This window comes from Aeromicrobium sp. 9AM (genome assembly GCF_902506105.1).
In the GTDB taxonomy this organism is placed as follows: domain Bacteria; phylum Actinomycetota; class Actinomycetes; order Propionibacteriales; family Nocardioidaceae; genus Aeromicrobium.
On sequence record NZ_LR733304.1, the window covers coordinates 2,763,859 to 2,819,019 of the forward strand.

Here is a 55,161-nt window from a genome sequence, read left to right on the forward strand (position 1 = left end):
GCCATCGCGATAACGGGCACGGTCAGGACGATCGAGACGAGCAGGCGATCCCGCAAGGGGCGCGACGGATCGTCGTCGACCTCGGCAGGCTGCTCCGTGCTGGGTGGCTGGGGAAGCTCTGCGGTGTAGCCGGCCTTCTCGACCTCGGCGATCAGCAGCTCGGGATCGATCGGACCGGAGGCGTCGACCCGCGCCTTCTCGGTCGCGTAGTTGACCGAGGCGGTCACCCCGTCGAGCTTGTTGAGCCGCTTCTCGATGCGCATGGCGCACGACGCGCAGGTCATGCCGCCGATCGTCAGGTCGATGCGGTCGGTCGTGTTCTCCTGGTCGATGAGTGCCATGTCAGTGCTCGTGCTCGGAGTCGTCGTGGTTGTCGTCGCTGCCCGTGCCGCTCGCCGCGCCGGCGGCCTCGACGGTGAACTCGGCCGTACGCACGACACCGTCGTGCTTGAAGTCGAGGTAGAGCCGGTAGCTGCCCTCGGACGGGAACGCGGTGTGGAACGTGATGCCGGGCCCGGGCTCGGTCCTGCCGTCGCCGGGCTCGCCGTCGGGGTGGACGTGCAGGTAGGCGAGGTCGCCCTCGCGCAGGGCCACCAAGTGGCCGTACGCGGCGAGGTAGGGCTGCAGGTCGGTCACCGGCCTGCCGTCCTTGGCGACCGTCAGCGTCAGCTTGGCGTCGGCGCCGGTCACGGCATCGCCGGCGAGCGTCACGGTGTAGTCGCCGACCGTCGCCGTGCGCGAGGGCTTCGGCAGCGGCTCGGGGGTGAACTCACCGGCAACGGTCAGGTCGGCGCCGAGCGTGAGCTGCGGATCCTTGCCAGCCGGGTCGAAGTCGGCAAACGTACGCCACTGGCCGGGCTCGAGTGCGAGCTTCGCAGTCCAGGTGCCGTGCTCGTCGATCGTCGGATGGACGTGCTGAAAGCCCGTCAGGTCACGCTTGGCGACGATGAAGTGCAGCTGCTTGTCGTGCAGCGTCGCGTAGTCGGTGAGCGGGTCGCCGTCCGGACCGAGCACCCGGAAGGTCACCGCGGCATCCTTCGCCGGTTGTTGCCGGGGATCGTCGAGCACCAGGCGATAGCCACCCTGGGCGACCTGCAGACCGCCGGGAATCGTGGCGGCCGACTTGGACATGCCGGGCATGTCCGTCATCTCGTCGTCGCCGTGCTCCATCGCCGCCGGCTCGCTGTCGACCGGGCCGACGGCGTTGCCGATCGCGATGGCGGCGCCGAACACCACGCACAGCCCCGCCGCGAAGATCCCGACCTTGCCTGCACTGTTCATGCGAGCTGGTAGCCGGCTTCGGCGACGGCCTCGCGTACGGCCTCGTCGGCCACGGGCTCGGCCACGGTCGTGACGGACAGGGCGCCGGAGGCCAGGTCGACGCTGAGGTCGCTGACGCCGGGGATCGCGCCGACCTCCTCGCTGACCGAGCGGACGCAGTGCTCGCAGGTCATGCCGACGACGGTGTAGGTGCTGGTGCTCATGGGGATTCCTCTCGTGTGACGTCTGCTCAGCTGCGGACGAGGCGGGCGATGGCGTCGGAGGCCTCGCGGATCTTGGCCTCGGACTCGGCGCCACCGGCGCGTGCGGCATCGACGACGCAGTGGTTGAGGTGGTCGTCGAGCAGGCCGAGGGACACCGACTGCAGCGCCTTGGTCATCGCGGACACCTGGGTCAGGATGTCGATGCAGTACTGGTCCTCCTCGACCATCCGCTGCAGGCCTCGCGCCTGGCCCTCGATGCGGCGCAGGCGCTTGAGGTAGTCGTCCTTCTTGGCGTCGTATCCGCGCGCCTCGTGATCGTGTGCCATGCTGACTCCTCGTCCGTACCCCTAGGGGGTATGTGTTGATGATCCCGACCATATACCCCTGGGGGGTAGGACGCAAGAGGGTCCACGAGGGTGAATGACTTTCGCCTCGTCGGGTAGGCACAGGGTGTCGGCGTCGTTGAGCACACAGCGACCCGACAGCGATGCCCCACCCGCATCACCGGGGGTGGGGCATACGCACGCTTGGGCCGGCGGGGTCAGGCTTCGGTGGTGGCGCTGACCGGACCGGCGTCGACGCGTTGAGCCAGGCCGTCGAGCCACGTGTTGAGGTGACGCCGGTACCAGCCTCGGCCGGCCCACTTCTCCGGATCGGCGAACCCCGGGATGCTGTGGTCCGTCAGGTCGGTGCGGTCGGCGATCGACGCGAGCCGCGCGGCCTCCATCGACGACGTGAGCACGAGCGTACGGACGAACTCGATGGCCGCGGTGGCGTCGACGACGTCGAAGCCCTCGCGCTGCAGGGACTCGACGTGGGGCGTCATCATCGCAAGGAAGCCCGGCGACACGTTGCGCGCCCGCAGCGCGGTGACGTCATAACCGGGATAGGTGGAACAGATCGTCCAGAACGCCTCACCGAGCTGCTCCAGGTGCTCCCGCCACGGCAGGTCCGGCGACGGCCACGTCGCTGACCGAGCGACCCGGTCGAGGACCTGCACGACCAGGTCCTCCCGATCGGTGAAGTAGCGGTAGAGCCCCGAGTGGGCCACCCCGAGCCGGGCCGCGATCGAAGGCATGCTGAACGTGTCGAGTCCGTCAGCCACCACCGCATCGATGATCTGGTCGACCGTCAGGGTGCGTGGTCTTCCCGGCTTTGCGTTCATCTCTGCAGGCTACGCGCGTCCGCAGGTCACCGCCGAGTGATATTCGAAGTGGGGCCGAAGGTCCCGGTCAGGATTGGCCACGCAGCTCCGTGAGCAGGGCCAGCTCGTCCTCGCGGCTCAGTCCGGCCCTGCGCTCGCGGCCGAGCCCTCGCCCGCGCTCGTCGTCGAGCGTCGCGGCGATGGTGTCGCTCAACGGGCGACGCTCCAGGCCGTACTGCAGCGACAGCGCGTCGGACATCAGTCCCATGCCGTGATGGCTGTGCGGCAGCCACAGAGGCAACGATCGCGGGCCCATCCACTCCTCGACGTCATGGTCATGCAGCCACGACTCGTCGGCCAGCACCTGTTCGCCCGAGAAGCCCGCGACCTCAGCCGACGACGCGACGAGCTCACCCACGGTCGTACGCTCGCCGGCGCCGTGCACGACGCCGGTGAGTCCGGCCTCGGCGGAGGCGACGATCCACTCCGCCAGGTCGCGGACGTCGATGACCTGCATCGGCTGGTCCGCGACCGCCGGCACCAGCACCGGCTCGTCGCCCGCGAGCGCGAACCGGGCGACGTAGTGACCGAGCCGGTCCGAGCGGTCACCCGGACCGCCGATCAGGCCGGCTCGCACGATCAGGTGCCGGGGCAGGTGGCGTACGGCGTCCTCGCACGCGACCTTGCCCTCGCCGTACTGCTCCGGCTCGGCGGTCTCCCCGTCGAGCGGCTCGAGCACCGGCGACTCCTCGGTCAACGGTCCGCTCTGGTCGGCGTACACCGATCCGGTCGAGACGAATGTCCAATGGGCCGCGCCGTTGCCGAGTGCCGCGATCGCCGACCGCACCTGACCCGGCTGACGGGCCAGGTCGATCACCAGGTTCCACGACCGGCCACTGACCTGGTCGTACGCGCGGGGATCCGAGCGATCGGCCTGCACGAAAGCAGCCCCTGCCGGCGCATCGCCGGACTCGCCGCGGGCCAGGCACGTGACGTCGTGCCCGCGACGGAGGGCTTCGTGTGCGATCTGCCCGCCGACCCACGAGGTGCCACCAAGGACGAGTACAGAGCTCATCTCCTCAACCAACCACGCGACGACGCCTGGCGGACAGGCCTGTTCACTCCCGGCAGAACGTACGCTCGTCGCATGCCGCTGACCCTGAGCCACCCGGCGGCGGTGCTGCCGCTGCGGCGGCTCGGCCTGCCCATGGCGGCCCTGGTCATCGGCAGCATGGTGCCCGACATCCCGCTCTACCTGGGGTCGCGGCGTGGCTACACCCTCGCCCACAGCCCGGTCGGCGTCCCGACCGTCGACGTCGTCGGCGCGCTGCTGGTCGTGGCGGTCTGGTTCGCGCTGCTGCGTGACCCGCTGGTCGACCTTTCGCCGGCGGCGATCCGAAACCGCCTCGCTCCACGCGCCCGGCTGACCCGCCGCCAGTGGTTGCTCGCACCCGTCGGCGCGCTGATCGGCGCCATCACTCACGCGGGGTGGGACTCCTTCACCCACTACGACCGCTGGGGTTCCGACCACGTCGGATGGCTGCGCGCGGACCACCTCGGGATGGCCGGGCTGAAGTGGGCGCAGTACGCCTCGGGCGTGCTGGGGCTGCTCGTCGTCGCGTGGTTCGCGATCGCTCATCTGCGCTCGTTGCCCACGCTCGACGTACCTCGCCCGGACCGGGTCCTGTCGCCCGCGGCTCTGGCGGCGGTGTTCGTCGCGTCCGGGCTCACGGGTCTCGCGTCCGCCGCGGCGACGGCTTCCACCGGCCTGCAGTCCATGGCGTTCCACGGAGTCGTCAGCTCGATCATCGTCTTCGCCGTCGGCGGCGTGCTCGTGTGCGTCGCGTGGCAGGTGCGCCGCTTTCGCCGAGAGGAGTCTGTGCGCGAGGCATAGCATTCAGGACATGGCCTCCGAACACGTTCTCACCATCACCGGCACCGTCTTCTTCCGTGAACGCATCGCCGTGCCCCCGGGCGCCGTCGCCACGATCAAGCTCGTCGACACCGAAGGAGAGGTCCTGGCCGCGACCGCGATCGACGCGCCGGGCGTACCCGCCGAGTTCACCCTCAGCGTCGACCCGACTCTGGTCGCCGATCCCGCCAAGCTGCTGATCTGGGCGATGCTGCGCACCGACGTCGGCGTCTGGGGCACGACGGAGCTCGTACCGGTGGAGGGTGGCGCCACGGACGTCATGCTGACGAAGATCGACGAATGACGATGGGGGGCGGCAGGCCGGGGCCCGCCATCAGCCACATCCCCGACGATGAGCTCGGCGGCGGCCGGCCGATCCTCAAGCGCATCGCCAGGATGCTCCGGCCCTATCGGACCAAGATGGCGTACGTCGCGGTGGCCGTCGTCACGTCCGCCGCCCTGGCGTCCGTCGCACCGTTCTTCACCAAGGCGGTGTTCGACAAGGCGCTGTTCCCGACGGACGGCAGCGGGGTCGACATCGGCCTGCTGGGCTGGCTCGTCGGTGCCCTGTGCGCGATCCCCGTCGTGACGGCATTGATCGGCATCGTGCAGAACTGGCTGACGTCCACGATCGGCAACTCGGCGATGGCCGACCTCCGCAGCGACCTGTTCGCGCACCTGCAGAAGATGGAGCTCGCGTTCTTCACCGCGACCAAGACCGGAGCGATCCAGTCGCGCCTGGCCAACGACGTCGCCGGCGTACGCACGGTGCTGACCGACACCGCGACCTCGATCCTGCAGAACAGTGTGACCGTCGCGGCGGCGTTCATCTCGATGGTGATCCTGTCGTGGCAGCTGACCTTGCTGACGTTGATCGTCATGCCGCTGTTCGTCTGGATCCAGCTGCAGGTCGGCAAGCGGCGCCAGCGGCTCGCCCGCAAGACGCAGGAGTCGCTCTCGGAGATGACCGCCATCACCGAGGAGGCGCTCAGCGTCTCGGGCATCCTGCTGTCCAAGGTGTTCAACCGGGCCGACTCCGAGGTCGAGCGCTATCGCGAGGCCAACCGCAACCAGACCCGCCTCCAGGTCGAGCAGGCCATGACCGGCCGGGCGTTCTTCGCGACGGTGCAGACGTTCTTCGCGATCACACCTGCCCTGATCTATCTCGTCTCGGGCTACATGCTCAACGGCGGCACCGCGTTGACCGCCGGCACGCTCGTCGCGTTCACGACGCTGCAGGCCCGGCTGCAGATGCCGCTGCTGCAGCTCATGCGCGTGTCGCTCGACGTGCAGACGTCGCTCGCGCTGTTCCGCCGGCTGTTCGAGTACCTCGACCTTGAGCCGGCCATCACCGAGCGGCCGGGCGCCGTCGCGCTCAACCCCAAGGACCTGCGCGGCGAGATCGAGTTCCGCGACGTGCACTTCCGCTACCCCGAGCCGCGTTCACTGTCGGGCGGGTCGTCGGGCGACCGGTTCGGTGAGAGCGGCGTACGCATCGACCGTGCCGAGCCCGCACCCGAGCAGGGCTGGGCGCTCGACGGCGTCTCGCTGCGGGTCCAGCCGGGTCAGCTCGCCGCGATCGTCGGGCCGTCGGGGTCGGGCAAGACGACCATGACGTACCTCATCCCGCGGTTCTACGACGTCAGCTCCGGAGCCGTCCTGATCGACGGGACCGACGTCCGCGACCTGACGATGGGCTCGGTCGCCGATGCCGTCGGCATGGTCACGCAGGAGCCCTACCTCTTCCACGGCACGATCCGCGACAACATCGCGTACGCCAAGCCCAATGCCACCGCCGACGAGATCGAGCAGGCGGCGCGCGACGCCAACATCCACGACCGCATCGTGTCGTTCGCCGACGGCTACGAGACGATCACCGGCGAACGCGGCTATCGGCTCAGCGGCGGTGAGAAGCAGCGACTCGCGATCGCCCGCGTCCTGCTGATGGACCCTCGCATCCTGATCCTCGACGAGGCGACCTCGGCACTCGACACCGAGACCGAGCGCCTCGTGCAGGACGCGCTGGAGCGGGCGACCCACAACCGCACGACGATCGCCATCGCGCACCGGCTCTCCACGATCCACAACGCCGACGTGATCTTCGGCCTCGAGGAGGGACGCCTCGTCGAGCAGGGCACACACGACGAGCTGCTAGCGCTCGGCGGCCTCTACTCACGCCTGTACGTCGAGCAGTTCGGCTCGGGGCAGATCGAGGCGCGGTTCACCGACGGCGTCCGGTTCACGGACGGTCAGACGTACTGCGACAAGCCCGGCGCCGACGAGCGCCGAGCCGACGTCTCGTTCTAGTCGGCGGCGGTTTACCAGGAGAACCTGGTAAACCGACAGTTCACCGGGCAAATTCGCCTGAAGAAGTGGCCCGTTGCGCGGAGAAGCAGCAATAACAAGGTGGACGTCAACGTGGCAGCGCCTTGACGCCTTTCGCGTGCACCGTCGCGAGTGTCTTCTCGGCACGTGCGCGGCCGGCCCGGGAGTCTGCGTCCGAGGCGACCACCATGACATCGGCGAAGACCCCGTCGGAGCAGGTCGTCGCGCGTGCGTAGTGGTAGTCGTACTTGTCGTCGCTGCCGGACCAGGACGACACGCCGTGGACGAGCTTGGCGTTGATCGTCACCTGCATCGCGATCCACAGGTCGCAGGCCGCGTCGCCGTCCAGCAGGCCGAGCTCGTCCTCGGACATGTCGGCTGCCGCCAACACTGCAGCGAGCAACTTCCGGGGCTTCTCCTTCGCCGGTGTCGTGTCGATGACGTACGGGAGCTTCTCCGCCCACACCTGAGCACGCATGGCCCCGTACAGCACGGAGCTCGTCGCCGTCTGAGCAGGCGCATCCCCGAACTCGCACATCCACTCGGGGAAGTAGAAGTCCGCCCTGCCGGGATAGTCGACCGCGGCGTCGGCCGCGGCGTCACGTTGCTTCTGCGTCAGCAGGTCGCAAGCGACGAAGCGCTCCGGCGTACGCGGAGCCGACTTCGTGATCCTGGCCTTGGCATCGCCGTCGCCAGCACCGCACGCCGTGAGGGTTCCCAGCAGAACGAGAGCGATGCCCCCGAGAATCAATCGCATCGGACAACCCTTCCGTCAACGGGGCAGACGCTCGGCGGCGTTCGCATAGATCGTCGACAGGGCGGTCTCCGCGCGCTTGCGACCCGCCGCCGAGTCGGCGTCAGAACCGATCGCCAGTACGTCGGCGTAGATGCCTTGGGAACAGGTCGACGCCCGCGCGACCTGTGCATCGATCTCGTCAACGGTCTGCGTTGCCGAAGTCGTGTCGCCGTCCACGGTCGCGCCCGTGGCGTCCTGCAGCACATTCCAGAGATCGCACGCGGCGTCGTCGTCGATCAAGGCGAGATCGCTCTCGGTCAGCCCGGCGCGCTTCAGGACGTCGGCGAGGAACTTCTTCGCCTGGGGGCTCGCTGGCTCCCTTGCCACGAGCTCCGGGACCTTCTGCGCCCAGACCCGGGCTCGCATACCGCGGTAGGTCACCTGGTTCGGCGCCGATGGCTCCGGAGTGTCACCGAAGGTGCAGGCCCACGACGGGAAGTCGTTCTCGGGCCTGCCCTGAACGTCGACCTTGGCCCCGACGACCACGTCACGTTGCTTCTGCGTCAGCAGGTCGCAGGCGATGAAGCGGTCCGGCGTACGCGGTGCCGACTTCGTGGTCTTGGCCCCGCCGCCATCGTCACCACCACCGCACGCCGTGAGGGTTCCCAGCAGAACGAGAGCGATGCCCCCGAGAATCAATCGCATCGGGCAACCCTAAGCGTCAGCGTGTCGCGACCGCTCGCTTTTGGACAGCTGCCAGCGCTTTGGTCACGGCCGAATCGACGGCCTTCGTCTTCCTGAGGTCCGGCACCGAGAAGATGAGCGACGTCATCTCGCCCGAGGTGCACATCTGTGCCGAGACGCCGGACTCGGACTCCGTGATCGGCACCTGCGAGATCGTGGTCGTCGCGCCCTTCTTGGCCCCGTTGATCTCGGCCAGCGTGGTGAAGGCGGCGCAGGCCTGCTTGCCGGTGAAGGATGATGCGCCCGACAGCAGCTTCTTGGCCCGCGCGAGCTCCTTCTTGTCGGCCGCCGTCTTGACCCCACCGGAGGACTCCAGCTGCTTCACGACCTGGGGCAGGGTCTTGGCCCAGGCCTGCGCCGGCAGGGTCGTGACCTGGATCAACCCGGTGCTGCCCTGCCATCGGCACTGGCTGCTCTGGTCGGTGCCGTTGGTCGCCACCACCGTGTCGATCGCCGAACCGGCGAGCTCCTTGCGCTCACCCGCCGTCAGGAACGAGCAGGCCGGCTCCTTGGGATCGACGGTCGCCTGCGACGCCGACGGGTTGGGTGCCGGGTCCGCATTCTTGCCGTCGCTGCCACCACTGCACGCCGCCAGGAGGAGTCCGGCTGCCACCGTCAGCGCCAGCCTGCGCAGCATCACAGGGCGAGGCCGACGTACTTGGTCTCGAGGTACTCCTCGATGCCCTCGGCGCCACCTTCGCGACCGAAGCCGGACGCCTTCACCCCGCCGAACGGGGCCGCAGGGTTGGACACGATGCCCTGGTTGATCCCGACCATGCCGGTCTCGAGCCCCTCGTAGACCCGCACGGCGCGGGAGAGGTCCGACGTGAAGGCGTACGCGACCAGGCCGAACTCGGTGTCGTTCGCCATCCGCAGGGCGTCGGCCTCGTCGGTGAACGTGAAGATCGGCGCAACCGGGCCGAAGATCTCCTCCTTCGCGAGCCGTGCACCCAGAGGTACGTCCGACAGCACGGTCGGCGAGTAGTAGTAGCCCTCGCCGTCGGGCGCGGAGCCGCCCGTCAGGACCGTCGCACCCTTGCCGACCGCATCGTCGACGAGCTCGGCGACCTTGTCGCGCTGCTTGGCCTCGACGAGGGGGCCGACGTCGATGCCGTCCTCGGTGCCACGGCCGACCGACAGGGCCTGCATCTTCTCGGTGAGCTTCGTGCCGAACTCCTCGGCGACGGACTCGTGCACGATGAACCGGTTGGCGGCCGTGCAGGCCTCACCGATGTTGCGCATCTTGGCGAGCATCGCGCCCTCGACCGCCTTGTCGATGTCGGCGTCGTCGAACACCAGGAACGGCGCGTTGCCGCCCAGCTCCATCGACACCCGGAGCAGTCCCTCGGCGCTCTGCTCGACCAGTGAACGGCCGACCTCGGTCGACCCGGTGAACGTGAGCTTGCGCAGCCGCGGGTCGCGGATGATCGGCTCCATGACCTCGCCGGTGCTCTTGGTCGTGACGATGTTGAGGATGCCGTCGGGCAGCCCGGCCTCGGTGAGGATGTCGCCGAGGCGCAGCATCGACAGCGGCGTGAGCGCGGCCGGCTTGACCACCATGGTGCAGCCGGCAGCGATCGCCGGACCGATCTTGCGGGTGCCCATCGCCAGCGGGAAGTTCCACGGCGTGATCATGAGGCACGGGCCGACCGGCTGCTTGAGCGTCAGGAGCCGCGTCGCCCCGTTGGGCGCGACGCTGTAGCGGCCGGCGATGCGTACGGCCTCCTCGGAGAACCAGCGGAAGAACTCCGAGCCGTACGCGATCTCGGCCTTGGCCTCCTTGATCGGCTTGCCCATCTCGAGCGTCATCAGCAGGGCGAGCTCGTCGGCGCGCTCGGTGATGATCTCGAATGCCTTGCGCAGGATCTCTCCGCGGTCGCGGGGCGGCGTCGCAGCCCAGTCGGCCTGCGCGGCGACGGCTGCGTCGAGGGCGGCCTTGCCGTCGGCGACGCTCGCGTCAGCGACTTCGACGAGGGTCTGCCCGTTGGACGGATCCTCGACGGCGAACGTCTTGCCACCCTCGGCGGCGCGCCACTGCCCACCGATGAACAGCTGCGGGTGAACGGCAGCGACGACTTCCTTCTCGCGTGACTCAGTCATGAAGCCAGCGTAGGACGGTGGTCCAGCCCGCGCCGCTCAGGCGACGCGGCGGCTGCGGAGCTTGTAGACGACGAACCATGCCAGGCCGACGACGACCGCGACCACGAGCGCGTACTTGAGGTAGTTCCCGTACTTCTCGACGCTCTCCCAGTTGTTGCCGAGCTGGTAGCCGGCGACGATCCAGATCGTGTTCCAGATCAGGCTGCCGGCGGTCGTGTAGAGGAGGAACCGCGGGACCGACATCTGCTCGACGCCCGCGGGGATCGACACCAGGCTGCGGATCGCCGGCACCATGCGGCCGAAGAACACCGCCGCGGCGTCGTTGCGGGCGAACCAGGCCACGCCCTTGTCGATGTCGCGCGCGGTGACGAGCGGGATCTTGGCCAGCACGTGGCGCGTACGTTCGAGGCCGAAGACGCGGGAGATCCAGTAGAGGATCAACGCCCCGCCGACCGAGCCGATCGTCGCGGCGATGATGACCGCGACCAGCCCGAAGTCGCCGCGTTCGGCGCTGAATCCGGCCAGGGGCAGTGCGACCTCACTCGGCAGGAACGGCAGGATCGTCTCGATCGCCAGCACCAGGCCGACGCCCAGGAGACCGACCGAGCCCATGATGTCGGCGACCAGACCCGCAAGTCCGGAGTCGGGGACACTCGACGACTCGGTCATCAGGGTGGTCAGTAGGGTCACGGGCATGAGCGTATCGGCAAGGCTCAACCCACTCATGGTGATCGGCTGTGCAGTGGCTGTGGCTCTCGTGGCGGGCGTCGTCGCGTATGCGGACGACGACGCGCTGCAGCCTGGTACGTCTGCAGCAGGCACACGGATCCACACCCCGACCAGGTCTCTCGACATCGTGCGCTCGGCAACCCCGGCCGCCTCCGCGCTCGGCGTCTCGCGGCGCTTGTACGACGCCTCGCCGATTGCCGTGGTCACCGCGGCACATGACCCGAAGGCGCAGCGGACCGCGATTGCGTCGGCGACGCGCCTGGGCGTGCCGGTGCTGATCGACGGGCCGGCCGTCCCCGCCGAGCTCAAGCGGCTCGGCGCCCGACGCGTGCTGACATTCGGCAAGACCCGCAAGGTCCCGGGCGGCCAGCCGGTGCCCGTCGACGCAGCGTCAGCGGGCAAGGCCGTCGCCAAGCTCGGTGGTGTGGCCACCAGAAGCGCGCGACACCTCGACGCGATCGTGGTGACCCGGTCGCGTACGGCGAACGCCGCTGCCGTCGCCACGGCTCGCAATGCCGGTGCCGACGTGTTCCAGCTCCGGACGGCCGACCCTCGTCGTACGCGAACGGTGGCCAAGGCGCTCGCAGCGCGACCGGACACCCCGGTCATCGCCCTCGGCACTCCGTTCACGCACGGTTTCGCGTACTCACTCGCCGTCGTGCGCCGGCACATCGTCCAGCCGACCGGCGGCTATCTCGCGCTGCCCGGCAAGCACTACACCGCGATGTACGGCCACCCGGGCGCGCCGTCCCTGGGTGTCCTGGGCGAGCAGGGCGTCAAGGCGTCGGTCAAACGGGTCGAGCGGCTCGCCCGGAAGTACCGCCGGGTCAGCAAGGCCGAGTTCGTCCCGACGTTCGAGATCATCGCGACGGTCGCGTCGGGATCAGCGGGCAAGGACAAGAACTACTCGCAGGAGGTGTCGATCAAGACCCTGACGCCGCTGGTCAACGCGGCGCGGAAGGCCGGCGTCTACGTGATCCTCGACCTGCAGCCCGGACGTACGGACTTCCTCACGCAGGCCAAGCGCTATCGCTCACTGCTGGAGCGGCCCAATGTCGGGCTCGCGCTCGATCCCGAGTGGCGGCTCAAGAAGAAGCAGAAGCACCTGCGCCAGATCGGCTCGGTCAAGGTCGCCGAGATCAACCGGGTCAGCCACTGGCTGGCCCGCCTGACCCGGGAGAAGGCGCTGCCGCAGAAGCTCTTCGTCCTGCACCAGTTCTCGCTCTCGATGATCAAGCACCGCGGTCGGCTGGAGACGCGACACCCTGAGCTCGCGACGGTGATCCACGTCGACGGCTCCGGCCCGCAAGGTGCCAAGCGCGGAACGTGGAAGGCGCTGCGCCGCAACGCCCCGGACGGCGTCTACTGGGGCTGGAAGAACTTCGTCGACGAGGACCCGCACATGCTGACGGCCGAGGACACCTGGACCCGCGTCAGGCCCCACCCCTCGCTGATCTCGTACCAGTGAGGTCTTCCGCCGCTTGATGCAGTTGGACTTCCGGAGCTATCATCGTCCTGCGCGTCACCGTAGTGATGCGAAGTGAGCTCGGTAGCCTTCCGGACGGTCGGCGTGCCGGGCTTCGCGCGTTATGGAACAACTTTGATCGATGTGCACAAGGGATCAATCCGGTCTCGCCACTCCCCGCCGCGCCCGTAGCTCCACGCGATCGCATCCGATATCCAAAGAAGAGGCTCATCCCGCGAGCGCTCGTGCGAGTACTGGATAGCCGAGGGTCCCAGTCCTTGAGCAGCGATTTCGCGGAAAAGGATCCGACGATCAAACTTGACGATCGAGTCATCGCGCTCGAGCACGATGTGAGTCACACCCAGCCGGGAGACATCGCCAATCAGGGCGGACAGGCACTCGTCTCGCGCCACTTCATCGTGCTTCGCCGATGAGACGTACACGTGCGAACGGACGCCGGTGCGAATCAGCTCAGAAAGGATCACGCGGCGTCGGCGGTCGCTTTCCTTGGTGAAGTGGATGCGACTCTGGCCCTTCATACGAAGGCTCATCACATCTCGCCGGACGGATGTCACGTCCGCGTCCGCAACCTCGGTTGCAACCACGATGTATCCACGAGCCTTGTGCTCATCCAGATAGAGACGGCTCATCTCGCCGGCCCTTCCACTCGCTCAACCAAAGAAGTCGCCGGCGGCTGCTCCGGGGGGTTCAGCGTCGCGGGCCATCGGGGTGAAACGCGAGTAGTGGCCCTGGAAGCTGACGGCGACCTTGTTGACCGGGCCGGAACGGTTCTTGGCGATGATGATGTCGGCCTCGCCGGGTCGCTCGGACTCGCCGGCGCCGTGCGCGTCGGGACGGTTGAGCAGGAGCACGATGTCGGCGTCCTGCTCGATCGATCCGGACTCACGGAGGTCGGACAGCTGCGGGGTCTTGTCGGTGCGCTGCTCCGACCCACGGTTGAGCTGGCTGATCGCGACCACCGGGAGCTCGAGCTCCTTGGCCAGCAGCTTGATCTGACGGGAGAACTCCGAGACCTCGACCTGGCGGTTCTCGACTCGCTTGCCCGACGTCATGAGCTGCAGGTAGTCGATGACGATCATGCCGAGGCCGTACTGCTTCTTGATGCGGCGCGCCTTGGAGCGGATCTCGGGCATCGTCATGTTGGGGCTGTCGTCGATGACGATCGGCGCACTCTGCACCCTGGGCATCGCCTTGCTGATGGCATCCCAGTCGCGCTGGTGCATGCCGCCACCACGCATGTGGGAGATGCTGACGCGGGCCTCTGCCGAGAGCATGCGCATGGCGATCTCGGCGCCCGTCATCTCGAGCGAGAAGATCGCGCTCGGGATGCCGTGGCGGATCGAGGCCGACCGGCAGAAGTCGAGGCCGAGCGTCGACTTGCCGACACCGGGCCGGGCCGCGACGACGATCATCTGGCCGGACCGGAATCCGGTGGTGAGCTTGTCGAGGTCGGGGAAGCCGGACGGCACGCCGGTCATCTGGCCGTCGCGACCCTGGATCTCCTCGATCTCGTCGATCGTGAGGCTCATGAGCGCGGCGACGGACTGGTAGTCCTCGGCCTGACTCGTGCCGTCGACATCCAGCACCTCGGCCTGCGCGCGATCGACGATCTCGGCGACATCGCCCTGACCAGCCTGGCCGAGCTGGGCGATGCGCTGACCGACCTCGACGAGCCGCCGCAGCACGGCCTTCTCGCGGACGATGTCGGCGTAGAAGTCGACGTTGGAGGCGATCGGGACGCCCGCGACCAGGGTGTGGAGGTAGGGGGCTCCGCCGATGCGGCCGACCTCGCCGCGACGGTGCAGCTCGGCGGCGACCGTGATGGCGTCGGCCGGCTCACCGCGGTTGGCCAGGTCGACGATCGTGTCGAAGATCAGCTCGTGGGCGGGCCGGTAGAAGTCGCGGCCCTGCAGGATGTCGGACGCCGGGTCGATGGCCTGCTTGCTGATGAGCATCGCGCCGAGCACGCTCTGCTCGGCGGCCAGGTCCTGTGGCGGAACACGTCCGGAGCCGGGGTCCTCGCTGGGCCCTGGCGCAGCCTCGTAGAGGTCCGTCACGCTCACAGAAATGTTCCCCTTTCGCCCTACTTCACGTTAACGGTCAGCACTGCCAATTCCTGGGAGCACGTGGTGCCGACCCGTCACAGTAGGCCTGTCCGGGGCGCAAGCACAGACAGCGCCACACAGGGGGTGTGCGCAACCTCGCCGAACGTGTGGAAAACGCCGACAACCATGTGCACAGCCCGTGGACGAAGGTGTGGACAAACGTCCGGCTCGTACGTCGTGCAGGCTTCTGACCTGCGTAAACACGTGTGCACCCGTGTGGAGACAAAATAGTTCGGGCCGGTTCGTCATCCACGGGTGCCTGTTCATACACTTGTCGACAAAACCCGTCACTTTGCCCCCACGACACCGTCCCGTCACGTTGAGAGGGGCTTGCGATGCGCCTCCTGCATGACGTCGACCGGCAGATCTTCCGCGTCGCGGTGCCGGCATTCTTCGCGCTGATCACCGAGCCGCTCATGCTGCTCGCGGACACCTCGATCATCGGTCATCTCGGCACGCCCGAGCTGGGCGGCCTCGCCGCCGCATCGGTCGTCCTGGGCACCGCCGTCGGGCTGTGCATCTTCCTCGCGTACGGCAGCACCGCGACCGTCTCACGGCACCACGGCGCGGGCGACGAGCGCACGGCGATGGGTCTCGCGGTCAGCAGCCTGTGGCTCGCCGCCGGCCTCGGCTTGGTCCTGGCGGCGGTCACCGCCATCACCAGCGGTGCGCTCACCGACGTGCTGTCGAGCTCGTCTGCCGTCGCCGGGTTCGCGCACGACTACCTCCTCGTCTCCGCGCTCGCGCTGCCGGCGATGCTGCTGATCCTGGCCGCGACCGGCGCGATGCGGGGAGTCCTCGACCTGCGCACGCCACTGATCGCGACGATCGTGGCGAATGTCCTCAACGTCGTGCTCAACCTGACCTTCGTCTACGGGTTCGACTGGGGCGTGCGCGGGGCCGCAGCAGGCACCGTGATCGCCCAGTGGTTCGCCGCTGCGTGGCTCGTGACGGTCGTCGTGCGCCGGGCCAGGCGCGTACGCGCGTCGACCCGTCCGCGTACGGCCGAGATCGTCGGCGCGGCCCGCCTCGGCGTTCCACTGCTGGTGCGCACGATCACGCTGCGCGCCTCGCTCGTGCTGGCGACCCTCGTCGCTGCGCAGCTCGGCGACGTCCCGCTCGCCGCCAATCAGGTGGCGGCCGCCGTGGTGACGTTCCTGGCGTTCGGGCTCGATGCCATCGCGATCGCCGGGCAGACCCTGACCGGCCGCACCCTGGGCGCCGGTGACGCCGACGGCACCCGTGCGTTGACCAACCGGATGGTCGCCTGGGGCGTCGCGACGGGCATCGTGGCTGCCGTGGTGCTGGCGGCGGCAGCCCCCTGGTTGCCGCGGCTCTTCAGCTCCGATCCGGCCGTGCAGGACGCGCTCGTGCCGGCGCTCCTCGTGGTCGCCGCGATCCAGCCGCTCTCCGGGATCGTCTTCGTGCTCGACGGCGTGCTGATCGGTGCGGGCGACGGCGCCTACCTGGCCAAGGCGGGCGTGCTGGTCCTCGCGGCGTACGCGCCGTTGGTCCTGGCCGTCGGGTGGACCGACAGCGGCTTCACGTGGCTGTGGGTCGCGTACGGCGGGTTCATCGCGGCCCGCCTCGTGACGCTGTGGCGTCGGCAGAGGGGGACCGCGTGGATGGTGCTCGGCGCGACCCGTTCGGCAGACTGAGGTCATGATCACCGAGGAGTACGCACCCGGCCGGCTCGCCGACGTCCATGGTGACGGGACGGATCTGGTCGTCCTGCTGTGGCACGGGCGTGGCGCCGACTCCCGCACGGTCGTCGCCGACCTGGCTCACGAGATCGCACGGCACGGCGCCCGGGTCGTCGTCCCCGACTGGAGGTCGGATGCGCCCGACGGCGGCCGGTCGGACCTGCTCGCGTCGCTCGACCACGCCCGCGGGGTCGCTCGGAGCCTCGACCTCGATCCCGACGGCTTGACCGTCGTCGGCTGGTCGCTCGGCGGCACGGCGGCCGTCGGCCTGGCCATGCAGGCGCCGGCCCTCGGCGTCGCCCTCGCTGCGGCGGTGCTGCTCTCTCCCGGCGACGGCCCGCGAGCGCTCGACCCTTTCACGGGCGAACCCCTGCCTGCTCCGATGCCGGAAGCCCCGCACGCGTGCCCGGTCCACGTCGTCTGCGCAACCCGGGACGAGATCGCCACGCCCCAGCTCGTACGCGGCTTGGCTGACCGTCTCGCAGCGGCGGGCTGGCCGATCACCTGGACGGAGGTCGATGCCGACCACGGGTCCATCGCGATGACCCGTTATGACGCCGAGCTGGACCGTTTCGTGCCGGCCGATGACGAGAGCACCCGTTTGGCCGGTCGCCGGGTCGCAGAGCTCGTCGTCACTTCTTCTTCGTGAAGCCGACCATCGTCCAGTCGGGCTGCTCGAACTGGGCAGCGCCGTAGTTGACCAGGCCCTTGCGGACCACCACCGCGATGGGGGTCACGGCGAGAGGGACGACCGTCGGGCTGTCGAGGACCCACTCGTCGAGCTTGGCCACCCGCTTGTCGCGGAGCTTGTCGTCGAGCGTGCCCATCGTGACGTCCCAGCCCTTGCCGAACCGGTCCTCGGTGACGCCCGTGTAGTTCTGCGCCGAGTCCACCGGGTAGAAGAGCGACTCCGCCGCGCCGATCGGGAACGGCGAGCCGCGGCGAACGAACGTCACGATGTCGAAGTCGAGCGGGATGACGAACAGGCTGAAGAATCGCTCGGCCGGAACGCTGCGGAGCCTCACCTGGACGCCGATCTTGCTGAGGTCCTGGACGATCCGCGACGCCCGATGCCGGTTGGTCGGGGTGTTGGACGGTATCGGCATCGACAGGGTGAGCTGTTTGCCGTCACGCGTACGTTTGCCGTCCGTGCCGACAACCCAGCCGGCCTTGGTCAGCAGCTGCTTGGCGGTGTCCAGGTCGAAGTCGAGCTTGGCCGAGGAGTCGACATAGCCCTGCTGGCCGGGCAACCGCATGACGCTGCCGAGTGGGCTGGGCGGTGCGCCCAGCGCGGACGACGCCTGGACCGCGATGGCCTTGCGGTCGATCGCATGGGCGATGGCCCGGCGCACGTCCGGATCCTTGAGCGGTCCGCGGGCGCCGTTGAGCGTGACCTGTGACCACTCGATGCCGGCCGCGCGCTGGATCGCCGCGCCCTTGACGTTCTTGGCGATCTTGTAGGTGTTGGCCTCGATGTCGACCGCGTCGAGCTCACCGGCGGCGAGGGCCTTGGCCAGGACTTCCGGCGTGGCGACCTGGAACGTGATCCGGGACAGCTTGGGCTTCTCACCCCACCAGCGGGGGTTGGGCAGCTCGACGACGGTGCCCCTGCGGGTGTCGATCGACTTGACGATGAAGGGGCCGTTGGACGAGATCGCCCGGGTCCGGAAGCCGCGGTTGAACAGCTTGGGCGACTTCGAGACGTTGGCGGCGAGGTGCGGATAGACGTAGAGCGGCCACTCGGCGTTGGGGGTCTTGAACGTGACGGTGTAGTCGAACTTCGTGTCGCCCTGCTCGACCGACTCGATGTCGTCGTAGCCGTCGGTCGAGGCGACCTCGTAGTCGTCGTCGGACCCGTTCTGGGCCTTCCAGTAGGCGACCATGTCGGCGGCCGTGATCGACGTGCCGCCCTGCCAGACCGCTCGAGGGTTGAGCTTGACCTCGATCTTCAACGGGTCGGTGTCGGCGACCTCGACGGACTCGGCGTAGTCGTGATCGACCCGCCAACCGCCGGTCGAGGTGATCCGGATCGCGCCACCACCGGTCGGGGCGAGGATGCGTGCGGCATCACTGTTGACCGCGTCGGGATGCGCCGGATTGAAGTTGTTGGGGATCGCGGTGGCGCCGAGGCGCAGGGTGCGACCCTGGGCGACATCGGCACGATCGGCCTTGGTCCACGACGTGTTCTTGAGGTTGGTCGCGGCCTTGCTGGTGCTGGTCGACGACGGCTTGTCATCGCCGGACACCAGCGAACAACCGGAGAGCACCAGGCTTCCGGCGAGGAGGAGTGCAGCGGGGGCTGCGAACGTACGCATGGTCGAGTAGCCGACCACCCGTGGCGGGCCAGGGAACCCCCGGCCTGACCCGCCAGAGGTGGACTACTTGGAGGCGACCACGTTGAGCTTGACCTGCGCGCTCACGTCGGGGTGGACGCGAACGGAGACCGTGTGGGCTCCGAGCGACTTGATCGGGTTGCCGACCTCGATGCGACGCTTGTCGACCTTGGCACCAGCGACGCCGAGGGCGTCGGCGATGTCGGAGACCGTGACGGCGCCGAACAGGCGGCCGCCGGCACCGGCGCGAACCGGCACGTTGATCGGGTTGGCCTCGAGGTTGCCCTTGATGCTCTGGGCCTCCTCGAGGTCGTGCACGGCGTGCGCCTCACGGGCGGCACGGATCGACTCGACCTGCTTGGCAGCGCCCTTCGACCAACGGATGGCGAAGTTGCGCGGCAGCAGGAAGTTGCGGCCGTAGCCGTCCTTGACCTCGACGATGTCGCCGGGGGTTCCGAGGTTGGTGACCTCGTGGGTGAGGATGAGCTTCATCAGAGACCTCCTTTAGCGGCTGGTCGAGGTGTAGGGCAGCAGTGCCATCTCGCGGGCGTTCTTGATGGCCTTGGCGATGAGACGCTGCTCCTGGACGGTGACACCCGTGACCCGGCGCGCGCGGATCTTGCCGCGGTCCGAGATGAACTTGCGCAGAAGCGCGGTGTCCTTGTAGTTGATTTCGGTGACCTTGGCCGCGGTGAGCGGGTTGCTCTTCTTCTTCGGCTTCCGGACTACTGGCTTTGCCATGTTGCTCCTGAACTTGATGCTGACGTGTGTTTAGAAGGGGGGCTCGTCGGTCGTGCCGGCGTTGCCGCCCCAGGCGTCAGACCCACCCTGTGCCGCGGGCTGCGTCGACCACGGGTTGCTCTGCGCAGCTCCGCCGCCACCAGCGTTGCCGGCGTTGCCGCCGCCACCCTGGCCGCCACCGAAGTCGCCGCCGCCGGAGCGGTTGGCCTTGGTGACCTTGGCCGTGGCGTAGCGCAGCGAAGGACCGATCTCGTCGACGTTGATCTCGACGCTCGTGCCCTTCGATCCGTCCTGGCGTTCGAAGTTGCGGATGCGCAGGGCGCCCGTCACGATGACGCGCTGACCCTTCTGCAGTGACTCCGCGACGTTCTCAGCCAGCTGACGCCATGCGGCGCAGCGGATGAACAGCGCATCGCCGTCCTTCCACTCGTTGGTCTGGCGGTCGAACGTACGAGGCGTCGACGCAACGGTGAAGTTGGCAACTGCGGCGCCCGAAGGAGTGAACTTGAGCTCCGGGTCGTCGGTGAGGTTGCCGATGACGGTGATGACGGTTTCGCCTGCCATGGCTCAGCCTTTCGGGTTTGGGGTGTCTGACTCCAGTGAACCGCAGTGGTGCGACACCTCGCGAGGGTCACGTGCGGTCCTTGTGGACATCTCTGTCCGAGGGTCGGGCTACTTCACGTCGGGACGTGTGACCTTCGTACGCACAACGGACTCGTTGAGCGTGAGCTGACGATCGAGCTCCTTGACCGTGGCCGGCTCCGCCTGGAGCTGGACGACGGCGTAGATGCCCTCGTTCTTCTTGTTGATCTCGTAGGCGAGGCGACGCTTGCCCCACACGTCGACGTTGTCGACTGAGCCGCCGTCCTGGCGCACGACGTTGAGGTACGTGTCCAGGCTGGGGGCGACGGTACGTTCTTCGAGATCAGGATCGAGGATGATCATGACTTCGTACGGGCGCAATGACATTCAGTCTCCTTCGGACTAAACGGCTACGGGGCCTCCGTAGCAGGAGTGGGCTGCCAATTGGCAACCGCAGAAGTCTACGGGAACACCCGTGCGCGAGGCGAATCGTCCTGCGATCTCAGATGTTGCGCCGCCACACGACCTCTTCGCGCAGGGCACGGCTGCGCCAGCCGTCGGGCGTACGGGTCATGGCGTGCCGGTAGAGGCCGCCGATCTCGACGATCTTCTCGCCGCCCTGCCCGTCGTCCATCGTCATGGGGTTGTGGAAGTACGCCGTCACGTCGGCCTCGTCGCCCCGGAGCTCCACCTCCACCTGGCCGAGCGTGTGCATCATCGTCCGGAAGAACGCGGGCAGGACCTCGGCGAGCCAGGGCTTGACCTCCGCGTACGCCCCGGCGATGCCGCCGGACTCGGTGTAGTCGATCCGGGCATCGGGCGTGAAGACCGTGTCGAGCCGGTCCCACTCGTGCGAGTCGATGGCTCGCGTGTAGCGGGTGAGCACGTCGCCGATCTCGATGCGGTCGCTGATCTGCTGAAGGTCCATCCCCGCACTCTGGCAGAAAACTGAAACACGTTCTATATTTCGACAAGCTCAATAACCAAAATCCAGCCATGACCGGAAGGTCACCCATGCGATTCACGTATGCCGAGGCCATGACCCAGGCGACGTTCTATGCCCCGTTGGCCCAAGCCGCCGAGGCGGCCGGCTACACCTCGATGACGGTGGCCGACTCCCTGATCTATCCCAAGGAGTCGGACTCGAAGTATCCCTACACCGACACCGGGGACCGCGAGTTCCTCGAGGGCAAGGAGTTCGTCGAGGCGATGATCCTCTGCGCGCACCTGTTCGCCCTGACCACGACGCTGCGCCTGACCCCGTTCGTGCTCAAGCTGCCCGTACGCCCGCCGGTGCTGGTCGCCAAGCAGGCGTCTTCGCTGGCCTTCCTGTCCGGCAACCGTCTCGGGCTCGGCGTCGGCATCTCGCCGTGGCCGGAGGACTTCGCCAACCTGCAGGTCGACTGGGCCCGCCGCGGCAAGCGGATGGACGAGTGCATGGACATCCTCCGTGGGCTGACGACCGGGGAGTTCTTCGGCTATCACGGCGAGTTCTACGACATCGACGAGATCAAGCAGAGCCCCGCGCCCACTGAGACGATCCCCCTGCTCGTGGGTGGCCATGTCGACAAGGCGCTGCGCCGGGCCGTCGTCAAGGGCGACGGCTGGATGCACGCCGGCGGCGACGGCGAGGAGCTCGACCGGCTGCTCGTACGCCTGGCGGAGATCCGCAAGGAGGAGGGCGACACCCGCGACGACTTCGAGGTGCACGTCATCTCCTACGACGCATACGACCTCGACGGCATCAAACGCCTGGAGGACAAGGGCGTCACCGACTGCATCGTCGGCTTCCGCATCCCCTACATCAAGGGTCCCGACACCGAGCCGCTCGAGACCAAGATCAAGCACCTCGAGCAGTATGCGGAGAACATCATCCACAAGGTGTGACGTGGATCACACCAGGCGATGTCCGATCGGGGCTGTTTCGGTCGTCCCCTGGGTGAGACGTTCACAGGGAACGTACGACACCCGAAAGGCTCTGCCATGACCCAGTACGCAGCCATCATCTACAGCCACGACGGCGACTGGACCTCACCCGAAGAGGCCGAGACGACCAAGGCGTACGCCGAGTTCAGCGAGAACCAGGCCGCGGTGATCCGCGGCGGCGCAGCCCTCCACCCGACCTCCACCGCGACCGTCGTGCGGGTCGAGGGTGGCCGCGGCGGCGACGTCCTCACGACCGACGGCCCGTTCGTCGAGGCACGCGAGATCCTGTCCGGCTTCTACCTCATCGAGGCCGACGATCTCGACAGCGCCGTGGCGATCGCCGCCCAGATCCCGGGCGCGTGGGACGGCGCGGTCGAGCTGCGGCCCGTCGTCCAGTTCGGCTGAACGTGCCCGACGCCTCGGCGGTCCTGGCCGAGCTCGTACGCGATGAGGGTCGCCGTGTCCTGGCGACCCTCATCCGTACGACCGGCAGCATGACGATCGCCGAGGACGCCGTGCAGGAGGCGGCCATCTCCGCGCTGGAGCACTGGCCCCGCGACGGCATACCCGACAACCCCCGCGCCTGGCTGACCACGGTCGCGCGGCGCAAGGCCGTCGACGCCATCCGACGCGAGGCGGCACGCGGCGACAAGGAGGTGCGCGCGATGGACCTGACGGGCGGTCCGGCCGACGTGCCCGACTCGGTGGTGCGCGACGACGAGCTCCGACTGGTGTTCACGTGCTGCCACCCCGCCCTGTCGCTGGCGACGCAGACCACCTTGAGCCTGACGACGCTCTGCGGCCTCACCGTCGCGGACGCGGCACGTCTGATGCTGACGAGCGAGACCGCGATGGCGCGGCGGCTCACCCGGGCCAAGCACAAGATCGCCGTCGCCGGCATCCCCTACCGGATCCCGCCGGACCCGGACCTGCCCGAACGCCTCGGCGCCGTCGCGACCACGGTCTACCTGCTGTTCACCGCCGGGGTGGCCGGCGGCGACGCGCCCGTACGCCCGCAGCTCTGCGACGAGGCGATCCGGCTCGGCCGGCTCCTCGTCGACCTCATGCCGGACGAGTCATCGCTGCAGGGCCTGCTCGCCCTGATGCTGCTCACCGATGCCCGGCGGGAGACCCGGGCCGACGCGGAGGGCGAGCTCGTGCTGATCGTCGACCAGGACCGGTCGCGCTGGGACCCCGCGCTCATCGCCGAGGGCGCGGCGCTGGTCGACGGCGCGCTCCGCCGGTCGCGCCACCGCGCGGGCCGGTTCGAGCTCGAGGCGGCGATCGCGGCGTGCCATGCGACCGCGAAGACGTACGCGGAGACGGACTGGACCGACATCATCGCGCTCTACGACCGGCTGCTCGAGGTGACGCCGACCGACGTCGTCCGGCTCAACCGCGCCGTCGCGATCGGCGAGCGGGACGGAGCGAGGGCCGGACTCGACGAGCTCGACCGGCTCTCCGGCCTGGACCGTTTCCACCTGTGGCACGCCTGCCGCGCCGAGCTGCTCGTACGCCTGGGCCACGACCGCGAGGCCGCCAGCGCGTACGCCCGCGCGAAGGCGTGCGACCCGCCGGCCGCCGAACGACGATTCATCGAACGGCGGCTCGGCGAGCTCACCGCTTAGCCGACCTTCACCGGGACGCTGCTGGGCTGGATGCCCCCGACGCCCAGCTCGCCGTCGTTGTTCTCGCCCCAGCAGTACGCCGCTCCGGACGTGTGCGTGGAGCAGGAGTGGACGCCGCCGGAGCTGACCGTCCCCCACTTCTTGGAGGTGCCCACCTTGGTGGGGGACGGATGGTCGTTGCCGTCGCCCACCCCGAGTCGCCCGCCGGAACCTTCTCCCCAGCAGTAGAGCGACCCGGACGTGTGCTTGGCACACGTGTGGACGTCGCCGGCGCTGACCCTGACCCAGCTGGTGGAGGTGCCCACCTTCTGGGGGGTGTACTTCGAGCTGAACCCGCCGCCACCCGTCCCGAGCTGTCCACTGAAGTTGTAGCCCCAGCAGTAGAGGTTGCCGCTGGTGTGCCGGGCGCAGGTGTGGACGCCGCCGGCGCTGACACTGCTCCACTTGGTGGAGGTGCCGACCTTGGTCGGCACGGCCTTGCCGCCCACGTTGCCGATTCCGAGCTGGCCCTGACCGTTGGACCCCCAGCAGTACAAGGAGCCCGAAGCGTGGCGAGCGCACGTGAAGTATCCACCGGCGCTGACGCTCGTCCAGCTCGTCGAGGTCCCGACCTTGGCCGGGGTGTCACGACCGAGGTAGTCGCCATTGCCGAGCTCGCCGGAGCTGCCCGAGCCCCAGCAGTACAACGCACCCGTGGAGTGCTTGGCACACGTATGGGCCGTGCCGGTGTCGACGCTCACCCACTTCTTGGAGGTGCCGACCTGCTTCGGTGTGAGCCTGTCCTCGTGATTGGCGCCCTGGCCCAGCTGTCCCGAGACGTTCTCGCCCCAGCAGTACAACGCACCGGACGAGTGGCGTGCGCAGGTGTAGTCGCCGCCCGCACTCACGCTCGACCAGCTCGTCGAGGTTCCCACCCTCACGGGGGTGCCGCGGTCGTTCTTGTCGCCGACACCGAGCTGACCATCTGAGTTGTTGCCCCAGCAATAGAGCGAATGATTGGTCGCGACAGCGCATGTGTGCGCATAGCCGGTGGAGACCGACAACCACGACGGTGTTGCCGCCGTGGCGGAGCCGGCCGCCACCCATGTGGTCCCGGCCGTCAACAAGGTGACGGCCAGGATGCGCCAGAAGTTCTTCATGATTTCCCCTCGGATCATGGCGAGCAGCCCCGCCTGCCTTTGCGCCGAGGATGGCCATGACCCGAGAGAGCCTGTCGCCCGACCGCGTGTTGACAGATTGTCCACCTGACCGTGGTCCCCGGCAACGATCGATGAACCTTGCAACCACTTCAGCGCCGGGCGGTGGCTCACCACACCTCCCGCCGCCGGGACAAGTACCGTCGGGGGCGTGGAGTTCGAGATCGTGTCGCTGCTGGTGTCGCGGGTCCGCCGCTACGAGGGCCGGCCGTCCGAGGGGACCGCGCCGTACGACATCCGCGACGAGCTCGTCGACTCCGCACGGGTTCGCGCCCACAAGGGGCTGGTCGGCGATCGCTACTTCGGGTCGCGATTCGCGTTCGCCACGATGACGCTGATCGCCGCGGAGAGCATCGAGCAGCTCGAACGCGAGATTGCCGGCGACGGGCTCTTCCCGGCCGCCAACGTGCCGTTCGACCCGGCGCTGGCGCGGCGCAACCTCGTCACCCGGGGGCTCGACGTCGACTCCCTCGCGCGTACGACCTTCACCCTCGACGCCGGGCGCGGGCCGATCCGGTTCCGTTCGATGACCCCGGCGAACCCGTGCGCGTGGATGAACACGGTCTATGCCCCCGGCGCGCACCAGGCGCTGCGCGGGCACGGCGGCATTCGGTGCGAGCCCCTCGACGACGGCGAGCTCTCGGTCGGCTCGGCCACGATCACCGACATCGTGCCGATCCCGCCCGAGGAGCTGACCCGCCGCATCAAGGCCGCCCCGACGAGCTAGGCGGGTCCTCGGGCCACGCGTGCTTGGGATAGCGGCCGCGCAGCTCGGCGCGCACCTGGCGATAGGGGCCGGCCCAGAACGACTCGAGGTCGGCGGTGACGGCGGCCGGCCGGCGGGCCGGGGTCAGCAGGTGCAGCAACAACGGCACCCGGCCGTCGGCGATCCGTGGCGTCGTGGTCCAGCCGAACGCATCCTGCAGCCGCAGCGCGAGGACGGGCTGCTCCGTGCCGGACGGCCCGTACTCGACGCGCACTGCCACACCGGTCGGCACGGTCACCTGTTCTGGCGCCAGCTCGTCGAGGCGGCCGGCGGCGGGCCACGGGAGCAGCCGGCGCAACGCTCCCAGGACGTCGAGGCGGGCGAGATCCCGGCCGCCGCGCACGCGGGCGAGGTCGGCTCCGAGCCAGGCGTCGATGCCCGTCACCAGCGCGTCGTCACTGACGTCGGGCCACGGGTCGCCGAGCGTGTGGTGGAGGAAGGCCAGCCGGCGGCGCAGCGCTACGGCCGATTCGCTCCACGGCAGCAGGGCCAGGCCGTCACGCGAGAGTCCTTGGGCAACCGCTGCTGCGACAGCCTCCGGGGAGGGATCGGACAGCGGGACGGCGGACAGCTCGATCGCACCGAGACGGGTGACCCTGCGGGCCACGATCCGGCCGCCCGTCCAGGTGACCTCGTCGGCCTCGTGCCACGAGCCGGACGCCGCATCGAGGGCGATGTCTTCATCGACAGGCGCGGCCGAGCGGATCGTCGCATCACGCGCGCCTGGCCGTCGCTCGGCGTCGGCGATCGCGATCCACCGGATGCCCGCGAGTGCCGGGTCGGCGGCGCGGAACGATGCGCCGGTCCCCGACACCATGAGGTAAGACGTGCCGCCCGCCCGTCGCCGCGCGATGCGTCCAGGGTGCGCGAGGGCCACGACCGTACCGACCGCGAGGTCGTCGGTCAGCCCGGTCCGAGGTGGGCGTTCTGGCAGCAGTGACTCCAGCCGCTTCGCGGTGTCCGACCATGACCGGGTGGTCGGGCCGCCCCGCCGCAGCGTGCGCAGGGCCGCCACCAGGTCGCCGCCCGGGACGCGTACGTCGTCTGCGAGGAGGGCGACGACCTCCGCGGCGCGGCGGGCGCCCACCGCTTCAGCGCCGTCGAGCAACGCGCGGGCCAGCCGTGGGTCGGCCGGAACCTGCGTCATCGCGCGGCCGCGGTCGGTGATCGCGCCGGCCTCGTCGATCGCACCGAGCTCGACCAGGGTGTGTCGAGCCGTCTCGACCGCCGCCACGGGTGGCCGGTCGAGCAGCGCCAGGCTCCCACCTCCGACGTCACCCCACGCGGCGAGCTCGAGACAGAAGCCGGTGAGGTCGGCGACCGCGATCTCCGGGGCTGGGTGCGCGTCCAGGTGACCGTGATCGGCGCGGGACCAGCATCGGTGCACCGCGCCGGGAGCCTCGCGCCCCGCGCGACCCGCCCGTTGCTCAGCCGCGGACCGGCTGACCCGCACCGTCACGAGCGCGGGGAGCCCGCGCACCTGATCGGTGCGGGGCTCACGGGACAGTCCGGCGTCGACCACGATGCGTACCCCCGGGACCGTCAGCGACGACTCGGCCACCGCGGTCGACACCACGACACGTCGTCGAGGACCCGGCGCGAGAGCGAGGTCCTGCTCGCGGGCAGGAAGTCGGCCGTGGAGCGCCAGCACGTCGACGTCCGTGAGACCGGACAACCGGCGCATGACCCCGTCCACCTCGCCGACACCGGGCACGAACACCAGCACGTCGCCGGGGTCGACCGACAACGCGTGGCGGACCCTGGCCGCGACGTGGTCGAGGAAGCGCGGCGGGACCCCGCGTTCGTCCGTCGGCAGCACGCCCGGCGGTGGGGGCGCCCAGTGCTCGCTCACCGGGTGAAGGGCGCCCGGGACGTCGATGATCGGGGCGGGCCGCTCGTCGATCGTCGCGGCGGTGCGCTCGGCCTCGATCGTCGCCGACATCGCGACCAGCAACAGGTCCTCGCGCACCGTGGCGCGTACGTCTGCCAGGAAGGCGAGCGTCAGGTCGGCGTCGAGCTGGCGCTCGTGCACCTCGTCGAGGATGACCGCCGCGACCCCCGGCAGCTCGGGATCGCGCTGGAGCCGTCGCAGCAGGACGCCGGTCGTCACGAACTCGATCCGCGTACCGGGCCCGACAGCCCGATCGCCGCGCACCGTGTGGCCCACGGTTTCTCCGACCCGCTCACCCAACAGACCCGCGAGCCTCCGCGCCGCCGCACGTGCAGCGATGCGGCGCGGCTGGGTCACCACGACCAGACCGTCGCCGGCGACCATCGCGGCCACCGCGGGCGGCACCAACGTCGTCTTGCCGGTGCCCGGGGGCGCCTGCACGACCGCTACCCCGCGGTCGCGCAGCGCGGCGGTCAGTTCCGGCAACCCGCCCAGGACCGGCAGGTCGGGTGGGCTGTCCAGCAGGCGCTGGATCGGATCGGGGTGCACGCTCCCAGTGTCGCGCCCCCCACGTGACCCTGGCGCTCAGACCTCGGAGCTGGCGGCCCAGATGTTGATGCCGGCCTCACCGGCGTACGAGTCGATTTCGGCGAGCTCGTCGTCGGTGAAGTCGATGCGCTGGGCGGCCTTGAGGTTCTCGTCGAGCTGCTCGACCGACGAGACGCCGATCAGCGCCGACGTGACGCCGCCGGGTCGCAGCGTCCAGGAGATCGCCATCTGCGCCAGCGTCTGACCGCGCTTCTTGGCGATCGCGGCGAGTCCCTTGAGTCGTTTGCGGTTGTCCTCGCTGGCCATCGACTGGTCGAACGAGCCGCGCTTCTGCGAACGCTCCGGATCGGCGCTCTCGACGTACCGGTCGGACAGCAGGCCCTGCGCCAGCGAGCCGAAGCCGATCGAGCCGACGCCGTGCTCGTCGAGCACCGTCGTGAGTCCCTGCTCGATCCAGCGGTTGATCATCGAGTACGACGGCTGGTGGATCACGATCGGGGTGCCGAGGCTGTTGGCGATCGCGACCGCCTCGGAGGTGCGCTCCGGCGAGTACGACGAGATGCCCGCATAGCGCGCCTTGCCCTGGCGGACGATCGCGTCGAGCGCGCCGATCGTCTCCTCCAGCGGCGTGCCCGGATCGGCGCGGTGCGAGTAGAAGATGTCGACGTGGTCGACCGACATCCGCGCCAGTGACTCGTCGAGGCTCGCGAAGAGGTACTTCCGCGAGCCGAAGTTGCCGTACGGCCCTGGCCACATGTCGTAGCCGGCCTTGGTCGAGAGGATCAGCTCGTTGCGGTACGCCTTGAAGTCGGTGCGCATCATGCGGCCGAAGTTCTCCTCGGCCGAGCCATAGGGCGGACCGTAGTTGTTGGCGAGGTCGAAGTGCGTGATGCCGTTGTCGAACGCGTGCCGCAGGACTGCGCGCTGGTTGTCGAACGGGAAGTTGTCGCCGAAGTTCCACCACAGGCCCAGCGACAGCGGAGGCAGGAACAGGCCTGACCGGCCGACCCGGCGATAGTCCCAATGCGTGTAGCGATCCTCCGCGGCGACGTATGGACGGTGGAGCTCGGGCACGGGGTCGGCGTACGAGGCGCTGTCGGTCATGAGGTCCACGCTAGTCCCGTGGCCCGAACCTCACCCGTCGGCGTCGCGTCGTGCGATCGCCTCGGCCAGCGCGGCGTCGAGCGCCTCGAGTCCGGCACGTCGCACCGGGTCGTACGTCATCCCGTGCCGCAGCCCGCGGGCCGTCGTGATCTCGAGGCGCGGCCGGTTGCCGTCGACGAGCACGAGCCGTGGACGCTGCCAGACGTGCGTGCGATGCACGTCGGTGTAGCCGAACAGCTCGAGCACGCTGCCGTCGAACACCAGCAGCGTGCTGTCGTCCACCAGGGCCTCGATGGTGTCGGCGCTCATGGCGACGACCCTAGAACGCGCGAACGACTGTCCGGCCTCCGGCGTACGGTCGGCACATGAACGATCAGGTCATCGAGCTCCGGCAGTACACCCTCAAGCCCGGCACCCGCGACGGCTTCATCGAGCGCTTCGAGCGGGAGTTCCAGGACACCCAGGAGGCCGTCGGCATCCACGTGCTCGGCACCTTCGTCGACCTCGACGATGCCGATCGGTTCGTGTGGTTCCGCGGCTTCCCGACGCTGGAGGAGCACGCCACATCGCTGGCGGCGTTCTATGGCGGGCCGGCCTGGGCCGCATGGGGCGCCGACGCCAATGCCGACCTGATCGACTCCGACGACGTGCTGCTGCTGCGACCGCGGCAAGGCAAGCCGGGCCTGCCGGTGTCGGTCTACGGCGAGCTCGCCGTCAGGGTGTGGGCCATCGGCTCCGACGCCGACGAGTCGTCGCTGGTCTCGGCGATCGATGCGGGGGGCGGCGACGTGCTGCTGACTCACCCCGGACCCAACAACTTCCGGCTGCCGGTCCGTGATGACCGCGTCGTCGTGGCGCTCGGTGGCGACGGCTTGCCGGCCGGCGAGCTCCAGCCCCTGCGGCTCGCGCCGACGCCACGGTCGGTGTTGCGCTGATCAGCGCAGGCGCACGACCGCCAGCACGACCGGATCGCTGACACCGGCCCACGTCCCGGTCAGCACGTCATCGCCCTCGGGGACGGTGCCGTCGAGCACACGGAGGACCTCGACATCGGCCGGCGCCGCGTCCGAGGCGCTGCCGCTGCCGTGCACCCGGACGCTCGGTTCCATGACTTCGACGTGGCCGTCGGCGAACTCGCGCTCGAGCTCAGCGTGGGTGCCGCCGGTCAGGATGGTCGTTGCCAGCACCGCCTGATAGACCGGGTCGGCGATCGCGTCATAGATCCAGCGGGATCCGAGCACGGTGTGCTCCATCGTGCCGACCAGGTGGGACTCGGCACCGTCGAGCGGCGCACCGCGATAGGTCCACGGCACCTGCAGGATCGGCCCGCCGCCGGCGCGCACGAGATGCGTCTCCATGCCGACCTCGCCGTCCGGGTCGTCGAAGCGGTAGGCGCCGACGTGCTCCAGCTCGGTTGCGTCGCCGACGAACCACGGCTGGGCCGGCACCCAGGCGGCCAGCAGCTCGGGCTTGGTGGGCGTGATGTCAGCGTCGGCGTGCAGGATGGCCATGCCCCGAACCTAGCGGAGCCGAGTGACACGATGGGTGCATGCAGATCGTCGTGCTCGATGACTACCAGCAGGTCGCGGCCAACCACGCAGACTGGGACGCCCTCGACGAGGACGTGATCTTCCTCGACCGTCACCTCGAGGGTGCCGAGCTGGTCGCCGCGCTTCGGCAGGCTCGCGTCATCGTCGCGATGCGCGAGCGTACGCCGATCGGCGAGGATCTCCTGGCCCAGCTGCCGGAGCTGCGCCTCATCGTGACGACCGGACGGCGCAACCCGTCGATCGACGTTGCTGCGGCCCGCGATCGGGGCATCCCGGTGTGCGGCACCGCCGGCCTCGCCGCTTCGACCGTCGAGCACACCTGGGCACTGATCCTCGCGGCGGTGCGGCACATCCCCGCCGAGGACCGCTCCGTTCGCGACGGCGGCTGGCAGACGACGGTCGGCACCGGACTCGCCGGTCGCACCCTCGGTGTCATGGGACTCGGCCGCCTCGGTGCGCAGGTCGCGGCGATCGGTCAGGCGTTCGGCATGGATGTCGTCGCCTGGTCGCAGAACCTCGACCCGGAGCACGCCACGTCCCTCGGCGTGCGCCCGGTGACCAAGGCCGAGCTGATGGCCGAGTCCGACATCGTGACGATCCACCTGGTCTCGAGCGCCCGCACGCATCACCTCGTCGGCGAGGCCGAGATCGCCGCGATGCGGCCCACGGCGTACCTGGTCAACACTTCACGCGCACCGATCGTCGACACCGCGGCCCTGCTCGACGCGCTGCACGCCGGGCGCATCGCCGGCGCCGCGCTCGACGTCTACGACACCGAGCCACTGCCGGCGGACGATCCGCTGCGCTCTGCGCCGCGCACGGTGCTGACGCCTCATCTCGGCTACGTCACCGACGACGGGTACGACCTGTTCTTCCGCGAGGCGGTCGAGGACATCGCGGCGTGGCGCGGCGGGACGCCGATCCGCGTGCTCGACTAGCGAAGGCGCGTGATCTCGACCGCGACGAACAGCTCCGAGCCGCCCGACGTCGAGAAGATCCCGCGCAACGGCGGGCTGTCGCCGTAGTCGCGGCCCTTGGCCACCACGACGTGCCGCGGGCCCGGGGCGATGCCGTTGGTCGGGTCCCAGCCCACCCATTCGCCGTCCCACCACTCGATCCACGCGTGCGACTCGCCCTCGACCGCCTCGCCGATGACCGGGTCGGGCGACGGGTGGAGGTAGCCGGAGACGTACCGCGCCGGGATGCGGGCCTCGCGCAGCACGCCGAGCGTCAGGTGCGCGAAGTCCTGGCACACACCGTTCTTGCTGTCCCATGCGTCGGCTGCGGTCGTGGTGACCTCGGTGCTGCCGGTCAGGTACTTCACCCGGTCGTGCAGGAAGGACGCCGCCGCGAGGGCGTAGTCGCCCGGCGTCGCGGCGTCGGCGCGGATCGGCGCCAGCTCGGTCAGCAGCGAAGGCGACGGCGCGACCCACGAGGACAGCTCGAGGAACTCGCAGTACTCGTCCTGCACCGCGAGCAGGTCGTCCCACGCGACCGAGTGCGGCCGGACCGGTACGTCCTGGGTCTCGACCGTGGCGGTTGCGACGACCGTCAGGTCGGTGTGCGGGTCGTGCACCTCGAACGACGTCACGGTCGTGCCCCAGAAGTCGCGGTACTCGTAGCTCCACGGGGTCGGGCTGATCTCAAGGCGGGAACGCAGGACGTACTGCTCCGACGTCGTCATCGGTGTCATGCGGGCCTCGTTGAACGACGCGGCCGCGCCCCGCTCGTAGTGATAGCCGGTCGTGTGCCGGATCCGCATCTGCATGCTCATGAGTCGCTCACAGCAGGACGCCTCCGCTCCAGGTGTGCTCCTCGTACTCGGCGAAGTAGCGCGCCGTCACCGCGTCGCTCGCGGCGGCGCAGCTGCGCTGCAGGCGCTCCATCTCGACCGGCAGGTCGAACACGATGTCGGCGAGCGGCCGGTACTCCAGCTCGGTGCGGGCCCGGCCGAGCAGGCGCTGGGCCTCGTCGCTGAATCCCGTACGTTGGCCGCTGCGCTCGAGCTTGGTCAGGGCCTTCTCCGCCTGGGCGAGCGACGAGACGATCGAGCGCGGGAACCAGCGGTCGAGCAGCAGGAACTCGGCGGCCTGCCGGTCGGCCTCGATGCCGCGGTAGGCGCGGATGAAGGACTCGTACGCTCCGCAGGCCCGCAGCGTCGTGGGCCAGGCGACCTGCGGGCCTGACGCCAGCGCGGCGGTCGACAGCAGCCGGGCGGTCATGTCGACCCGCTCGATGCTGCGGCCGAGCATGTAGAACTGCCAGCCCTCGTCGCGGGTCATGGTCGAGTCGGCGATGCCGGAGATCATCGCGGTGCGGTTGCGGACCCACGCGAACATGTCCGGTGACCGCATCGCGCGGGCGGTCGGCAGGCCGCGCCACGTCGTGTTGATCGCGGCCCAGATGTCGGTCGAGAGGGTCTCGCGAGCGCGGCGGGCGCTCTCGCGGGCGGCGCCGATCGCAGCGGCGATCGAGACCGGCGAGTCGGCGTTGTGGGCCAGCAGGTCGAGGATCATCCAGCGGTTGGGGTTGCCGGAGTAGTCCTCGACGCCCATGACCGAGAGCAGCTGCTCGCACGACGTGCGCTCGTCCATGCCGGGGTCCTCGATCAGGACCTGCATCTGGACGTCGAGGATGCGGGCGGTGTCGTCGGCGCGCTCGAGGTAGCGGCCGATCCAGAACAGCGACTGCGCGATGCGGCTCAGCATGGTGAGTCCCCGGCTTCGTGTCCTTTCGACAGGCTCAAGGAGCGGTGCTCGGGTCGCGACCACTCGTCCCTTGAGCCTGTCGAAAGGTCCTTGCCTTGTTGCTGTTCTTGTTCCTGCACGTGGACATCCGCGGTCCCGCCGTCGATCGCCGGGCCGGCGGACTGCGGCGTGCCGGCGACGCGGCTGGCGGCGGGTGCGCCCTCGCCCTCGTCCTCCGGGTCGGTCGGACTGGCCAGGACCCAGGTGTCCTTGGATCCGCCGCCCCGGCTCGAGTTGACGATCAGCTCGCCCTCGGGGAGCGCGACGCGGGTCAGGCCGCCGGGCAGGACGAACACGTCGTCGCCGTCGTGGACCGCGAACGGTCGCAGGTCGACGTGCCTCGGGCGTACGCCGTCCTCGACCAGCGTCGGCACGGTCGACAGGGAGACGACCGGCTGCGCGATCCACGCCCGCGGGTCGAGCAGGATCTTGCCGCGCAGCTCGTCGAGCTCCTCGCGCGACGCGGCCGGGCCGATCACGATGCCCTTGCCGCCCGAGCCGTCGACCGGCTTGAGGACGAGCTCGTCGAGCCGGTCGAGCACCTCCTCGCGCTGCTCCGGCTCGCCCATCCGCCAGGTGTCGACGTTGCGCAGGATCGGCTCCTCCGACAGGTAGTAGCGGATGAGGTCGGGCACGTAGGTGTAGAGCAGCTTGTCGTCGGCCACCCCGTTGCCGACGGCGTTGGCGATCGTCACGTGACCGGCGCGAGCGGCGTTGATGATGCCGGGCACGCCGAGCGCGGAGTCGGAGCGGAACTGCACCGGGTCGAGGAAGTCGTCGTCGATCCGGCGGTAGATAACGTCGACCGGCTCGAGACCGTTGGTCGTCCGCATCATGACCCGGCCGGAGCGGCACACCAGGTCTCGGCCCTCCACGAGCTCGACGCCCATCGTGCGGGCCAGCAGGGTGTGCTCGAAGTAGGCCGAGTTGTAGACGCCCGGGGTCAGCACGACGACGGTCGGGTCGTTGACGCCGGCCGGCGCGGCCTTGCGGAGCGCGGCGAGCAGCTGCTGGGAGTACTGCGACACCGGCCGGATGCGGTGGTCGGCGAACACCTCAGGGAGGGCGGCGGACAGGGCCCGGCGGTTCGTCATGACGTACGAGACGCCGGACGGCACCCGCACGTTGTCCTCGAGCACCCGGAAGTCACCGTTGCCGTCACGGATAAGGTCGACGCCGGCGACATGCACGCGTACGCCGTTGGCCGGCTCGAGCCCCGCGACGACGCGGTGGAAGTGCGGGGATGTCATGACCGTGGCGCGCGGCACGACACCGTCGGCGAACAGCTCGCCGGATCCGTACGCATCCGCGAGGAACGCCTCGAGGGCGAGCACCCGCTGGCGTACGCCACGCTCGACGTGGTCCCAGTCAGCAGCCTCGATCAGGCGAGGGACGATGTCGAGCGGGAACGGGCGCTCCTCGCCGGCGACCCCGAACGTGACGCCCTGCTCGAGGTAGGACGACGCGAGGGAATCCGCCCGCAGCCGGATCTCTTCGGCACCCATCTTCTGGAATGACTCGTGCACCTGGGCGTAGTTGGACCGCACCTCGGCGTCCGCGAACATTTCATCGAACCCGACGACAGGTCCGTAGCCGTCGAAGAGCTCGGGGGTGTCCACGCCGTCCACCGTAGGACAGATTTGCTAACGGCGTGTTTCGGGGGCTGGCCGTTGCCCAGCCAGCCCCCGTTTGTCCTAGTGCGTCGCGCCCGCGGGCTGGTCGGCCTTGGCCGGCAGCAGCAACGAGAGCGCGATGACGACCGCCCCGAACACCGAGCCGGCGACGAACGCCCACTGCAAGCCTCCGATGAACGCTTCGTTCGCCGTCGATCCACCGGACACGAGGCTCTCCGAGCGGTTCTCGAGGATCACCACGAGGGCGGCGGTCCCAACTGCCCCGGCGACCTGCTGCAGGGTGCCGAGGATCGAGCTGCCGTGCGAGTAGAGCTCAGGCGGCAGCGCACCGAGTCCCAGGGTGAACACCGGGGTGAAGATCGACGCCAGGCTCACCATCAGCAGGATGTGCAGGCCGAGCAGCACGGCGTACGGGGTGTCGGCGTCGATGACGCGGCTCATCGTGAACAACGCGACGACCATGAGCACCGAGCCGGGGATCACCAACGGCCGCGCACCGAGCTTGTCGTAGAGCGCGCCGACACGCGGGCCGAGCAGGCCCATCGCCAGTCCACCCGGCATGACGAGCAGGCCGGTCTGGATCGCCGACAGTCCGCGCAGGTCCTGCAGGTAGAGCGGCAGCAGGATCATCGAGCCGAGGAACGCCATGAACGCGGTCGCCATCAGCACCAGGGTCACGGTGAAGGTGCGGTGCTTGAACGCCCGCAGGTCGAGGAGCGGGCTGCCGACGCGCTGCAGGCGCAGCTGCCAGAACGTGAACAGTGCCACCAGAGCGGCGCCGAATCCGATCAGCAAGGTCAGCTGGCCGGTGCTGCGGGCGCCGACCTCGCTGAGGCCGTAGACCAACGCGCCGAAGCCGAGCGCGGCGACGACCACGCTGAACCAGCTGACCGGTGCCGTGTTGGTCTCGCCGACGTTCTCGAGGTGGCGCAGGCTGAGCACCGAGACGACCGCCGCGACGGGGAGCACGAAGGCGAAGATCAGCCTCCACGAACCGAGCTGCAGGATGAGTCCGGAGAGAGCCGGACCCATGGCCGGCGCGACCGAGATCGCGAGCATCATGTTGCCCATGACGCGGCCCCTGGCCTGCTCGGGCACGACCGTCATGACGGTGGTCATCAGGAGCGGCATCATCACCGCGGTGCCCGCGGCCTGGACGGCGCGCCCGACGAGCAGCATCTCGAAGATCGGCGCCGTGCCGCAGATGATCGTGCCGATCCCGAACGTCGTCATAGCGATCGTGTAGGCGGCGCGGGTCGTCACGCGCTGCAGGAACCAGCCCGTCACGGGGATCACTGCGGCCATCGTGAGCATGAAGATCGACGAGATCCACTGCGCGGTGCGCGCTGTCACGTCGAAGTCGCCCATGAGACGCGGCATCGCGTTGATCATGATCGTCTCGTTGAGGATCACCACGAACGTCGCGGCGACCAGGAGTGTGATGACGAGCGGGGTCTTGCCCGTGTCGACGGGCTCATCAGGAGTTGCGGTGAACTCGGCCTCGAAATCGTCGAGCTCGGTGGTTGTCGACGTCTCGGGAGCGTTGTCGCTGTGCGCGGTCATGGGTGGTCCTCTGGTTCGGTGTGCCGGGGGCCTGTCGACCACCCTCATCTATACGACGAACGCGTAGGCACCATTTCGACATGAGGGTCGGACATTTTTTCTGATCGACGTATGTCTGGGGCCAACCCACGCGGCGCCGCACCTATTCCGAGATCCGACATGGGTTGAGATTCGGCTTCTTTTGGGGCATTTGCCGCTGCCGACGGATACGCTTTCGCTCAGAAAGGGGCCGGCCGATGGCGGATGCATACGTCCTGGTGCTCAACGCGAGCTACGAGCCCCTGCAGCGCGTCTCGATGCGGCACGCGATCAAGATGCTCGTGCGCGAGGTCGCGGTCATCGAGGAAGAGGCCGGCGGCTCGTTCGGGCCGTTCCCCGTGCCCAAGGTGCTGCGGCTCGTCCGCTATGTCGTGACACGCTGGATGCATCGGCGCTCCAACCTGTGCACCAAGAGTGCGATCAAGGCCCGCGACAAGATGTGCGCCTACTGCGGCGGACGGGCCGAGACCGTCGACCACGTCGTGCCGCGCAGTCGCGGCGGGACACTCACCTGGGAGAACGCGGTTGCCGCGTGCGTGCGGTGCAACCACCGCAAGGCTGATCGCACGCCCGCCGAAGCCGGCATGACCCTGCTCGTCACCCCAAGACAACCCCAGTTCGTCGTGGTCGCGTAGCGAAGGCAGGGCTGAGTCTCGCGGAGAACCCGGCGTACGCGCGAAGCGCGACGCCGGCTGAGGGGTCCGTTTTGGCCCGTCGAGGGGTGCACAAGGACGACGCAAGTGGGACGAAAACTGACCCCTCGATGGGCCAAAACTGACCCCTCAGCGTACGTAAGGCCGCAGGTCTTGGAGGTCCAGGCCCTACCTACAAGCCCACGCTTTCGTAGATGTCGTCGAGCGCGTCGAGGTATGCGCCTTGGTCGTCGCCGACCTTCGCCTCGACCTCCCTGGCCTTCGCCGTCACCTCGTCGGCGACCTGCTCATAGCGCGCGTTCCACTTCTCGGCCTCGATCTGCCAGTAGCCGCACGTGTAGAAGTCGGCCTGCGGCCAGCCCAGCTCGCGGCGCAGGTGGCGCCGGACCGCCCGGCTCGCCCGCGCCTCGCCGGCCAGCCAGACGTACCGGTCCTCGACGGGCAGGTCGCGGGACGTCACAGCCTCGGCGAGCGCGTCGCAGATGTCGGTGTCCTTGGCGACGACCTGCCAGGTGACGTCCACGTCGGCCGGGCTCGGCAGCGGGATCTCGTCAGCGGGATCGGTCAGCACGATGACGACCTTGACCTTCTGGTGCGACTCGAGTCCTCGCAGGATCCGCGCCACGGCGGGTACCCCGGTGATGTCGGCGACCAGCAGCTGCCAGCCCACGCCGGCCGGAGCGGCGTACAGGCCATGGGGCTCGATCAGCCCGACCCGGTCGCCCGGACGGCACGAGCGCGCCCAGTCGGACCCGAGGCCCTCGTCGTGCAGCGCGATGTCGAGGTCGATCACGATGTCACCGTCGACGACCCGGTGGTCCGACACCGTGTAGACCCGTGGCTCCGGCGCGGCCGCACCCTCGGGATAGGTGATGTTCCAGTCGTCGTCGATCTCGGGGATCGCGAGCTCCGCGCCGGCCGGCGGGATCAGCACGCGTACGTACTCGTCAGGGATGCCGGTCGACGCGAACCCGTCGAGCTCGCCGAGCGTCACCGTGACCAGATGGGCCGAGAGCCGGCGGCGTCCCAGCACCGTGGCGGCGTACGTCTTCACTGTCGGATTCCCCTCGATCGGCTACAACTTAGGTCAGCCTAACTTACCCCCGGTTGGTAGCGTGGCCCGGTGACGTCACCTTCCCGCTCAGGGCCCCTCAGTGTCCGGCCCATCAGCGCTTCGGAGCACCTCGACTTCGTACGCAGCCGGCCGTCGGTGAGTTTCCTGCAGACCCCGGCTTGGGCGACGGTCAAGAACGAGTGGCGGGGTGAGTCGGTCGGCTGGTTCGACGGCGCGACCCTGGTCGGCGCTGCACTGGTGCTCTATCGCCAGCTCCCGCGGCTCAAGCGCTACCTCGCCTATCTGCCCGAGGGCCCGGACATCGACTGGACGGACCCGGACCTCGGCCGTTGGCTGACGCCGCTCGCCGCCCACCTCAAGAGCCAGGGCGCGTTCGGCATCCGCATGGGCCCGCCGGTCGTCACCCGTCGCTGGCACGCCGCGACGATCAAGCAGGCCATCGCCGACCCGGTGCTCACGACACTGTCGGACGTACCCGCCGACGTACGCGACGACGATGCGCTCAAGGTCGCCACGACATTGACCCAGCTCGGCTGGAAGGAGATCCCCACCGAGAACGGGTTCTCCGCCGGGCAGCCGAAGTTCAACTTCCAGATCCCACTCGCCGGCCGGTCCGAGGCCGACATCCTCGCCGGCATGAACCAGCAGTGGCGCCGCAACATCAAGAAGGCCGCCAAGGCCGGCGTGGAGGTCGTCCGTGGAGAGCGCGGCGACCTGCCCGAGTTCCACCGCGTGTACGCCGAGACCGCCGAGCGTGATCACTTCACCCCGCGACCGCTGTCGTACTTCGAGCGCATGTGGGACGCCCTGACCGCCGAGGAGCCCGACCGCCTCGTGCTCTACCTGGCCCGGCACGAGGGTGACCTCGTCGCGTCGACCACGATGGTGCGCGTCGGCGAGCACGCCTGGTACTCCTACGGCGCCTCGACCACGGCCAAGCGCGATGTGCGCGGCTCCAACGCGATCCAGTGGCAGATGATCCGCGACGCGATGACGGCCGGCGCCACGGCGTACGACATGCGCGGCATCACCGAGACGCTCGACCCCGACGACTCGCACGTCGGCCTGATCCAGTTCAAGGTCGGCACCGGCGGCGAGGCCGTCGAGTACCTCGGCGAGTGGGACCTGCCGCTCAACCGCGCCCTGCACCTCGGCTTCACGCAATATATGAGGAGACGAGGATGAGCCGCGACAAGCGCCGACTCTCGAAACCGCATCTGACCGGCTCGACTGCGCTTGTCGCGGTGCATCCGAGCGACGAAAGCGGCGCCGAAGGTGCCCCCGCAACCGAGCCTGGAAGCACAGGCGCCGACATGAAGAGGCGATGACGTGAGCTTCGAGCTGGACATCGATGCCGACCGCTGGCGACGAGGCGTGCGCGCCGTCGTCGAGAGCACGCCCGGCATCGTCCCGGTCATCAAGGGCAACGGGTACGGGCTCGGCCGCGACCTGCTCGCCGCCGAGGCCAAGGAGCTCGGCCTCGACGTGATCGCGGTCGGCACGTACGCCGAGGTGCCCGGCGCCCTCGCGGCGTTCGGCGGCGACGTCATGGTGTTGACGCCGTGGCGCCCGTTCTTCACCGACGTCATCCACGACGAGCGGGTCATCCACACGGTCGGACGGGTCGACGACATCGCGGCGCTCGCCTCGGGCCCGGACCCCACCGCGCGCGTGCTCGTCGAGGGCGAGACGTCGATGGCCCGGCACGGGCTCGACCGGCATGAGCTCGCCGCCGCCGTCGCCGCTCTCGGTGACCTGCGTGTCGAGGGCTTCGCGATCCACCTGCCGATGGCCGGTGGCAACCTCCGCGAGGCCGAGAACTGGGCCGCCGCGCTCGAGGCCTCACAGGTCGAGACCACCACGTTCTATGCCTCCCACCTGACCCCGGCGGAGGTGACGATCCTGCGTGAGCGCCGCCCGCAGCTCGACATCCGCCCCCGCATCGGCACCTCGCTGTGGCTCGGCGACCTCGGTGCCTTGTCCGTACGCGCGACGGTCCTCGACAGCCACCTCGTCGCGCGCGGCGAGCGGGTCGGCTACCGCCAGCGCCCCATGCCCCGCGACGGCTATCTGCTGATCGTCGCCGGCGGCACCAGCAACGGCATCGCTCTCGAGGCGCCCAAGGCGTCCGCCGGCGTGGTGCAACGCGGCAAGTCACTCGCCAAGGGCGGGCTCGAGGCCGCAGGCTTCTCGCTGTCGCCCTACACGATCGACGGCAAGCAGCGCTGGTTCGCCGAGCCGCCGCACATGCAGGCCAGCATGATCTTCCTGCCGTCCACGGCACAGGCACCGCAGGTCGGTGACCGCGTCGACGTGGCGGTGCGGTTCACCACCGCCACGTTCGACGCCATCAACGTTGCCTGAGGTCGAGCGAGCTCTGCGAGCGAGCGCCGAGGGCAGGTTGAGCGATCACGCCGAAGGCGTCAGGTGACGAAACCCTCTAGCTTTCGTCCGACTCGTCTTCGTCTTCGGGTCGGCGCAGCCCGAGGATCCCGGCGAACGGAAGCATGAACACCCAGCCGCCGTTGTTGCCGCCGACTCCCGTGCAGTTGCCCGGCAGCGGGAGGTCGTGCCACGTGCCGCCCTGCGCCTCACACTCAGCTTGAGTCGTCGGCGGCGGCGGGTTCACGCAGTTGGGCGGTGTACCCGTCTGCGGGGGCGGGCAGGTCTCCACGGGCTTGGGCTCGCAGCCGAGGTTGCCGTCGGGCTGCTGGTTGGGCCCACAGTTCTTCTGCGTCGGCTTGGGATCGTCGATGCACTTGGTCTTGCTGCCGTTGAGATGCTGGTCGCTGTCGCACTTGGGCGCGGGCTTCTTGTAGGTCGTGCCCTTCGTGCCCTTGATGTTCGCGGGCTTCGGGAACGTGCCGCACTCCGAGCCCTCGAGCGCGGCGTTCATGTACGTCTGGAACGTCTTCGCCGGGATCTGGCCGCCGAAGAACGGCACCATGTAGCCCTCGAGATCACCGTTGCCGAGCTTGCCGCGGTTGTACATCACAGCCGTCGCGAGCTTGGGTGAGTAGCCGGCGAACCACGACGACGACACGTGCTGGTCGTTGTCGGGGCCGAACGTCGCCGTGCCGGTCTTGCCCGCGGTCGGGCAGATCGTCTTGGCGTTGGAACCGGTGCCGGCCGCGCCGGAGTTGACGACCTTCTGCATCGCCGCGATGGTGTCGGCGGCGACGTCCTTGGGGATCGACTGCTCACTCTTGACCTTGTGCTTGTACTGCGTCTTGCCGCGGAAGTCCTTGACCGACTGGACGACGTACCAGTCAGCGCGCTTGCCATCGGCCGCGAGCGTCGCATAGGCGTTGGCCATGTCGACCGGTGCCACCGGGAAGTAGCCGAGCGGAGTCACCAGAGGTGGTCCACCCGCCTGGTCCTGGATGGGCTTGATGATCGAGGTCGGGATACCGGCCTGCTCCGCTGCCTCGAGGGTCTTGGTCGGCCCGTCCTTCATCTGGTCCATCAGGTCGACGAAGGCGGTGTTGATCGACTTCTGTGCCGCGAACTCGAGCGGGACGTTGCCGAACGACTCACCGCCGCTGTCGCCCTGGTTCTCGGTGACCGCCTTGCCGTCGATCATGAGTGGCGAGGCGCCGTTGAGCTTGGTCTTGAGGCTGTAGCCGTTCTCCAGCGCGGCGACCACGGCGAACGCCTTGAACGTCGAGCCCGGCTGCGTCCCCTCGGTCGCCCAGTTGAACTGGTTCTTGAGATAGTCCCGGCCGCCGTACATCGCCTGCACCGCACCTGTGCCGGGCTTGATCGAGACCAGCGCCTGGTGGAGCTCCTTGTGGCCTGAAGGACGGTGGGCCTTGATCGCCGCGATCGCGTCCTTCTGCTTCTTGTAGTTGAACGTCGTGACGATCCGCAGACCACCGCCGTCGATGTCCTGGTCCAGGAAGTCGAGCTTGTAGCGCATCTGCTTCTTGACGAGGTCGAGCAGATAGCCCTTCGAGCCGCTGAACCGGTTGATCTCGCGCTTGGGCTCGACCTTGGGGATGCGGTCGGAGAACTTCGCCGCCTGGTCGGCCGTGATCGCGCCGTCCTTGACCATGCCGTTGAGCACGTAGCGGAAGCGCGGTCCGATCCGGTCCGTGGCGCCCTCGGCGTACGGGTCGTAGTAGGTCGGGCTGTTGATGATCGTCGCGAGCATCGCCGACTGGGCGTAGTTGAGCTCGGCGGCCGGCTTGTCGAAGTATGTCTTGGAGGCGACCTCGATGCCGTAGGCGCCGTTGCCGAAGTAGATCGTGTTGAGGTAGCCCTCGAGGATCTGCTTCTTGCTCAGCTGGTTGTGGATCTTGATCGACAGGATCGCTTCCTTGACCTTGCGCTTGTAGGACTGCTCCTGCGTCAGGTAGAGGATCTTGACGTACTGCTGCGTGATCGTGGAGCCGCCGCCCTGGATCTGTCCGCTGGTCGCGTTGTTGCGCGCGGCGCGGATGATGCCCTTGATGTCGATGCCGCGGTTGGTGTAGAACGAGCGGTCCTCAGCGGCGATCGCTGCGGCCTGCATCGAGGCCGGGATCTTGTCGATCGAGATGCTCTCGCGGTCCTGCGTCGCGAACGTGCCGAGCTCGTGCTTGCCGTCGGAGTAGTAGACCTTGGTCGTCTGGGTCTTGAACGCCGCGTTCTCGCTCGGGATGCTGATGGACTGGTAGAGGATGAAGAACGTCCCGGCCGCGGCCAGCACGCCGAGCACACCGAGCAGGGCTCCCCAGCGGATCGTCTTGAGCCACCAAGGACCGCGGCCGCCGATCTTCCGGGTGATGGCTTTGAGCCGTCCGCCGTCTGCGTCAGGGCGCGGTGCTTTCTTTCGCTGTGCTGCCAAGGGTCCGTCTACCTCCATGGGGATCCGGATTCGGATCCGTCAACGACCAAGTGTGCCGAACCTACCTGAGGAATGGTTAATCGCCCGGGGCCCGCGTGTGCTGGGTCACGAACACCGGGGTGTTGCCGATACACCGAATAGATGTATCGTTCCGATATACGAACAAATGACGGACTTTGTCAGGACGGGTAGATGACACGACGCGGCGCGGCACTCGAGGTGGCGGTCCTTGGACTGCTCCACGATGCCCCGATGCACGGCTATGAGCTGCGCAAGCAGGTCAACGCCCTGCTCGGCTGGGGTCGCATCCTGTCCTACGGCACGCTCTATCCCGCACTGAAGGCACTCACCAAGGACGGCTACATCGTGGCCGACGAAACCGTGGTGCCCGAGGCGCGGGGCCGGCGGGCCAAGATCGTCTACAAGCTCACGGCCGAGGGCAAGGAACACTTCGCCCAGGCGCTCGAGGACTCCGGTCCGTCGACGTGGGACGACGAGACGTTCGGCGTACGGTTCGCGTTCTTCGCGCGCACCGACGCCGCCTCGAGGGTTCGCATCCTCGAGGGACGACGAAGCCGACTGGAGGAGCGCCTCGACAACGTCCGCAAGGCAGGACAGCGGAAGCGGGACCGGGTCGACTCCTACACGTTGGAGCTGCAGAGGCATGGGCTGGAGTCGGTCGAGCGCGAGGTCAAGTGGTTGACCGAGCTGATCGACCGCGAACGCTCCGGCGGCTATCCCGATGCTGACAGCACGACCAGCACAGACCTCAACACGACCGAGAAGTGAACAACAATGAAGGAGAACCCATGGGTTCGGTACGCGTAGCAATTGTGGGTGTGGGCAACTGCGCCACGTCCCTGATCCAGGGCGTCGAGTACTACAAGGACGCTGACCCCGCCGGCAACGTCCCCGGGCTCATGCACGTCGAGTTCGGCCAGTACCACGTCAAGGACATCGAGTTCGTCGCCGCGTTCGACGTCGACGCCAAGAAGGTCGGCTTCGACCTCTCCGAGGCGACGCAGGCCAGCGAGAACAACACGATCAAGATCGCCGACGTGGCGCCGACCGGCGTCATCGTCCAGAAGGGCAACACGCTCGACGGACTCGGCAAGTACTACCGCGAGACGATCGAGGAGTCGGACGCTCCGGCCGTCGACGTCGTGCAGGTCCTCAAGGACACGCAGGCCGACGTCCTCGTCTCCTACCTCCCGGTGGGCTCCGAAGAGGCCGACAAGTTCTACGCGCAGTGCGCCATCGATGCCAAGGTCGCGTTCGTCAACGCGCTGCCGGTGTTCATCGCCTCCGACCCCGAGTGGGCCAAGAAGTTCGAGGACGCCGGCGTCCCGATCATCGGCGACGACATCAAGAGCCAGGTCGGCGCGACCATCACGCACCGCGTCATGGCCAAGCTGTTCCAGGACCGCGGCGTCGTCCTCGACCGGACGTACCAGCTCAACGTCGGCGGCAACATGGACTTCAAGAACATGCTCGAGCGTGACCGTCTCGAGTCCAAGAAGATCTCCAAGACGCAGGCCGTGACGTCCAACATCGACCACGACCTCGGCGCCAAGAACGTGCACATCGGCCCGTCGGACTACGTCCAGTGGCTCGACGACCGCAAGTGGGCGTACGTACGCCTCGAGGGTCGCGCGTTCGGTGACGTTCCCCTCAACCTCGAGTACAAGCTCGAGGTCTGGGACTCGCCCAACTCGGCCGGCATCATCATCGACGCCATCCGTGCGGCGAAGATCGCCAAGGACCGCAACATCGGCGGCGCCCTGCTGTCGGCGTCGTCCTACCTGATGAAGTCGCCCCCGGAGCAGCGTCCCGACGACCTCGGTCGCGAGATGCTCGAGAAGTACATTGCGGGTGAAGTAGAGCGCTAAGCACCACCTGTACGTCGAGGGGCCGGTCCCGTTGGGGCCGGCCCTTCGTCATGCCCGGAGCAAGCGAGTGAACGTGTCGCGCATGATCGCCGCTGCCTCGTCGATGCCGAGGCCGAGATCGTCGCGCAGGCTGGACCAGGCAGGCCAGCTCGAGGCGGCGTAGAGCTCATTGGTGAGTGCCTGCCGATCATCGCCTGCGGCCGTGAGCTCCGGTCCGAAGGCCGCGGCGAGATCCTGCAGCGACCGCTCGACGTGCTCGTGACGGCTGCGCTGCAGGGCGACCGAGAACGGCTCACCCAGCGCCGACGAGCGGGCGGCGGGCGTGATGTGCTCGTGGCGGCGTACGCGCTGGGCGCAGTAGAGCTCGATCCGCTGCGGCAGCGGGAGTCCCGCGTCGATCGGCTGCCGCAGGGCGGAGTCCGCGTCGAGCCAGTAGGCCGTCGTGGCCTCGAGCAGCGTCTCGAGGTCCTTGAAGTTGAGCCACAACGTACGCAGCGAGACCCCGGCGCGCTCGGCGATGACTTTTGCGGTCGGCTTGAGCACACCCTCCCGCAGGAGCCCGGCGTGCGCCTCGACGATCGCATCGCGCGTACGCTCCCCGCGCGCGATCCGCCCGTCACTGTGCCGCTCGGTCATCAGCTTCGGGCGGCCCAGAAGGCCTTGAGGGCCTCGGTCGCGTCAGCCTCGCTCAGCGGGCCGCGATCCATCCGCAGGTCGAGCAGGAACCGGTAGGCCTCGCCGACCTCGGGCCCGGGCGCGATGCCGAGGATCTCCATGATCTGCGCACCGTCGAGGTCGGGTCGGATCGAGCTGAGCTCCTCCTGCTCGGCCAGCACCGCGATCCGCTCCTCCAGCTCGTCGTATGTCCGCTGGAGGCGCAGGGCCTTCTTCTGGTTGCGGGTCGTCGAGTCCGCGCGGGTCAGGATGTGCAGGCGCTCGAGCTGCTCGCCGGCGTCGCGGACATAGCGGCGTACGGCGGAGTCGGTCCACTCACCGGAGCCGTAGCCGTGGAACCGCAGGTGCAGCTCGACGAGCTTGGCGACCTGGTCGATGAGGTCGTTGCTGTAGCGCAAGGCCCGCATGCGCTTGCGCACGAGCTTGGCGCCGACGACGTCGTGGTGGTGGAACGTGACGGTGCCACCCTCGGCGAACCTGCGCGTCTTGGGCTTGCCGATGTCGTGCAGCAGCGCGGCGAGTCGGATCACGAGGTCGGGCTGGGTCTCGAGGCGGCCCTCGAGCTCGATCGCCTGCTCGAGGACCGTCAGCGAGTGCTCGTAGACGTCCTTGTGCCGGTGGTGCTCGTCGCGCTCGAGGATCAGGGCGGGCAGCTCAGGCAACATCTGCTCGGCCAGCCCCGTCTCGACCAGCAGCCTGAGGCCGGCGACGGGGTACGTGCCCGTGATCAGCTTGTTGAGCTCGTCGCGGATGCGCTCGGCCGACACGATCTCGAGCCGGCTCGCCATGTCGGTCATCGCGGCCACCACGTCCGGCGCCGCGGCGAAGCCCAGCTGCGAGACGAAGCGGGCAGCGCGCATCATCCGCAGGGGATCGTCGCTGAACGACTGCTCGGGCGTCACCGGTGTGCGCAGGAGGCGGTCGTCGAGATCGTCCTGACCTCCGAACAGGTCGACGAACTCCGCTGACGGCAGCCGGATCGCCATGGCGTTGACCGCGAAGTCGCGCCGCGACAGGTCGCCCTCGATCGTGTCGCCGAACTGCACCTCGGGCTTGCGAGAGCCGGCGTCGTACTCGTCGGCGCGGTATGTCGTGATCTCGAGGTCGTGCCGACCCTTGCGGAGCCCGATCGTGCCGAACTCGCGGCCGACGTCCCACATCGCGTCGGCCCAGGAGCCGGCGATGCGCTCGATGTCGGCGGGGCGCGCGGAGGTCGAGAAGTCCCAGTCGTTGCCCGGCCGGCCGAGGAGCGCGTCGCGCACGGGGCCGCCGACGATCGCCAGCTCGTGACCCGCCGCCTCGAACAGCGCACCGAGCTCGGCCAGGAACGGGTTGGCGGCGAGCGTGGCGTCGATCCTGGCCCGGCGATCCGGGTTCAGCGTGGACGTGGGCACGAGGACATACTCTATCGGCGATCGTCGGCGCCCCTGGAGACTGTCGGGGCCACGTGCTTCCACGGACTCAGGAACCACAGGGCGTACGTCTAGCATGTTCGGGTGAGCAGCCGTCGTCCCGTCCTTGTCGCGCTGCTCGCGACAATCGTCGCGGCGTTCCTCGTGCCTGCCCTCGTGGTTGGCACCCCGGCGCACGCGGCCGACAAGGATCCCGACCTCTCGGTCAGCATCCAGTCGCTCAACCCCAGCCGCCTCGGTCCCGGTTCCACGGTCACGATGACCGGGCTCGTGACCAACCACGACGCCCATGCCTGGGCCAAGGTCCAGGCTTACCTCGTGATCCCTCCGGTCCCGTTCACGACCCGTTCGCAGGTCGAGGACGCCATCGACAACGGCGACGCGTACACCGGCGAGCGGGTCATCGAGACGGGCATGTTCGACGACATGGGTGATCTCGCGCCCAAGCAGACCCGGCGCTTCTCGATCAAGGTCCCCTACGCGCAGCTCGGCATCAGCGGGGCCGAAGGCGTCTATCCGGTGGGCGTGCAGATCCTCGGCACCGACACCGACGGCAAGCGCAGTGGCGACGCGATCGCCCGGGCGACGACGTTCCTGCCGCTGGTGTCACCTGGTCACCCGCGGGTGCCGGCGACCGTCGTCTGGCCGTTCCTCATGCCGGACGATCGCGGGTACGGCGGCGACTACACGGATGCCGCGGGGCTGCTCAAGGCCATCTCCGCCGGCGGACGCCTCCGCAACCTGCTCGACCTCGCGTCGAGCACCGACCGCAACGCGTCCACCGCACTGATCGATCCGGCCCTGCTCGTCGGCGTCGACGACATCGTCAACGATCGGCGCATGCCCGAGGACCTCGACCTCACCGACGCGCAGAAGGCCGACGCCCAGCTCTTCCTCGACGACCTGCTGACGTTCGCCCGCCAGCAGGGCTCCTGGGTGCTGGGCTTCGACCGTCCCGACGTGCTCGCGCTGTCGCAGAGCGGCGACCTCTCGGGCCCGCTGACGGCGGCCATCGACCGCGCGACCGACGCGGCCCTCACGAAGTTCCAGCTCACCGGGCGCAAGGCCTCGTGGCCCAGCATGCACGGCGTGACGTCCCGGCTCCTCCGCGACCTGCGTGGCACCGGCGACAGTCCCGCGATCGTCTCGTCGGCCTCGTTGCCGGGCTGGGACCGTCGCCAGGGCTCGGTCGTGCAGTACGCGACGCCGAACGGGCCGATGCCGCTGCTGGTCACCGATTCGCTGGATGCCGGGGTGCCCGGACAGGACTCGGTGGTGACGCTGCGCCAGCGCATCCTGAGCGAGGCGGCCCTCGCGACGCTGCAGCGTGAGATCGACCCCAAGTCCCGCGCCGATGCCATCACGATGGTCGACCCGCGGTGGAATCCCGGCACGCGTTGGTCGTCCGGCCGCCTCTCCGACGCGTTCGCGGCGCCATTCACGACCGGCACCAACCTCGAGTCGGTGCTGACCCGGCCCCTGACGACGTACGGCGGCAAGGTCGCCGCCGCCACGGATCGTCCGCTGAGCCGGGCACAGCTCAAGGCGGCCGCTCGGATCGTGGCCAGGGGCAGCGCGCTGAGCTCGGTGATCCCCCAGAGCGACTCGGTCGACGACGCGCTCGCGCAGGACGTGGCGAGCGTCCTCGGGATCCGCTGGCGTACGAACTCCAGCACCGGCACGGCGATCGCCAGGAAGCTCGCCCGCGAGGCCGGTGCCGAGCTCGGCAAGATCACGATCAAGGCCCCGCCCTCTGTCACGCTGTCGAGCTCCAAGGGCGGCTTCCCCATCACGATCCGCAACGACACGGACGAGGCGATCCGCGTCGGCGTCTCGCTCGACTCCAGCAACCCCGCGCTGAGTGTCCCCGACGTCAAGCCCGTCGACATCGGCGCCGGCGAGCGCCGCACGCTCACGGTCGACATCGACCTGGGACGGCAGAACACCACGTCCCTCACGGCCCGCCTCAAGTCGACCGACGGCAAGGCGATCGGTCAGCCGGAGGAGTTCAACGTCCGGTCGTCCAAGATCGGCGTGGTGCTGTGGGTCGCGATGGGACTCGCCGCGTTGCTGGTGCTCGCCGCGCTCGTACGCCGGTTCAGCCGCCGACGCTCGCGTTCGCGGGTCGCGTCCGAGCGGCTGGCGGACGACGATGACTGACCAGACGATCGCCAGAGCCAGCGCCTGGATGGCGCTCGGCACGATCGTCTCCCGCGTCACCGGGCTCCTGCGGGCCGTCCTGCTCGCCGCCGCGATCGGCACCCAGGCCAATGCCGACCTGTTCGACATCGCCAACACGATCCCCAACTCGCTCTACATCCTGCTCGCGGGCGGCGTGTTCAACGTCGTGCTGGTCCCGCAGCTCGTCCGGGCCATGAAGAACGACGAGGACGGCGGCACGGCGTACGCCAACCGGGTCATCACGCTCGGGCTCCTCGTCCTCGCCGCCGGCACCGCTGTGCTCCTCGTGCTCGTGCCCCAGCTGCTGCACGTCGTCTACGACTCGAGCCTGTTCGAGCCCGGCCTGGCGCAGCAGCGCGAGTCAGCGCGCCTGTTGATGCTGCTGTGCCTGCCGCAGGTGTTCTTCTACGGCGCGTTCGTGCTCACCGGCCAGGTGCTCAACGCGCGCGGCCGGTTCGGCCCCATGATGTGGGCGCCGATCGTCAACAACGTCGTCGCATGTGCCGTGATCATCGTGTACGTCTTCGTGTTCGGCGCCGGCGCAGGTGTCGGAGGCTTCTCGACCTCGCAGGCTCTCCTGCTCGGACTCGGCTCCACCTCAGCAATCGTCCTGCAGGCCCTCGTGCTGGTGCCCTACCTCCGCCGGGCGGGCTTCCGCTTCCGCCCGCGCTTCGACTTCCGCGGCGTCGGCCTCGGCAAGACGCTCAAGCTCGGCGCCTGGACCCTCGCGTTCATCATCGCCAATCAGATCGCGTTCATCACGATCAACAAGATCGCCACGAAGGGCACGCTCGAAGGTGCCACCGACGGCAAGTCCGCCACCGGCTCCACCGTGTACGGCTTGGGGTTCCTCATCAGCCAGTTCCCACACGGAGTGATCACCGTGTCGCTGGCGACGGCGGTGATCCCGACGCTCGCCGGGCTGGCGGCCGACCGTCACTACCGGCGGTTCCGGATCGAGCTGGGCCGCACCGTACGCATTGCCCTGTCGATCGTGGCGCCTATCGCCGTGGCGCTGCTCTGCCTGGGTCAGCCGGCCACCGCGGTCGCCGGTGGCATCGGCTCCCTCGGCGGACAGACGATCCCGATCGGCCACACGATCCAGGCGTTCTCGCTGGCCATGGTCACGTTCACGGTGCATTACCTGATGCTGCGCGGCTTCTACGCGAACGAGGACAACCGCACGCCGTTCTTCATCCAGGTCGTGATCGCGACGGTCAACATCGGCGTCGCCTACAAGCTGGCGATCAGTGTCGAGCCGGACCGGGTCGCGATGATGCTCGCACTGTCGTACGGCATCGCCTACCTCGTCGGCTCGATCCTTTCCGCGTCCCTGCTGGCCTTCGCCGTCGGCAACGTCTTCGACTGGGAGATGCTCGTCTTCTTCCTCCGGCTGGTCGTCGCCTGCGCCCTGGCGGCCTTCGTCACGATGGGCTTCGCGCACGGCCTCGACACCGTCGGCATCGAGCCCGCGCGGGCGGTCGGCGGCGCGATCACGACCGCGGTCGCCGGCCTCGCCGGCGCCGTCACGTACGTCATCTCGGCCCGCGCTCTCGGTATGGACCAGCTGACGTACGTCGTCGACACCCTGCGCCGGCGAGGCTGAATCGCCTGTCTCGAATCCACCCGCGGACTAGCATGGGAACCAGTCCGGGAAAGGGTGTTGATGAGCGAGAGGCGGCTGCTGGCCTCCGGTGATGTGCTCGCGCACCGCTACGAACTCCAGGACCTCGTCAACGAGAAGCTCGGGTCCACGACGTGGCGGGCCCATGATCAGGTGCTCAACCGCAACGTCGGCATCGAGATGCTGTCGAGCTCAGACCCCCGTGCCGACCACTTCCTGCAGGCCGCTCGCGAGTCGACGTCGGTCACGGACCCCCGTTTCCTGCGCGTCCTCGACCTCATCGAGGACGAGCAGCACCATCACCTGGTGGTCCGCGAGTGGGCGCGGGCGTTCCCCCTCGACCAGCTCCTGGCCCAGTCGCCGCTGCCCAACCGCCGCGCCGCCACGGTCATCGCGGAGGTCGCCGAGGCGCTGTCGCACGCGCACGAGCACGGCGTCTACCACCGCCGGCTGACCCCGCACCAGGTGCTGCTCAAGCAGTCGGGCGCCGTGCGGGTCGTCGGCCTCGGCGTCACGACCGCGCTGTCCCCGGTCGGCCGACAGGACTCGCTCGCCGACCTCCAGGCGTACGAGCAGCTCGACGTCCAGGCGATCGGCAAGCTGCTCTATGCCTGCCTCACGAGCCGCTGGCCGGGTGCGCACGTCGACGGCCTCAATGCCGCGCCGACCGAGCACGGCCGGCTCCTGCGTCCGCGCCAGGTACGGGCCGGTGTGTCCCGCGACGTCGACACCACCTGCGACCGCATCCTCGGCACGCCGCCACGCAATCATGCGACGCCACTGCGCAAGGCCGCCGACATCGCTCGTACGCTCCGGCTGTCCGGCGAGGACGACGACCTGCACGACGACCAGCCGAGCCTCGCGAGCATGTCGTCGCCCGATCTCCTGCGCCTCGACCCGGTGATCGTGCCCGAGGGGCCTCCGCCCGGGCTCGAACCGCCGCGACGCCGCCCCAAGGCGTACGAACCGGCGCCTCCGACGACACTCGAGCGAGGCAAGCTCCGGGCCCGGCGCGCCGCCAAGGGTGATCGCGGCCTGGTGCTGCTCGGCATCGTGGGCGCGCTCGTGATCGCGTCGGTGCTCGCGTTCCTCGTCGGCCGCTCGACCAATGACGACAAGGGCGGTGACCCCATCGAGCAGACCAGCCCGCTCCGGGTGCTGCCGATCCAGCGCGCGGGCGACTTCGACCCGCAGGGCGACGACACCAGCGAGAACCCCGAAGAGGCCAGGCTCGCCATCGACGACAAGCTCTCGACCGGCTGGCAGACGTCGAAGTATCTCGGCTCGCCGGAGATGGGCGGCCTCAAGGACGGCGTCGGCATCGTGCTCGACCTCGGCGGTCCGCGCGAGGTCGACTCCTTGCGCGTACGCCTGGCCGGCGAACCGACGAGCTTCTCGATCTACGCCTCGTCCTCGACAGCGGCCAATGCCCCGACGACGCTGCGCGGCCTGCGTCGCGTCGCCGTGCTCAACGACGCAGGCACCGACGCCACCGTGTCGCTGGAGTCGGGCATCCTGACGCGGTACGTGGTCGTGTGGCTGCGATCACTGCCCGAGGTCGACGACGACGGCTTCCGTGGCGAGATCCGCGAGGTCGTCATCCGCGGGCGGTCCTGACGTGCCGGGACGGTGTGCCGCGCGGGAATGCACAACACCTACTATTCGTTGATACCCGTACCACGATCAGAAGGCTTTTCATGAGCGACTCAGTCCGCAATCTCATCATCATCGGTTCGGGACCCTCCGGCTACACCGCGGCCGTCTATGCCGCGCGCGCCAACCTCGAGCCCCTGGTCTTCGAGGGCTCGGTGACCGCCGGCGGTGCGTTGATGAACACGACCGACGTCGAGAACTTCCCGGGCTTCCCCGACGGCATCATGGGCCCCGACCTGATGGACAAGCTGCGTGCACAGTCCGAGCGGTTCGGTGCCGAGCTCATCAGTGACGACGTCACGGCTGTCGACCTCACGGGCGACATCAAGACCGTCTCGCTCGCCGACGGTACGACCTACCGTGCTCGCGCCGTCGTGCTGGCGATGGGCTCGGGCTACCGCAAGCTCGAGGTGGAGGGCGAGGACCGGCTCTCGGGCCACGGTGTGTCCTGGTGCGCGACGTGCGACGGCTTCTTCTTCCGCGAGCAGAACATCGTCGTGGTCGGCGGTGGCGACTCCGCCCTCGAGGAGGCCACGTTCCTGACGCGTTTCGCGTCCAAGGTCACGATGGTCCACCGCCGCGACCAGCTGCGTGGCTCCAAGATCATGCAGGACCGTGCGTTCGCCAACGACAAGATCGCGTTCGAGTGGAACGCCGAGGTCGCGGAGCTGCACGGTGAGGACAAGCTCGAGGGCATCACGCTGCGCGACACCGTCACCGGTGAGCTGCGCCGGATCGACGCCACCGGATTGTTCATCGCGATCGGCCACGACCCCCGCTCGGAGCTGCTCAAGGGCCAGGTCGAGCTCGACGACGAGGGCTACGTCCTGGTCCAGCCCGGCTCCACCGCGACCAACCTGCCCGGCGTCTTCGCCTCCGGCGACCTCGTCGACCACACTTACCGCCAGGCCGTCACCGCGGCCGGCACCGGCTGCGCCGCGTCTCTCGATGCCGAGCGCTACCTCGCCGATCTGGAGCACGCCGGCGCCCCGGCTCCGGCCGCCGCCCTGGTGGAATAACCACCGCCCCACGACGTTGAACCCAGCACAGACCTGAAGGAGAACCCATGGCAGACATCACCGCCGTCACCGACGCCGACTTCGACGAGAAGGTGCTCAAGGCCGACGGCCCCGTGCTCGTCGACTTCTGGGCCAGCTGGTGCGGCCCGTGCCGCCAGCTCGCTCCGATCCTCGAGGAGATCGCCAAGGAGAAGGGCGAGAAGCTGACCATCGTCAAGATGGACGCCGACGCGAACCCCGTCACTCCGGCGCAGTACCGCGTCACCGGCCTCCCGACGATGAACCTCTATTACAAGGGCGAAGTCGTGCGGTCGATCGTGGGCGTACGCCCCAAGAGCGCGATCCTCAGCGAGCTCGAGGAGCACGCGAGCTAAGCGTCAACAGCCTCAGACAAGAAGCCCCGGTGATCACTCACCGGGGCTTCTTATTGCTTTATAGATTTGTCGACTTGTTGCTTTAGCTCTTCTTGGGGTCCATCAGATCGACGATCCGTTCGAGGTCGTCGAGGGTCGCGAACTCCACCGTGACCTTGCCCTTGGAGCGGCCGAGGTCCACCTTGACCCTGGTGTCGTAGCGCTCGGAGAGCCGGGCCGCGAGGTCGGCCAGGCGGGGCGCCGAGACCTTGGGCGACTGCCGGACGGAGGGCCGCTTGGTCGACTCCGGGCCGACCGTGACGATCTCCTCGAGGGCTCGCACCGACAGGCCCTCGGCGACCACGCGGGTCGCGAGCCGGTCCTGGATCTCCGGGTTGGCGACACTGACCAGGGCACGGGCATGACCGGCCGAGAGCACCCCGGCGGCGACCCGTCGCTGGACGGCCGGCGACAGCTTGAGGAGCCGCAGCGTGTTGCTGATCTGCGGACGCGACCGGCCGATGCGATCGGCCAGCTCCTCGTGCGTGCAGCCGAAGTCCTCCAGCAGCTGCTGGTAGGCCGACGCCTCTTCCAACGGGTTGAGGTTGGATCGGTGGAGGTTCTCCAGGAGGGCGTCGCGCAGCAGGTCCTCGTCCGAGGTGTCCCGCACGATCGCACCGATCGTGTCGAGCCCGGCCTTGCCACTGGCCCGCCAGCGCCGCTCCCCCATGATGAGCTCGTAGCGGTCCTTGGCGACCTCACGCACCACGATGGGCTGGAGCAGTCCGACCTCCTTGATGGAGTGGACCAGCTCGGCCATGTGGTCCTCGTCGAACACATGGCGGGGCTGCCGCGGGTTCGCGACGATCTGGTCGAGGGGGATCTCGGCGAACCGCGCGCCCTCGATCTCCTGCAGCCCGGCGGCCTTGGCCTCGGCCGGGCCCGACGGGATGAGCGACTCCAGCCCTCGTCCCAGTCCGCGTCTCTGGCTCATGCCGTTGCCCCCTGCCGACCGGCCACGGCAATCTCCCGCGCGGCCTCGAGATAGGACAGCGCGCCGGATGACGCGCCGTCGTACGTGA

Annotated in this window: 57 protein-coding genes (2 of these 57 cut by a window edge); 23 read left to right on the forward strand and 34 right to left on the reverse strand. The window is 68.9% G+C overall.

Going from position 1 to position 55,161, the window contains the following annotated elements:
* From BOSE46_RS20110 to BOSE46_RS20135, 6 genes are all read right to left on the reverse strand, one after another.
* Nucleotides 1-341, reverse strand: the 5' end (the start) of a protein-coding gene (locus tag BOSE46_RS20110; protein ID WP_159542105.1) for a cation-translocating P-type ATPase. It extends 1,918 nt beyond the left edge of the window; the window shows 341 of its 2,259 coding nt (coding positions 1-341); it begins with the start codon at nt 339-341; the stop codon falls past the left edge of the window.
* A gap of 1 nt (nt 342) precedes the next feature.
* Complete coding sequence (locus tag BOSE46_RS20115) at nt 343-1,281, reverse strand: hypothetical protein (protein ID WP_159542107.1); 939 nt, start codon at nt 1,279-1,281, stop codon at nt 343-345.
* Nucleotides 1,278-1,484, reverse strand: a complete 207-nt coding sequence (locus BOSE46_RS20120; protein WP_159542109.1) for a heavy-metal-associated domain-containing protein — start codon at nt 1,482-1,484, stop codon at nt 1,278-1,280. The genes BOSE46_RS20115 and BOSE46_RS20120 overlap by 4 nt, the downstream gene beginning before the upstream one ends.
* Before the next feature lie 26 nt (nt 1,485-1,510).
* Entirely contained in the window at nt 1,511-1,810 is a 300-nt protein-coding gene (locus BOSE46_RS20125; RefSeq protein ID WP_159542119.1) for a metal-sensitive transcriptional regulator, read from the reverse strand.
* Between the two features lie 215 nt (nt 1,811-2,025).
* On the reverse strand, nt 2,026-2,649 hold the full coding sequence (locus tag BOSE46_RS20130) for a TetR/AcrR family transcriptional regulator (protein WP_159542121.1): 624 nt from the start codon (nt 2,647-2,649) through the stop codon (nt 2,026-2,028).
* A 67-nt stretch (nt 2,650-2,716) separates the two neighbouring features.
* Complete coding sequence (locus BOSE46_RS20135) at nt 2,717-3,703, reverse strand: NAD-dependent epimerase/dehydratase family protein (RefSeq protein WP_159542123.1); 987 nt, start codon at nt 3,701-3,703, stop codon at nt 2,717-2,719.
* Between the two features lie 72 nt (nt 3,704-3,775).
* Between BOSE46_RS20135 and BOSE46_RS20140 the strand changes: the two genes are divergently transcribed.
* Genes BOSE46_RS20140 through BOSE46_RS20150 form a run of 3 tightly spaced genes read left to right on the forward strand, consistent with a single transcriptional unit; the run spans nt 3,776 to nt 6,847 of the window.
* On the forward strand, nt 3,776-4,522 hold the full coding sequence (locus BOSE46_RS20140; RefSeq protein ID WP_159542125.1) for a DUF4184 family protein: 747 nt from the start codon (nt 3,776-3,778) through the stop codon (nt 4,520-4,522).
* 10 nt (nt 4,523-4,532) lie between these two features.
* Nucleotides 4,533-4,844, forward strand: a complete 312-nt coding sequence (locus BOSE46_RS20145; protein ID WP_159542127.1) for a YbaY family lipoprotein — start codon at nt 4,533-4,535, stop codon at nt 4,842-4,844.
* The gene (locus BOSE46_RS20150; RefSeq protein ID WP_159542129.1) at nt 4,841-6,847 is read left to right on the forward strand and encodes an ABC transporter ATP-binding protein; all 2,007 of its coding nucleotides are present in this window, start codon (nt 4,841-4,843) and stop codon (nt 6,845-6,847) included. Before BOSE46_RS20145 ends, BOSE46_RS20150 begins: the two co-directional genes overlap by 4 nt.
* 106 nt (nt 6,848-6,953) lie before the next feature.
* Here the strand turns inward: BOSE46_RS20150 and BOSE46_RS20155 are convergent, their stop codons facing one another.
* From BOSE46_RS20155 to BOSE46_RS20175, 5 genes are read right to left on the reverse strand one after another with little or no spacing between them, the layout of a single operon-like run.
* Nucleotides 6,954-7,622 (reverse strand): hypothetical protein, encoded by a 669-nt coding sequence (locus BOSE46_RS20155; protein ID WP_159542131.1) that lies wholly within the window; start codon nt 7,620-7,622, stop codon nt 6,954-6,956.
* A gap of 15 nt (nt 7,623-7,637) precedes the next feature.
* The gene (locus BOSE46_RS20160) at nt 7,638-8,306 is read right to left on the reverse strand and encodes a hypothetical protein (RefSeq protein WP_159542133.1); all 669 of its coding nucleotides are present in this window, start codon (nt 8,304-8,306) and stop codon (nt 7,638-7,640) included.
* Between the two features lie 16 nt (nt 8,307-8,322).
* Nucleotides 8,323-8,985: a hypothetical protein gene (locus BOSE46_RS20165; protein ID WP_159542135.1), complete on the reverse strand. Its 663-nt coding sequence runs from the start codon at nt 8,983-8,985 to the stop codon at nt 8,323-8,325.
* On the reverse strand, nt 8,982-10,445 hold the full coding sequence (locus BOSE46_RS20170) for an NAD-dependent succinate-semialdehyde dehydrogenase (RefSeq protein WP_159542137.1): 1,464 nt from the start codon (nt 10,443-10,445) through the stop codon (nt 8,982-8,984). The genes BOSE46_RS20165 and BOSE46_RS20170 overlap by 4 nt, the downstream gene beginning before the upstream one ends.
* A 36-nt stretch (nt 10,446-10,481) precedes the next feature.
* On the reverse strand, nt 10,482-11,135 hold the full coding sequence (locus BOSE46_RS20175) for a DedA family protein (protein ID WP_236551823.1): 654 nt from the start codon (nt 11,133-11,135) through the stop codon (nt 10,482-10,484).
* Between the two features lie 4 nt (nt 11,136-11,139).
* On the opposite strand from BOSE46_RS20175, the gene BOSE46_RS20180 reads away from it, so the two are divergent.
* Nucleotides 11,140-12,642 carry a hypothetical protein gene (locus BOSE46_RS20180; RefSeq protein WP_159542139.1) on the forward strand — a complete coding sequence of 501 codons (1,503 nt, stop codon included), beginning with the start codon at nt 11,140-11,142 and terminating at the stop codon, nt 12,640-12,642.
* A gap of 119 nt (nt 12,643-12,761) precedes the next feature.
* Here BOSE46_RS20180 and BOSE46_RS20185 read toward each other — a convergent pair whose 3' ends face one another.
* Both BOSE46_RS20185 and dnaB read right to left on the reverse strand, forming a co-directional pair.
* Nucleotides 12,762-13,289 (reverse strand): hypothetical protein, encoded by a 528-nt coding sequence (locus BOSE46_RS20185; protein WP_159542141.1) that lies wholly within the window; start codon nt 13,287-13,289, stop codon nt 12,762-12,764.
* Nucleotides 13,290-13,310: 21 nt separating this feature from the next.
* Complete coding sequence (dnaB, locus tag BOSE46_RS20190) at nt 13,311-14,723, reverse strand: replicative DNA helicase (protein WP_159542143.1); 1,413 nt, start codon at nt 14,721-14,723, stop codon at nt 13,311-13,313.
* A gap of 377 nt (nt 14,724-15,100) precedes the next feature.
* Here dnaB and BOSE46_RS20195 point away from each other — a divergent pair, with 377 nt between their 5' ends.
* Complete coding sequence (locus tag BOSE46_RS20195; protein ID WP_159542145.1) at nt 15,101-16,423, forward strand: MATE family efflux transporter; 1,323 nt, start codon at nt 15,101-15,103, stop codon at nt 16,421-16,423.
* Between the two features lie 4 nt (nt 16,424-16,427).
* On the forward strand, nt 16,428-17,117 hold the full coding sequence (locus BOSE46_RS20200) for an alpha/beta hydrolase (RefSeq protein ID WP_159542147.1): 690 nt from the start codon (nt 16,428-16,430) through the stop codon (nt 17,115-17,117).
* Here BOSE46_RS20200 and BOSE46_RS20205 read toward each other — a convergent pair.
* The 6 genes from BOSE46_RS20205 to BOSE46_RS20230 form a co-directional block, all read right to left on the reverse strand.
* Nucleotides 17,101-18,783, reverse strand: coding sequence for an ABC transporter family substrate-binding protein (locus BOSE46_RS20205; protein ID WP_159542149.1), 1,683 nt, complete (start codon nt 18,781-18,783; stop codon nt 17,101-17,103). The two genes, BOSE46_RS20200 and BOSE46_RS20205, sit on opposite strands and share 17 nt — an antisense overlap.
* A gap of 63 nt (nt 18,784-18,846) precedes the next feature.
* On the reverse strand, nt 18,847-19,293 hold the full coding sequence (gene rplI / locus BOSE46_RS20210; protein WP_159542151.1) for a 50S ribosomal protein L9: 447 nt from the start codon (nt 19,291-19,293) through the stop codon (nt 18,847-18,849).
* A gap of 12 nt (nt 19,294-19,305) precedes the next feature.
* Nucleotides 19,306-19,542 (reverse strand): 30S ribosomal protein S18, encoded by a 237-nt coding sequence (rpsR, locus tag BOSE46_RS20215; protein ID WP_159542153.1) that lies wholly within the window; start codon nt 19,540-19,542, stop codon nt 19,306-19,308.
* A 30-nt stretch (nt 19,543-19,572) separates the two neighbouring features.
* On the reverse strand, nt 19,573-20,106 hold the full coding sequence (locus BOSE46_RS20220; protein ID WP_159542155.1) for a single-stranded DNA-binding protein: 534 nt from the start codon (nt 20,104-20,106) through the stop codon (nt 19,573-19,575).
* Nucleotides 20,107-20,214: 108 nt separating this feature from the next.
* Nucleotides 20,215-20,505: a 30S ribosomal protein S6 gene (rpsF, locus tag BOSE46_RS20225; protein WP_056215410.1), complete on the reverse strand. Its 291-nt coding sequence runs from the start codon at nt 20,503-20,505 to the stop codon at nt 20,215-20,217.
* Between the two features lie 121 nt (nt 20,506-20,626).
* Nucleotides 20,627-21,052 carry a nuclear transport factor 2 family protein gene (locus tag BOSE46_RS20230; protein ID WP_159542157.1) on the reverse strand — a complete coding sequence of 142 codons (426 nt, stop codon included), beginning with the start codon at nt 21,050-21,052 and terminating at the stop codon, nt 20,627-20,629.
* A gap of 68 nt (nt 21,053-21,120) precedes the next feature.
* Between BOSE46_RS20230 and BOSE46_RS20235 the strand changes: the two genes are divergently transcribed.
* The 3 genes from BOSE46_RS20235 to BOSE46_RS20245 all read left to right on the forward strand — a co-directional run bounded on the left by BOSE46_RS20235 (nt 21,121) and on the right by BOSE46_RS20245 (nt 23,678).
* Nucleotides 21,121-22,011 carry a TIGR03619 family F420-dependent LLM class oxidoreductase gene (locus BOSE46_RS20235; RefSeq protein WP_236551824.1) on the forward strand — a complete coding sequence of 297 codons (891 nt, stop codon included), beginning with the start codon at nt 21,121-21,123 and terminating at the stop codon, nt 22,009-22,011.
* 96 nt (nt 22,012-22,107) lie between these two features.
* Nucleotides 22,108-22,455: a YciI family protein gene (locus BOSE46_RS20240; RefSeq protein ID WP_159542159.1), complete on the forward strand. Its 348-nt coding sequence runs from the start codon at nt 22,108-22,110 to the stop codon at nt 22,453-22,455.
* Nucleotides 22,456-22,457: 2 nt separating this feature from the next.
* Complete coding sequence (locus tag BOSE46_RS20245; protein WP_201299694.1) at nt 22,458-23,678, forward strand: RNA polymerase sigma factor; 1,221 nt, start codon at nt 22,458-22,460, stop codon at nt 23,676-23,678.
* Here the strand turns inward: BOSE46_RS20245 and BOSE46_RS20250 are convergent.
* Nucleotides 23,675-24,817: an RCC1 domain-containing protein gene (locus BOSE46_RS20250; RefSeq protein ID WP_159542161.1), complete on the reverse strand. Its 1,143-nt coding sequence runs from the start codon at nt 24,815-24,817 to the stop codon at nt 23,675-23,677. The genes BOSE46_RS20245 and BOSE46_RS20250 overlap by 4 nt on opposite strands.
* 208 nt (nt 24,818-25,025) lie before the next feature.
* Here BOSE46_RS20250 and BOSE46_RS20255 point away from each other — a divergent pair, with 208 nt between their 5' ends.
* On the forward strand, nt 25,026-25,601 hold the full coding sequence (locus tag BOSE46_RS20255) for an MOSC domain-containing protein (protein WP_201299695.1): 576 nt from the start codon (nt 25,026-25,028) through the stop codon (nt 25,599-25,601).
* Here the strand turns inward: BOSE46_RS20255 and hrpB are convergent.
* Genes hrpB through BOSE46_RS20270 form a run of 3 tightly spaced genes read right to left on the reverse strand, consistent with a single transcriptional unit; the run spans nt 25,579 to nt 29,493 of the window.
* Nucleotides 25,579-28,080 carry an ATP-dependent helicase HrpB gene (gene hrpB, locus BOSE46_RS20260; protein ID WP_159542163.1) on the reverse strand — a complete coding sequence of 834 codons (2,502 nt, stop codon included), beginning with the start codon at nt 28,078-28,080 and terminating at the stop codon, nt 25,579-25,581. The two genes, BOSE46_RS20255 and hrpB, sit on opposite strands and share 23 nt — an antisense overlap.
* A gap of 36 nt (nt 28,081-28,116) precedes the next feature.
* Entirely contained in the window at nt 28,117-29,184 is a 1,068-nt protein-coding gene (locus tag BOSE46_RS20265) for an aldo/keto reductase (RefSeq protein ID WP_159542165.1), read from the reverse strand.
* Nucleotides 29,185-29,214: 30 nt separating this feature from the next.
* Nucleotides 29,215-29,493, reverse strand: a complete 279-nt coding sequence (locus BOSE46_RS20270) for a hypothetical protein (RefSeq protein WP_159542167.1) — start codon at nt 29,491-29,493, stop codon at nt 29,215-29,217.
* Between the two features lie 56 nt (nt 29,494-29,549).
* Here BOSE46_RS20270 and BOSE46_RS20275 point away from each other — a divergent pair, with 56 nt between their 5' ends.
* Nucleotides 29,550-30,119, forward strand: coding sequence for an NIPSNAP family protein (locus BOSE46_RS20275; protein ID WP_159542169.1), 570 nt, complete (start codon nt 29,550-29,552; stop codon nt 30,117-30,119).
* Here BOSE46_RS20275 and BOSE46_RS20280 read toward each other — a convergent pair whose 3' ends face one another.
* Nucleotides 30,120-30,695 (reverse strand): CG0192-related protein, encoded by a 576-nt coding sequence (locus BOSE46_RS20280; protein WP_159542171.1) that lies wholly within the window; start codon nt 30,693-30,695, stop codon nt 30,120-30,122.
* A gap of 38 nt (nt 30,696-30,733) precedes the next feature.
* Here BOSE46_RS20280 and BOSE46_RS20285 point away from each other — a divergent pair, with 38 nt between their 5' ends.
* Nucleotides 30,734-31,672, forward strand: a complete 939-nt coding sequence (locus BOSE46_RS20285; RefSeq protein ID WP_159542173.1) for a D-2-hydroxyacid dehydrogenase family protein — start codon at nt 30,734-30,736, stop codon at nt 31,670-31,672.
* On the opposite strand, the gene BOSE46_RS20290 is transcribed toward BOSE46_RS20285, so the two are convergent.
* From BOSE46_RS20290 to BOSE46_RS20305, 4 genes are all read right to left on the reverse strand, one after another.
* Nucleotides 31,669-32,508, reverse strand: coding sequence for a transglutaminase family protein (locus BOSE46_RS20290; protein WP_159542175.1), 840 nt, complete (start codon nt 32,506-32,508; stop codon nt 31,669-31,671). The two genes, BOSE46_RS20285 and BOSE46_RS20290, sit on opposite strands and share 4 nt — an antisense overlap.
* A gap of 7 nt (nt 32,509-32,515) precedes the next feature.
* Nucleotides 32,516-33,442, reverse strand: coding sequence for an alpha-E domain-containing protein (locus BOSE46_RS20295; RefSeq protein WP_159542177.1), 927 nt, complete (start codon nt 33,440-33,442; stop codon nt 32,516-32,518).
* Nucleotides 33,436-35,100 (reverse strand): circularly permuted type 2 ATP-grasp protein, encoded by a 1,665-nt coding sequence (locus BOSE46_RS20300; RefSeq protein WP_236551825.1) that lies wholly within the window; start codon nt 35,098-35,100, stop codon nt 33,436-33,438. The genes BOSE46_RS20295 and BOSE46_RS20300 overlap by 7 nt, the downstream gene beginning before the upstream one ends.
* A gap of 75 nt (nt 35,101-35,175) precedes the next feature.
* Nucleotides 35,176-36,678 carry an MDR family MFS transporter gene (locus tag BOSE46_RS20305; protein WP_159542179.1) on the reverse strand — a complete coding sequence of 501 codons (1,503 nt, stop codon included), beginning with the start codon at nt 36,676-36,678 and terminating at the stop codon, nt 35,176-35,178.
* A 236-nt stretch (nt 36,679-36,914) separates the two neighbouring features.
* Between BOSE46_RS20305 and BOSE46_RS20310 the strand changes: the two genes are divergently transcribed.
* A complete protein-coding gene (locus tag BOSE46_RS20310; protein ID WP_159542181.1) occupies nt 36,915-37,352 on the forward strand; it encodes an HNH endonuclease in 438 nt (145 codons plus the stop codon).
* Between the two features lie 190 nt (nt 37,353-37,542).
* On the opposite strand, the gene BOSE46_RS20315 is transcribed toward BOSE46_RS20310, so the two are convergent.
* A complete protein-coding gene (locus BOSE46_RS20315) occupies nt 37,543-38,424 on the reverse strand; it encodes a siderophore-interacting protein (protein WP_159542183.1) in 882 nt (293 codons plus the stop codon).
* 69 nt (nt 38,425-38,493) lie between these two features.
* Between BOSE46_RS20315 and BOSE46_RS20320 the strand changes: the two genes are divergently transcribed.
* Genes BOSE46_RS20320 through BOSE46_RS20330 form a run of 3 tightly spaced genes read left to right on the forward strand, consistent with a single transcriptional unit; the run spans nt 38,494 to nt 40,809 of the window.
* Nucleotides 38,494-39,630, forward strand: a complete 1,137-nt coding sequence (locus BOSE46_RS20320; protein WP_159542185.1) for a peptidoglycan bridge formation glycyltransferase FemA/FemB family protein — start codon at nt 38,494-38,496, stop codon at nt 39,628-39,630.
* Entirely contained in the window at nt 39,627-39,773 is a 147-nt protein-coding gene (locus tag BOSE46_RS20325; protein ID WP_159542187.1) for a hypothetical protein, read from the forward strand. The genes BOSE46_RS20320 and BOSE46_RS20325 overlap by 4 nt, the downstream gene beginning before the upstream one ends.
* 1 nt (nt 39,774) lies before the next feature.
* Nucleotides 39,775-40,809 (forward strand): alanine racemase, encoded by a 1,035-nt coding sequence (locus BOSE46_RS20330; protein ID WP_159542189.1) that lies wholly within the window; start codon nt 39,775-39,777, stop codon nt 40,807-40,809.
* 76 nt (nt 40,810-40,885) lie between these two features.
* Here BOSE46_RS20330 and BOSE46_RS20335 read toward each other — a convergent pair whose 3' ends face one another.
* Nucleotides 40,886-43,273 (reverse strand): transglycosylase domain-containing protein, encoded by a 2,388-nt coding sequence (locus tag BOSE46_RS20335; RefSeq protein WP_159542191.1) that lies wholly within the window; start codon nt 43,271-43,273, stop codon nt 40,886-40,888.
* A gap of 192 nt (nt 43,274-43,465) precedes the next feature.
* Here BOSE46_RS20335 and BOSE46_RS20340 point away from each other — a divergent pair, with 192 nt between their 5' ends.
* Together BOSE46_RS20340 and BOSE46_RS20345 are read left to right on the forward strand one after the other, a co-directional pair.
* A complete protein-coding gene (locus tag BOSE46_RS20340; RefSeq protein WP_159542193.1) occupies nt 43,466-44,062 on the forward strand; it encodes a PadR family transcriptional regulator in 597 nt (198 codons plus the stop codon).
* Nucleotides 44,063-44,082: 20 nt separating this feature from the next.
* Nucleotides 44,083-45,162: an inositol-3-phosphate synthase gene (locus BOSE46_RS20345; RefSeq protein ID WP_159542195.1), complete on the forward strand. Its 1,080-nt coding sequence runs from the start codon at nt 44,083-44,085 to the stop codon at nt 45,160-45,162.
* Nucleotides 45,163-45,210: 48 nt separating this feature from the next.
* On the opposite strand, the gene BOSE46_RS20350 is transcribed toward BOSE46_RS20345, so the two are convergent.
* Together BOSE46_RS20350 and BOSE46_RS20355 are read right to left on the reverse strand one after the other, a co-directional pair.
* Nucleotides 45,211-45,798: a TetR/AcrR family transcriptional regulator gene (locus tag BOSE46_RS20350; protein WP_159542197.1), complete on the reverse strand. Its 588-nt coding sequence runs from the start codon at nt 45,796-45,798 to the stop codon at nt 45,211-45,213.
* Nucleotides 45,798-47,231, reverse strand: a complete 1,434-nt coding sequence (locus BOSE46_RS20355) for a CCA tRNA nucleotidyltransferase (protein ID WP_371415521.1) — start codon at nt 47,229-47,231, stop codon at nt 45,798-45,800. The genes BOSE46_RS20350 and BOSE46_RS20355 overlap by 1 nt, the downstream gene beginning before the upstream one ends.
* Before the next feature lie 102 nt (nt 47,232-47,333).
* Between BOSE46_RS20355 and BOSE46_RS20360 the strand changes: the two genes are divergently transcribed.
* The 5 genes from BOSE46_RS20360 (at nt 47,334) to trxA (ending at nt 54,100) form a co-directional block, all read left to right on the forward strand.
* Nucleotides 47,334-49,409, forward strand: a complete 2,076-nt coding sequence (locus BOSE46_RS20360; protein WP_159542201.1) for a DUF6049 family protein — start codon at nt 47,334-47,336, stop codon at nt 49,407-49,409.
* A complete protein-coding gene (gene murJ / locus BOSE46_RS20365) occupies nt 49,402-51,036 on the forward strand; it encodes a murein biosynthesis integral membrane protein MurJ (RefSeq protein ID WP_159542203.1) in 1,635 nt (544 codons plus the stop codon). Before BOSE46_RS20360 ends, murJ begins: the two co-directional genes overlap by 8 nt.
* A gap of 60 nt (nt 51,037-51,096) precedes the next feature.
* Complete coding sequence (locus BOSE46_RS20370; protein ID WP_159542205.1) at nt 51,097-52,671, forward strand: protein kinase family protein; 1,575 nt, start codon at nt 51,097-51,099, stop codon at nt 52,669-52,671.
* An 80-nt stretch (nt 52,672-52,751) separates the two neighbouring features.
* The gene (gene trxB, locus BOSE46_RS20375) at nt 52,752-53,726 is read left to right on the forward strand and encodes a thioredoxin-disulfide reductase (protein WP_159542207.1); all 975 of its coding nucleotides are present in this window, start codon (nt 52,752-52,754) and stop codon (nt 53,724-53,726) included.
* Nucleotides 53,727-53,773: 47 nt separating this feature from the next.
* Nucleotides 53,774-54,100 carry a thioredoxin gene (trxA, locus tag BOSE46_RS20380; RefSeq protein WP_056210625.1) on the forward strand — a complete coding sequence of 109 codons (327 nt, stop codon included), beginning with the start codon at nt 53,774-53,776 and terminating at the stop codon, nt 54,098-54,100.
* Nucleotides 54,101-54,182: 82 nt separating this feature from the next.
* Here trxA and BOSE46_RS20385 read toward each other — a convergent pair whose 3' ends face one another.
* On the reverse strand, nt 54,183-55,073 hold the full coding sequence (locus tag BOSE46_RS20385) for a ParB/RepB/Spo0J family partition protein (RefSeq protein ID WP_159542209.1): 891 nt from the start codon (nt 55,071-55,073) through the stop codon (nt 54,183-54,185).
* Nucleotides 55,070-55,161, reverse strand: partial view of a ParA family protein gene (locus BOSE46_RS20390; protein ID WP_159542211.1) — the final stretch only. Its footprint extends 871 nt past the window's final position; 92 of the gene's 963 nt are visible here — the last part of the coding sequence; its start codon lies off the right edge, out of view; its stop codon occupies nt 55,070-55,072. Before BOSE46_RS20390 ends, BOSE46_RS20385 begins: the two co-directional genes overlap by 4 nt.

What these genes read in the sequence shown, in the direction of transcription:
- BOSE46_RS20285 (WP_159542173.1), top strand. Translation starts at nt 30,734, where the DNA reads ATGCAGATCGTCGTGCTCGATGACTACCAGCAGGTCGCGGCCAACCAC.
- BOSE46_RS20340 (WP_159542193.1), top strand. Translation starts at nt 43,466, where the DNA reads ATGACACGACGCGGCGCGGCACTCGAGGTGGCGGTCCTTGGACTGCTC.
- BOSE46_RS20120 (WP_159542109.1), bottom strand. Translation starts at nt 1,484, where the DNA reads ATGAGCACCAGCACCTACACCGTCGTCGGCATGACCTGCGAGCACTGC.
- BOSE46_RS20200 (WP_159542147.1), top strand. Translation starts at nt 16,428, where the DNA reads ATGATCACCGAGGAGTACGCACCCGGCCGGCTCGCCGACGTCCATGGT.
- BOSE46_RS20280 (WP_159542171.1), bottom strand. Translation starts at nt 30,695, where the DNA reads ATGGCCATCCTGCACGCCGACGCTGACATCACGCCCACCAAGCCCGAG.
- BOSE46_RS20170 (WP_159542137.1), bottom strand. Translation starts at nt 10,445, where the DNA reads ATGACTGAGTCACGCGAGAAGGAAGTCGTCGCTGCCGTTCACCCGCAG.
- BOSE46_RS20185 (WP_159542141.1), bottom strand. Translation starts at nt 13,289, where the DNA reads ATGAGCCGTCTCTATCTGGATGAGCACAAGGCTCGTGGATACATCGTG.
- BOSE46_RS20140 (WP_159542125.1), top strand. Translation starts at nt 3,776, where the DNA reads ATGCCGCTGACCCTGAGCCACCCGGCGGCGGTGCTGCCGCTGCGGCGG.
- BOSE46_RS20385 (WP_159542209.1), bottom strand. Translation starts at nt 55,073, where the DNA reads ATGAGCCAGAGACGCGGACTGGGACGAGGGCTGGAGTCGCTCATCCCG.
- BOSE46_RS20180 (WP_159542139.1), top strand. Translation starts at nt 11,140, where the DNA reads ATGAGCGTATCGGCAAGGCTCAACCCACTCATGGTGATCGGCTGTGCA.
- BOSE46_RS20130 (WP_159542121.1), bottom strand. Translation starts at nt 2,649, where the DNA reads ATGAACGCAAAGCCGGGAAGACCACGCACCCTGACGGTCGACCAGATC.
- BOSE46_RS20325 (WP_159542187.1), top strand. Translation starts at nt 39,627, where the DNA reads ATGAGCCGCGACAAGCGCCGACTCTCGAAACCGCATCTGACCGGCTCG.
- BOSE46_RS20150 (WP_159542129.1), top strand. Translation starts at nt 4,841, where the DNA reads ATGACGATGGGGGGCGGCAGGCCGGGGCCCGCCATCAGCCACATCCCC.
- murJ (WP_159542203.1), top strand. Translation starts at nt 49,402, where the DNA reads ATGACTGACCAGACGATCGCCAGAGCCAGCGCCTGGATGGCGCTCGGC.
- BOSE46_RS20115 (WP_159542107.1), bottom strand. Translation starts at nt 1,281, where the DNA reads ATGAACAGTGCAGGCAAGGTCGGGATCTTCGCGGCGGGGCTGTGCGTG.
- trxB (WP_159542207.1), top strand. Translation starts at nt 52,752, where the DNA reads ATGAGCGACTCAGTCCGCAATCTCATCATCATCGGTTCGGGACCCTCC.
- BOSE46_RS20155 (WP_159542131.1), bottom strand. Translation starts at nt 7,622, where the DNA reads ATGCGATTGATTCTCGGGGGCATCGCTCTCGTTCTGCTGGGAACCCTC.
- rplI (WP_159542151.1), bottom strand. Translation starts at nt 19,293, where the DNA reads ATGAAGCTCATCCTCACCCACGAGGTCACCAACCTCGGAACCCCCGGC.
- BOSE46_RS20235 (WP_236551824.1), top strand. Translation starts at nt 21,121, where the DNA reads ATGACCGGAAGGTCACCCATGCGATTCACGTATGCCGAGGCCATGACC.
- BOSE46_RS20145 (WP_159542127.1), top strand. Translation starts at nt 4,533, where the DNA reads ATGGCCTCCGAACACGTTCTCACCATCACCGGCACCGTCTTCTTCCGT.
- BOSE46_RS20270 (WP_159542167.1), bottom strand. Translation starts at nt 29,493, where the DNA reads ATGAGCGCCGACACCATCGAGGCCCTGGTGGACGACAGCACGCTGCTG.
- BOSE46_RS20220 (WP_159542155.1), bottom strand. Translation starts at nt 20,106, where the DNA reads ATGGCAGGCGAAACCGTCATCACCGTCATCGGCAACCTCACCGACGAC.
- BOSE46_RS20265 (WP_159542165.1), bottom strand. Translation starts at nt 29,184, where the DNA reads ATGACCGACAGCGCCTCGTACGCCGACCCCGTGCCCGAGCTCCACCGT.
- BOSE46_RS20345 (WP_159542195.1), top strand. Translation starts at nt 44,083, where the DNA reads ATGGGTTCGGTACGCGTAGCAATTGTGGGTGTGGGCAACTGCGCCACG.
- BOSE46_RS20240 (WP_159542159.1), top strand. Translation starts at nt 22,108, where the DNA reads ATGACCCAGTACGCAGCCATCATCTACAGCCACGACGGCGACTGGACC.
- rpsR (WP_159542153.1), bottom strand. Translation starts at nt 19,542, where the DNA reads ATGGCAAAGCCAGTAGTCCGGAAGCCGAAGAAGAAGAGCAACCCGCTC.
- BOSE46_RS20305 (WP_159542179.1), bottom strand. Translation starts at nt 36,678, where the DNA reads ATGACCGCGCACAGCGACAACGCTCCCGAGACGTCGACAACCACCGAG.
- BOSE46_RS20230 (WP_159542157.1), bottom strand. Translation starts at nt 21,052, where the DNA reads ATGGACCTTCAGCAGATCAGCGACCGCATCGAGATCGGCGACGTGCTC.
- BOSE46_RS20125 (WP_159542119.1), bottom strand. Translation starts at nt 1,810, where the DNA reads ATGGCACACGATCACGAGGCGCGCGGATACGACGCCAAGAAGGACGAC.
- BOSE46_RS20160 (WP_159542133.1), bottom strand. Translation starts at nt 8,306, where the DNA reads ATGCGATTGATTCTCGGGGGCATCGCTCTCGTTCTGCTGGGAACCCTC.
- BOSE46_RS20195 (WP_159542145.1), top strand. Translation starts at nt 15,101, where the DNA reads ATGCGCCTCCTGCATGACGTCGACCGGCAGATCTTCCGCGTCGCGGTG.
- BOSE46_RS20370 (WP_159542205.1), top strand. Translation starts at nt 51,097, where the DNA reads ATGAGCGAGAGGCGGCTGCTGGCCTCCGGTGATGTGCTCGCGCACCGC.
- BOSE46_RS20275 (WP_159542169.1), top strand. Translation starts at nt 29,550, where the DNA reads ATGAACGATCAGGTCATCGAGCTCCGGCAGTACACCCTCAAGCCCGGC.
- BOSE46_RS20135 (WP_159542123.1), bottom strand. Translation starts at nt 3,703, where the DNA reads ATGAGCTCTGTACTCGTCCTTGGTGGCACCTCGTGGGTCGGCGGGCAG.
- BOSE46_RS20290 (WP_159542175.1), bottom strand. Translation starts at nt 32,508, where the DNA reads ATGAGCATGCAGATGCGGATCCGGCACACGACCGGCTATCACTACGAG.
- BOSE46_RS20205 (WP_159542149.1), bottom strand. Translation starts at nt 18,783, where the DNA reads ATGCGTACGTTCGCAGCCCCCGCTGCACTCCTCCTCGCCGGAAGCCTG.
- BOSE46_RS20250 (WP_159542161.1), bottom strand. Translation starts at nt 24,817, where the DNA reads ATGAAGAACTTCTGGCGCATCCTGGCCGTCACCTTGTTGACGGCCGGG.
- trxA (WP_056210625.1), top strand. Translation starts at nt 53,774, where the DNA reads ATGGCAGACATCACCGCCGTCACCGACGCCGACTTCGACGAGAAGGTG.
- BOSE46_RS20310 (WP_159542181.1), top strand. Translation starts at nt 36,915, where the DNA reads ATGGCGGATGCATACGTCCTGGTGCTCAACGCGAGCTACGAGCCCCTG.
- BOSE46_RS20295 (WP_159542177.1), bottom strand. Translation starts at nt 33,442, where the DNA reads ATGCTGAGCCGCATCGCGCAGTCGCTGTTCTGGATCGGCCGCTACCTC.
- BOSE46_RS20350 (WP_159542197.1), bottom strand. Translation starts at nt 45,798, where the DNA reads ATGACCGAGCGGCACAGTGACGGGCGGATCGCGCGCGGGGAGCGTACG.